The organism is Actinoplanes sp. NPDC049802, assembly GCF_040656595.1.
In the GTDB taxonomy this organism is placed as follows: domain Bacteria; phylum Actinomycetota; class Actinomycetes; order Mycobacteriales; family Micromonosporaceae; genus Actinoplanes.
Genome location: NZ_JBFAMR010000006.1, coordinates 110940 through 168610, shown reverse-complemented (window position 1 = coordinate 168610; position 57671 = coordinate 110940). Strand labels below are relative to the sequence as shown.

Genomic DNA, 57671 nt, shown 5'->3' with positions numbered 1-57671 from the left:
TCACTACGACAACGTGGGCGCCGACAGCGGCGAGGCCGTTGAGATCGAGGCCCCGGTCGGATTCGACCTGAGTGGCTGGCAGCTCTACCTCTACAACGGCAGCGGCGGCGTCACGTACTCGCCGACGACCACGCTCAGCGGCGTCGTCTCGGCCTCCGGCGTGCACAAGGTCACCATCGCCGGCCTGCAGAACGGCGCCCCGGACGGCATCGCCCTGGTCAAGCCGAGCGGTGAGGTCGCCGAGTTCCTCAGCTACGAGGGCGTCGTCACCGCCACCAACGGCCCGGCGGCCGGCCAGGTCAGCGTCGACATCGGAGTGTCCGAGCCGGACACCACGCCGGTCGGCCAGTCGCTGCAGAAGATCGACGGCGTCTGGAAGGCCCCGGCCACCGCCACCTTCGGCACCCTCAACACGGCCACCACTCCCGAGGATCCCGAGGATCCGGAGGAGCCCGGAACCGGCTGCGCCACCCCGGCCACCCACACGATCGCCCAGGTGCAGGGCACCGGCACGGCCTCCGGCCTGGCCGGCTCGACCGTCACCGTCGAGGGCGTCGTCACGGCCGACCACCGCACCGGCGGCTACAACGGCGTCTACCTCCAGACGGCCGGCACCGGCGGCGACCGGCCGGTCGCCGCGGGCACCGCGTCCGACGGCATCTTCGTCTACCTGACCTCGAACACCGCGAACCACCCGTCGGTGGCCGTCGGCGACCAGGTCCGGGTCACCGGCACGGTGAGCGAGTACAACGGGCTCACCCAGATCACCATCGCCGCGAAGGCGGACGTGCAGGTCTGCGCGAACAACGCGACCCTGCCCGCGCCGGTCCCGCTGGCCCTGCCGCTGGACGACGTGGCCCGCGAGTCCGCCGAGGGCATGCTGGTCGCCCCGGTCGGCACCTACTCGGTATCGGACGTCTACAACACCAACCGGTACGGCGAGATCATCCTCGCGGCCGGCAGCGCCCCGGCCCGGATCCCGACCGACGCGGCCCGGCCCGGCAGCGACGCCGCCGTCCAGCGGAAGGCCGCCAACAAGGCCGGTCGCGTCCTGGTCGACGACGGCAGGACGACCAACCTGGCCACGGCCAACCTGGCCCCGCCGTACTTCTCCGCCACCGAGCCGCTGCGCGTCGGCGACACCGTGGAGAAGTTCGGCCCGAGCGTCCTGAGCTACGGCTTCAGCGAGTGGCGCCTCCAGCCGGCCACCCCGGTCGACGCGAACACCCCGGCGGCCGCCCGCACCTCGTTCAAGGCCACCAACCCGCGGACCGCCGCCCCGGCGAACGTCGGCGGTGACATCAAGGTCGCCAGCTTCAACGTGCTGAACTACTTCGTCCACTTCGGTGGCGAGGCGCGCGGCGCGACCAGCGAGGCGGCGTTCGCCAAGCAGGAAGCGAAGATCGTCAAGGCGATCACCGCCCTGGACGCCGACGTCATCGCCCTCATGGAGATCGAGAACTCGGTCCGCTTCGAGGCGACCGAGACCCAGCTCGCGCTCAAGACCCTGGTCGCCGCCCTCAACGAGGTCGACGGCGCGGGCACCTGGGACTACGTCCGGTCGCCGGCCGAGCTGCCCGGCGCGGCCGAGCAGGACTACATCACCAGCGCGATCATCTTCAAGCCGGGCTCGGTGACGCCGAAGGGCGCCTCCAAGTCGGTCAACGACGAGACGGTGTGGGGCAACGCCCGCGAGCCGATCGCACAGACCTTCACCGCCGGCGCCATCGACTTCACCGTGGTCGCGAACCACTTCAAGTCGAAGAGCACCTCGGTCACCCCGACCGGTGACAACGTGGACACCGGAGACGGGCAGGGCGCCTACAATGGCGACCGGGTCCGGCAGGCGCAGGCGCTGGCCACCTTCGTCGAGGGCCTCGGCACCGACAACGTGATCCTGCTCGGCGACTTCAACTCGTACGGCCAGGAGGACCCGCTCCAGATCCTGTACGACAAGGGCTACACCGACGCGCACCCCGCGGACAAGTTCTCGTACGTCTACGGCGGCGAGTCCGGCTCGCTCGACCACGCCCTGGTCACCGACTCGATGAAGACCCGCGTCACCGGCGTCGACATCTGGAACATCAACTCGGTCGAGCAGTTCGCCTTCCAGTACGACGGCTACGCGCCGTTCTACGCGGAGAACCCGTACCGCTCCAGCGACCACGACCCGGTGGTCGTGGGTGTGGAGACCGGCCTGACCGGCCCGGTCGACCTCCAGCTGCTGAGCATCAACGACTTCCACGGCCGGCTCGAGGCACCGTCCACGGTGGGCGGCAAGCCCGTCGGTGGCGCCGCTCAGCTCGTCGGGCTGGTCGACCAGCTGCGGGCCGCGAACCCGAACACCGCGTGGATCTCCAACGGTGACAACATCGGTGCGTCGACCTTCATCTCGGCGATCGACAACGACAACCCGACCATCGACGTGCTGAACGCCGGTGGCCTGGCCGTCTCCGCGGTCGGCAACCACGAGTTCGACAAGGGCCTCGGCGACCTTCTCGGCCGGGTCCAGGACCGGGCCGACTTCCCGCTGCTGGGCGCGAACGTCTACAAGGACGGCAAGCGGGTCCTGCCCGGCTACGACGTGCAGAACCTGGGCGGCGTGCAGGTCGGCTACATCGGCGTCGTCACCGAGCAGACCGCCTCGCTGGTCAGCCCGGCCGGCATCGCCGGCGTCGAGTTCCGTGACCCGGTCGCCGAGGCGAACACCCTCGCCGCGCAGCTCTCCGACGGCGACGAGGCCAACGGTGAGGCCGACGTGCTCGTCCTGCTCGCCCACGAGGGTGCGCCGACCGAGAACATCGGCTCGGCCGAGGCGCTGGCGGCGGACCCGGTGTTCGGCCCGTTCACCCGGGTGAGCGCCGAGATCGACGCCATCTTCAGCGGGCACACCCACCAGCCGTACGCCTTCCAGATCCCGGTTCCGGGCGTGCCCGGCAAGACCCGCCCGGTCGTGCAGGCCGAGGACTACGGCGAAAAGCTGGGCAAGGTCGTCCTGACCTACGACCCGGCCACCGACCAGGTCACCGCCTCCACCTCCGAGCTGCTCACGGTGACCGGCTACCCGTCGAACACCGCGGTCGCCGGCATCGTCGCCGCGGCCAAGACGAACGCCACCGAGCTGGGCAAGCAGCAACTCGGCAAGATCACCGGCGACATCAAGCGGGCCTACACGGCCGCCGGCGCCGAGGACCGGGGCGCCGAGTCGGTGCTGGGCAACCTCATCGCGGACGTCCAGCTCGACCAGACCAAGGACGCCGGCCGTGGTGGCGCGCAGATCGCCTTCATGAACCCGGGCGGTCTGCGGGCGGACCTGCTGTACGGCACCGACGGCACGGTCACCTACTCGCAGGCGTTCGCGGTTCAGCCGTTCGCCAACGACGTGGTGACCCAGACCCTCACCGGCGCACAGATCAAGCAGGTGCTGGAGGAGCAGTGGCAGCCCACCGGGGCCTCCCGGCCGGTGCTGCACCTCGGCTCGTCGAAGGGGCTCACCTACTCCTACGACGTGAACCAGCCGCGCGGCTCGAAGATCATCGCGTCGTCGCTCAAGCTGAACGGGGTCACCCTCGACCCGAACGGCACCTACCGGGTCACGTCGAACTCGTTCCTCGCCTCCGGCGGTGACAACTTCACCACCCTCGGCAAGGGCACGAACAAGGTGACGACCGGCGACAACGACCTCACCATGCTGGTCAACTACTTCGCCGCGTACACGCCGATCACCGCGGACACCACGCCGCGCAGCACGCCCGGCGTCGTGGACGTCACCGCCCCGACGGGCGCCTACGCCCTGAACACGGCGGCGCTCTGGCCCGGTCAGACGGTCACCCTGACCGAGAGCGCGCTCGACGACGACGTCAGCGACAACGCGAAGATCACCCGGGTGGTGAACTGGGGCGACGGCAGCGCGGCCGAGACCCTGGCGGCCGGCGCGACCACCGCGACACACAAGTACGCCGCGGCGGGCAGCTACCCGGTCACCGTGACCCTCACCGACGAGGCCGGCAACAGCGGCCCGGCGACCTTCGACGGCGGGTCCACCGTGACCGTCGCGGCGCAGGCCGGAAAGTACACGCTGGACCCGAAGGCGATCTGGGCGTCGCAGTCGATCACCCTGAGCCTCAGCGGCGTCACCGGCGCCACCGAGATCTCGGTCGACTGGGGCGACGGCGTCACCACCCGCACCTCGGCGAACAACGCGACCGTGTCGCACGCGTACGCCAAGGCCGGGCTGTTCACGGTCAAGGCGACGCCGGTCAACCCGGCCGGCAACGGCTCCGCGGTGACCGTCGGCAAGGTTCTGGTCGCCCAGGACCTCTTCGCCCCGGAGATCCGCCTGGACGAGCCGCGTCACGAGGAGCGGATCTCGTCCTGGCAGACCCTCACCGGTTCGGCGTACGACCTGGGCGTCGGTGTCGCCTCCGCGAACGTCAAGCTGGTCCAGGAGCGTTCCGGCAAGTGGTACTACTACGCCGCCGGCACGTGGACCCGGGCGAACTCGGAGCGGGACGCCCAGGCCAAGGCCGCGGTGGTCAGCGCCACCCCGGACGCCAAGGGCGGCTGGAGCATCGCGCTCACCGGTGTCGCCAAGGGCAAGCTGGTGATCAGCTACTGGGCTGAGGACAAGGTCGGCAACGACTCGAAGGTCCGCGTCCACATCGCTCGCGTCACCAGGTAGCACGAACCAGGAAGGCCCCCGCCGTTCGATCGGCGGGGGCCTTTTTCGTGATTGAGCCGGTGCATTGGCTACCCACGTATCACCAGTGGTAACCGGTATTTTGATCACCGGCGAAGTGGGAGGGCCGGATGAGCGTCCGAGCGAGTCGATACTCGTGGATCGTTCTTGCCGTGGGGCTGGTGATTCTGGCACTCGGCGTCGTCCTCTTGATGAACGGCACGGCCGGGTGCGCCGCCACCGAGACACGCGTGGGCAACCAATGCTTCACGGTGGGTGACGGCAGTGGGCTGGCTCGCCCGCTGGACCAGCAGGGTGGCCGGATGACCGGGCTGCTCGTCATCGCGATCGGCGGAGTGGTCGGCGTCGCCGGCGGTTGGCTGACCTTCTTCGGCGACCGGTCGGTCACCCCGGCCACCGGCGTGGGCGACCGGATCGAGTTGGCCCGCCGGGAGGGCTGGCGGTTCCTCGACGTCGATCCCGACCTGCTGGCGGACTGGAGCGACACCCCCGACTTCGGTGAGGACCAGCCGGCGTACGCGGTGCTGCGCGGCGTTCACGACGACCTGGAGTTCGTGGTCTTCGACTATCGCAAGCCGGACACCGGCGAACTGGCCACCGCCTGGATCGTCTATCTGCCGCAGCCGTCCCGCACCTTCGTCAAGTGGGCGACCAGCCAGGACCCGCTCTACCGGCGCCCGCTCAACATGGTGGGCGTGCGCTCCGACGCGATCGTCGACATCGGCCGGCGGGTGCATCGCTCCGTCGAGCCGGAGAGCATCCTGCGGCAGGTCCGGGCGCTGGCCGAGATCATCCGCCGGTTCGAGAGCCAGGCCGCCGCCGGTTCCTGACCGACCTCAGCTTCGCCGGTAGGCCGCCTCGGCCCGCTGCTTGCGCAACCGGTGGACCGCGGCGCTCGCGGTGATCACCGCCCAGGCCGTCACGATCGATGCGGCGATCCACCAGCCCACCGCCACCAGGACGACGGCGGCGACGGCGATCAGGGTGGCCAGGAGGAACAGCGGAAACGGAGGGCGGCCGGTCGGTGACACGCTGAAGTTTCCGCCGCCCATCCGGGCACAGAAGTCGGGATCTTCGCGTCGAAGCTGGCGCTCCAACTGCGCCAGCCGTCGGCTGTCCTCTTTGCTGAGCATGTCCGCTACCTTCCGGTCCGCCGCGCCGGTGAAGCATGGATCGAGGTTGCGCGATCCCGATCAGAGCCCATTGTTACCTCTGAGTTGCCCAGGTGATACGTCTGCGTGTGCCGAATTTTCGGTCCGTTCTGTTCCGGAGAGCGGGACCTACGGGAACTCGTCGCATCCGGTACAACGTCCCGTGGTAACGGGAATGACGGCCGGTCCAGGTCAGACCGGGTACCCGGGGCCGGAGGGCCGTTCCGGATCACGGCCGAACGGCCCGGAGGCCCCGGGTCCGGAGGGCCCGGGGGAGGGCGCGCGGCGGCGAGACGGCGCGATGGTCAGCGCAAGACCGATTCTGAACATGGCGCGACGCCGGCTCGCTGTCCGAATCGTCCCACCGCTCCATCCGGCACCCCGCGGACCGGCAACCCGGCCCGCCCGGCCGGGACCGGTGGCCCGGTACCGAGGAACCTTCCGGTCCATCGACCACGGCGACGGTCGTGCCGCCCCGGTTGACAACAGACGCCGTCCCTGTGGACCGGTCAGGGCGCACAGGGACGGCGGCCGGCTCAGAGCGCGCGGCGCTCGGCCGACGCGGTGGCCAGGCGCTCCAGCACCGAGACGGTGGCGTCCCAGCCCATGCACGCGTCGGTCACCGACTGCCCGTAGGTGAGCTCGCCGCCCAGGTCCTGCCGGCCCGGCTCCAGGAAGCTCTCCAGCATCACACCGCTGATCGCGCGCTGCCCGGACTCCATCTGCCGCGCGACGTCCTCGGCCACGATCGGCTGCCGCATGTGGTCCTTGTTGCTGTTGCCGTGCGAGCAGTCGATGACCAGGCGCTCCGGCAGGCCCGCCTTGCGTAGCAGCGCGAGCGACGACTCGACGTCCTCGGCGCTGTAGTTGGGCTTGCCGCCGCCACCGCGCAGCACCAGGTGGCAGTCCGGGTTGCCGGCGGTGTGCAGGATCGCCGGGGTGCCCGAGTAGTCGATGCCGGGGAAGACGTGCTTGGCCTCGGCGGCCTGGATCGCGTCGACCGCTGTCGAGACGCTGCCGTCGGGGCGGTTCTTCATGCCGATCGGCATCGACAGGCCGGACGACAGCTGCCGGTGCACCTGCGACTCGACGGTCCGGGCGCCGATCGCGCCCCAGGCCACGGTGTCCGCGATGTACTGCGGGGTGATCGGGTCGAGGAACTCGACGGCCACCGGCAGACCCCGTCGCACCACCTCGAGCAGCAGCTTGCGGGCGGTCCGCAGACCGGCGCCGACGTCACCCGAGCCGTCCAGGGCCGGGTCCATGATCAGGCCCTTCCAGCCGACCGTGGAACGCGGCTTCTCGAAGTACACCCGCATCACGATCAGCAGGTCCTCGCTGAGCCGCTCGGCCTCGACCTTGAGCCGGTCGGCGTACTCGCCGGCGGCGACCGGATCGTGCACCGAACACGGGCCCACGACCACGATCAGGCGCTGATCTCGGCCGTTCAGCACGTCCTCGACCTGCTTGCGGCCGTTCAGCACGGTGTCGTGCAACTCGGAGGTCAGCGGCAGCTCGTGGTGAAGCAGGGCCGGGCTCATCAGCGGCACGACCTTCTCGATCCGCTGGTCACGGACGCGCTGCACCTCTGGGGCGGTCATGGTGATCTCTCTCCTTCGACCGGCCCTGCGTCAGAGCCGGTTTGCTCGGGGCAAACAAAAAGGCAGCGACGTCGTCGCTGCCTTTGCCGGCTCTGGCGGGTGTCTCAGGTCATGCGGTCATGGCCGAGGCACCGGCTTGAGCCGGCCTCGTAAACCAATAAAAGGACCACGTCCGAGACATGCCCGCCAGCATAACCACCTCAGCGCGCCGTTTGCAGCATCTCCGGCCGCTGTTCAGCTGTTGGGACGACAGGCGGGGAACCGAGCGGCAGCATCACGGTGAAGACGGTCTGGCCGGGACGGCTCTGCACACCCACCTTGCCCCGGTGCGAGGTGACCACGGCGTGCACGATCGACAGACCCAGACCGGTGCTGCCGGCCGCGCGTGACCGCGAGCTGTCACCCCGGGCGAACCGTTCGAAGATGCGCGGCACCACGTCCGGCTGGATGCCCGGGCCGTTGTCGATGACCTGGATCACCGCGGCGTTCGGCATCGCACCCACCTTGACCGTCACGGTCGAGCCCTCCGGCGTGTGGGTCCGGGCGTTGGCCAGCAGGTTCGCCACCACCTGGTGCAGGCGGGCGCCGTCGCCGATCACGGTGACCGGCTCGTCCGGCAGATCGAGTTGCCAATAGTGGGCCGGGCCGGCGGCGTGCGCGTCACTCGTCGCGTCGACGGCCAGCATGGTCAGGTCCACCGGGTCCTGAGCCAGCGGGCGGCCGGCGTCCAGACGGGCCAGCAGCAGCAGATCCTCGACCAGGGCGGTCATCCGCTTGGCCTCGGACTCCACCCGGTTCAGCACGTGCGCGATCTCGTCCGGCAGCACCTGGCGGCTGCGGCGGGACAGTTCGGCGTAACCACGGATCGCGGCGAGCGGGGTGCGCAGCTCGTGGCTGGCGTCCGCGACGAACTGCCGGACCTGCATCTCCGAGGCGTGCCGGGCCTCCAGCGCGTTGCCGACGTGGTCGAGCATGCGGTTGAGAGCGGCGCCGACCTGGCCGACCTCGGTGCGCGGATCGGTGTCGGCCTCGGGGACTCGCTGCGCGAGCCGCACCTCGCCGGCGTCCAGCTTCAGCTCGGAGACGCGGGTCGCGGTCGCCGCCACCCGATCCAGAGGCTGAAGGGTACGCCGGACGATGAGCGCCCCACCCCAGCCCGCGATGAGCAGCGAACCGGTGATGACACAGCCGGTGAACACCGCGACGGTGACGAGAGTGCTGTTGACCTTGCCCAGCGAGATGCCGAGGTAGACGACCTCCCCGTTGATCTCCGCGGCCATCACCCGGTACGCGGGCAGGGAACCGCCGAGATCGACGTCGGCCTTCTCACCGACCTGGACCTCGCTCTGGAGGGTGGCCAGCATCTCCGGGGACAGTTCGGCGAAGGTGTTGTCACCCGGCCGGTCCGACTCGGTCGACGTCTCCTCGGGCTGCACCAGGCCACCGCCCGGAACACCGTCGTCCGGGATCACGACGACGATGGAGCCGGTTCCCATCGCTCCGGTCGGGCCGTCGGCGATGGCTTCGCTGAGCTTCATCCTGAATTTGCTGGGACCGGGCATCCCCTGCTGCCCCTGTCCTGGACCGCTGATCCGTTTCCGCAGCTCGTTCAGGTCGTCGTCGAGCTGGCTGTGCAGGGACTCGTGCAGGAAGATCTCGGCGGTGCCGCCGACGACCAGGCCCAGCACCGACAGCAGCGCGATCATGATGGCGACGATGCGGGTGCGCAGCGACCAGCCCGCGGGATCGCGCCAGCGGGCGGACCGGGAGGTGTGGCCACGGGCCGGGGCGGCGGAGCCCATGCTCAGTCGGCCGGCTTGAGCACGTAACCGGCGCCGCGCATGGTGTGGATCATCGGCGCTCGGCCGGCGTCGATCTTCTTGCGCAGGTACGAGATGTACAGCTCGACGACGTTCGCCTGGCCCCCGAAGTCGTAGTTCCAGACCCGGTCCAGGATCTGCGGCTTGCTCAGCACCCGGCGCGGGTTGCGCATGAGGTAGCGCAGCAACTCGAACTCGGTGGCGGTCAGCGTGACCAGGTCGCCGCCCCGGCGCACCTCGTGCGAGTCCTCGTCGAGGGTCAGGTCGCCGACGACGAGCTGCGACTCCGTACGCATCGGGGCGTGCCCCATCCGCCGCATCAGACCACGCAGCCGGGCCACCACCTCCTCCAGGCTGAACGGCTTGGTGACGTAGTCGTCGCCGCCCGCGGTGAGGCCGGTGATCCGGTCCTCGACGGAGTCCTTGGCGGTGAGGAACAGCACCGGCACCTCGGGGGTCTCGCCGCGCAGCCGGCGCAGCACCTCGAGCCCGTCGATGTCGGGGAGCATCATGTCCAGCACGACGGCGTCCGGGCGGAACTCGCGCGCGGTGCGGACCGCGGTCATGCCGTCGCCGGCGCTGCGCACGTCCCAGCCCTCGTAGCGCAACGCCATCGAGAGCAGCTCGGCAAGGGTCGGTTCGTCGTCCACCACGAGTACGCGCACCGGGGTCCCGTCGGGCCGCCGGAGTTCGGTGCTGGGTTCTGCGTTCGCCATCGTCATGCCCCTACTGTGGTGCCCCTCGCTCTGTGCCACCTTTTCGTTTCCTGTGAAGCCGCTGTGCCTGCCGCACAGTCGGGCCACACCCGCGGCACAGCACCGGCACATCCGGTGACGTCAGGGTCTTCGGCACAGGGCAGCGGTCCATGAGGATCCCGGCGAGCGGAGTGGCGAGACGAATTGGCGGGATAAAAACCATATAATGGATTAATGGGACTAGTTCGGCGGATAGCGGCTGTGCTCTCCGCGATCCTCTTCCTGCTCCTCTGCCTCGCGCCGTCGGCCCGCGCCGAACTGCCCGAGCCGCGCCGGCCGGAGGCCACCGGCTCGACCCCCGAACTGCCCGGCGGAGGGGTCAGCCCGATGCTGCTCGCCGCGATCGGCGGCTACCTGCTCACCGGCGGCCTCGCCCTGCTGCTGCTCCGGCGCTGATCAGCCGGCCACCGGTACCTCCCCGGAGTTGGCGCCAGGTTGATCGGAAAGTCCCCCACCTGGGCATCCTCGGATTGCCGGGTAACGTTCGGCCGGGGAACACTCGATGTCGGCGCGATGTTGTGCGAGCGTTGGTCAAAGCGGCGGCGCGAGTGTGGGGAGCGTGCACGTGGATCTTCTCGAGGACTACCGCAGAGCCACCTTCTTCTTCGAGTCCGGCGACCCTCTCGGCGCCGCCCGGCTGCTCGAACCGATCGTCGAGGCCGAACCGCACAACACCGCGGTCCGGCTGCTGCTGGCCCGGGCGTACTTCAACTTGGCCCAGCTGAACGGGGCGGAGACCCAGCTACGGGTGCTCGTCGAGAACGATCCCTCGGATCATTACGCGCACCACGTGCTCGGCCGGACCCTGGAACGGGCCGGCCGCTTCCGTGAGGCGTTACCGCACCTGCGGCTGGCCGCCGCCATGAAGACACAGACCGACTACCAGGAGGCGCTGCGCCGGGTCGAGACCTGGCTCGGCAAGAACAGCGCGGCGTAGGGTTTCCGATCGTGAAGCTGAAGCTGGACCTGCACGACATCTTCAACCGAGGGCACGAGATCGATCGCGCCCTGCGGGGCATCATCGACGAGGCCATCCAGAAGAAGGCCACCCTCGTCGAGATCATCCCCGGCAAGGGCAGCGGCGCCCTGAAGAAGAAGGTTCTGCGCTTCCTCGACCAGAAAGAGATCAAGCAGCTCTACCACCGGGTCGAGAAGGACGGCGACAACTGGGGGCGTCTCTTCGTGCACTTCCGATTCGACGCCCCCACCGGCCGCCGGGGTCGCGGCCGCTAGAGAGTCCAGGTCTTCGCCACGGCGACCATCTCGCTGCTGTGCGAGCCGAGCACGCCGACGCCCGCGGGCCGCGGCTGGAAACCGGGCATCGTGGTGAGATCGTCGCTGGCGTCCATCACCCGGAATCGCACCGGGCCGGTCGCCCGCACCGTCACGCTGACCTCGACCCCCCTCTCCTCCGGCGCGTGGAAGACGAAACCCGGGGCCGGATCGACCGGGCGGCCACCCACCGTCATCGCGGTGACCTCCGCGCCGACCACGTGCAACGTGACGAACCGGGCCGCCCGTCGCGGATCGAGCAGCAGCCGCAAGGTGCGCCGGCCATCCGACGTGCCCTCCGAGAGCAGCGTCAGCGCCGGGGCGGGCAGGGCCGCGGCCGGGGCCGGGCCGCTGCGCAGCTTCTCCTCGCCGAACGCCGGCAGGGTCTCGGTCACCGTCGCGGGCTCACCCGTCACGTACCGGGAGGTCCACTCCTGCGGCTCGGCCTCCTCGCTGAGCCAGCGCGCCGTGCCGGTATCGGCGTCCAAGGCGTACATCAGATGGGTGAGCGACGGGTGCTCCTCGTCGAACCGGTCGACGGCCAGGCCGGTCGCCGTGCAGGCGACCGCGGCGACGATCGCGATCGACGACGGCACGGCGCCGAGCCGGCGTGCCTTGACAGCGTCCAGACCGCGGGCGCCGGACTCCACCGGGTGCAGCAGATCCAGCACCGGCAGCAGCGCCAGGCCCAGCAGCACGGTCAGGAACGCGCCCACCCCGGCCATCGGCATGCCCAGCGCGGGGAACAGCATCAGCACGGTCGGCAGCAGGACGACGACCGGAACGAGCGCGCCGGCGACCAGGACGGCGACGGCGAGCCACGGGCGGGCGCGCATCGCGATCAGCGCCGAGACCGCGACGGCCAGAGCCGGCAGCGCGGCCAGGTAGGAGCCGCCCGGGGTGAACGCGGCCAGCACCACCCCGAGCACGCCGAGCCAGGTCAGGCCGCCGACGGCCAGAGCCGCCGGGCCGACACGGCGGCGCAGCAGGGCGTACCAGATCAGAACGGTTGCGGCGGCCAAGGCGATCACCGCGAGCCGGTACCACATCGGACGGTACGGGTCGATCGGCAGACCGCCGTACTCCGGCCGGACCAGCTTCAACAGCGCCCACAGGCCCTGGGCCGACAGCGGCGCGACGATGATCGGCAGCACGGCCAGCGGGATCGCGACCAGCACCCGGCGCCGGACGAACCACGCCAGCACGCCCACCACGAGCAGCGCCGCCACGGCCAGCGGCCAGACGAACTCACCCGGGTAGCGGACCAGCAGGCCGGGCGCCGGGAAGTAGGTGGCGTCGCTCCCGGTGCCGAACCTCCGGAGGTCCGCCGTCCCGAAATCGCGTACCAGCGCCAGCGCGTTGTCCCCGTGATGCTGAAGGCTGTCCCGGTTCATCGCCTCCGGCGTGTCGGTCGGGGCATGGTAGACCGCCGCGCCGTCGATGTAGGCGGTGTTCAGCCCCAGAAAGCCCGACTCCCGAAACGGGGTGAAATCGGTGTCATTCGGCAGCAACCGGTAGATCTCCACCGCGAACGACGTGCCCACCGGGTACGGCGTCCGGGCGTACGTCTCCACGAGCCGCGCGTTGCCCTCCGACGTCTCGAACATGATCGCCGGACCGTCGCTGCCCCGCGCCTCCAGATTCAGCGCCACCCCGCCGTCCCGGGCCAGCGGATGCTGATCCACGAACGCCTTGGCACCACAGAGACACGCCTCCTCGGCGTCGGTCAGCACCAGCACCACGTCGTTGCGCAACCGGTCGCCGCTGGTCAGCGCCCGTGCCGTCTCCAGGATCGTGGCGGTGCCCGCGCCGTCGTCGTTCGCGCCCGGTGCGATCTGCGCCGAATCGTAGTGCGCGATCAGGAAGATCCGCCCGGTCGAGGCGGTCCCCGGGATCAGCGTCACCACGTTCCGGACCCGGGCCAGACCGGTGCCGCCCGCCGACGACGAGAGACCGGCGCCCTGCACCGACACCACGTCCTGGACCTCAGGGGACAGCCCCAGACCACGGAGCCTTCCGAGCAGGTGCTCGCGTACCCGGTCGTTGGCGGCACTGCCGGCCGGGTGCGGTGTGGACGCGATCGCGCGTACGTCCTCGAACGCCCTCGCCGCGCTGAAATCGCCCGCCGGCGCCGATGTCGCCCGCTGTGCGGGCGGTTGGACGGCACCGACCGCGGCCAGACCGGCCAGCGCGAGAACGGCCAGGACCGCGGCCGCGGCGAGACCACGGCGCGCCGGGCGGGTGAGAGCTGTGTCACGCATGAGGACATCTGACCATCCGGGTACGCCCGGCGGGTACCCCGAAGATCCATCGGCGCGTGCAATAGCGTGTTCCGGGTGACTACGCCGCTTGACCCTGCCGCCGTCATCGCGGAGTTCATCGACCGGGTGTCGCCGTACAACCCGGCCCCGGACGCTGATCCCGTCGCCGTCGTCGGCGTGCGCACGGCCCTCGGCGAAGACGTCTTCACCCTCAGTGATCACGTCATCCGGGCGATGTGCCGCGCCCTAGCGTCCTATCGGGACCCGGAGGACCGCGGCAACTGCGTCAACTGCGAAGGCCGCCACCTCGACGAGAACCTGCACTGCCGGGACTGCGGGCAACTGCACGGCATCCTGGGCCAGGTGATCGCCGAACACGCCCGCCGGGTCGCCGCCGATTCCCCGGCCCCGGGGAAGGACCCGCAGTCATGACGCCCGCACCGAGCGGCACCTGGCCGCGCCCGTTCGTGAGACCGCGGGCGAGGGCCGGTAAGGAATGACCATCAAGCTCAGGGTGACCGAAGTTGTGCGGCAGGGCCGGTTGGTACACGATTTGCGGGTCACCTATGCGTCAATTGGGGAATCGGAATGACGGAGCGGTCGCTCGCGTCCCGCAGGTACGCGGCGGACCAGCTGGAACGGCTACGGATCCTGCTCGTCGAAGACGACGAGGGCGACGCCTTCCTGGTCCGTGAGCTGCTCACCGAAGCCGAGGCCCCGTTCGAGCTGACCGTCGCCAGCAGCCTGCGCGAGGCCCGCGAACGGCTGACCGGTGTCGAATGCGTTCTCCTCGACCTGGGCCTGCCCGACGCCGAGGGCATCGACGGGCTGCGCAAACTGCTCGCCGTCGCCGGAAGCGCCGCGGTCTGCGTCCTGACCGGGCGCTCCGACGAGCACCTCGGCGTACAGGCCGTCGCCGAAGGCGCCCAGGACTACCTGGTCAAAGGCCAGGTCGACGGGGTGCTGCTGATCCGTTCGCTGCGGTACGCGGTCGAACGGAAACGCGCCGACGAGAACGCCCGCCGGTTGCGGGAAGCCGAGCTGCGTGAGGCCGAATCGGCCCGCCTCGAACGCGGCCTGCTCCCCAAACCGCTCAAACGCGACGACTTCGGGATCGGCGTCGAACCGTTCTACCGATCCGGGCGAGCCATGGGACTGCTCGGCGGCGACTTCTACGACGTGGTCCAGATCGGCGACGACCGGCTGCACGTGATCGTCGGGGACGTCTGCGGGCACGGCGTCGACGAAGCGGCCCTCGGCGTCGAACTCCGGGTCGCCTGGCGGGCCCTGGTGCTCGCCGGAGTCCCCGAGGAACAGGTGCTGCCCTCCCTCGAACAGGTGCTGATGTCCGAGCGGCGGGCCCGGGAAGTGTTCGCCACGGTCGCGTCGGCGGTCATCGACCTTCCCGAGAACAAGGCGACCGTACGGGTGGCCGGCCATCCACCACCCGTCGTGCTCACCGGAGGACAGGTCGCGCCGGTCGCTGTGCGTACCGGAATCGTGCTCGGGGTACGTCCCACGCCAACGCCCGCGACGGAGCTGGAGTTCACCGGTCATGACTGGTCCCTGCTGATGTACACCGACGGCCTCATCGAAGGGCGCGTCGGTGGCGGCGACGAGCGGCTCGACGTCGACGGGCTGTGCAAACTGCTGTCCGAACCGGAAGCACGCGGCACACCGCTGCCCGAACTGCCGGAATGGCTGGTGTCCCGGGCCGACCAGGACAACGGCGGCCCGCTCACCGACGACGTCGCCATGCTGCTGATCTCCCGGGGCGGTGGCCGATGATCCGCAAACTGGGGGCCTGGACCCTGCGGGCGCGGATCGTGGCGCTCTGCGGCTCGGCCGGACTGCTGCTCGGCGCCCTCGGCGTGATCGCCGCGATCACCGCGACCGCCAACAACCGGCAGGTCGACGACATCCTCGACCGGGCCAGCCCGATGCGTGCCGCCGGCGAGACCCTCAACACCGCCCTCGTCGACCAGGAGACCGGTGTCCGCGGCTACGCCATCACCGGCCAGGACCACAACCTCAAGCCGTACCGGGACGGGCTTGAACAGGAAAAACTGCAGGTCGCCCGGATCGAGGGGTACCTGGAGCCCGAGGACGGCGACATCCGCGCCGCCCTCGAACAGGTCAAGGCCCGCGCCGCGACCTGGCGGGTCGCCGTGGCCGAACCGCTCGTCCGGACGGTCCAGACCGAAGGCCCCGAAGCGGCGCAACAGCGCGTCGAGGCATCCGACACGCGCGAGTTCGACGAAGTCCGCCAAGCCGTCCAGCTGATGCAGGACCACATCCAGGAACTGCGGATCCGCTCGGCGAACGCCGCCCGCGACTCCAGCCAGGCGATGGTCGCCATCGAGATCGCCGCCGCGGTGATCATCCTGCTCACCGGCGTCTTCCTGCTGCTCCTGCTGGACCGCCTGGTCAGCCGCCCGATCCTGGACCTCGCCGGGCAGGTGCGGGAGATCGCCGCCGGAGACTACGACCGGCAGATCGTCAGCCGCTACAGCTCACCCGACCTGACCGCCCTCGCCGAAGACATCGACCGGATGCGGCGGCAGATAGCCAGCGAGCTGAGCGAGGTCCGGGTGGCCCGCCAGCAGGTCGAATGGATCAACCAGCAACTCCAGTCCCAGACCGAGGAACTGACCCGGTCCAATCGCGACCTCGAACAGTTCGCCTACGTGGCCTCGCACGACCTCCAGGAGCCGCTGCGCAAGGTCGCCAGCTTCTGCCAGCTGCTGCAACGCCGGTACGCCGGACAGATGGACGAACGCGCCGACCAGTACATCACCTTCGCGGTCGACGGGGCGCAGCGCATGCAACTCCTCATCAACGACCTGCTCGCCTTCTCCCGGATCGGCCGCCTCACCACCGGTTTCACCGACGTCGACCTGAACAAGGTGCTCGCCGAGGTGAAATCGCAGCTGGAGACGCGAGCCGGGGAAGGCGCCGAGATCTCCTGGACCGGACTGCCCACCGTGGAGGGTGAGGAGCCGCTGATCACCACCCTGTTCGTCAACCTGATCGGCAACTCGCTCAAATTCCGCCGGCCCGACGTGCCGCCGGTGGTGCGGGTCACCGCCGCCCTGCAAGACCGGGAATGGCACATCAACGTCCGGGACAACGGCATCGGCATCGAGGCCGAATTCGCCGACAAGGTGTTCGTGATCTTCCAGCGGCTGCACGCGCGGGACGCTTACGACGGGACCGGCATCGGACTGGCGATCGTCAAGAAGATCGTCGAATACCATGGCGGGCGAGTCTGGCTGGACGTCGACGTCCCCGAGGGTGCGTCGATCAACTTCACGTTACCGGCATTGCCAGGCGCCGAGTCGCCTGAAAGCGCGGAAGAGGTGGTCGAAGCATGAGCACGGAGAGGGAACCGGGCACACCGATCGAGGTGCTGCTCGTCGAGGACGACCCCGGCGACGTGCTGATGACACAGGAGGCGTTCGAGGAACACAAGGTCCGCAACCGGCTGACCGTGGTCTCCGACGGTGCCGAGGCGCTCGCCTACCTGCGGCAGGAGGGCCCGTTCACGGACGCGGTGCGGCCCGATCTCATCCTGCTCGACCTCAACCTGCCGAAACGAGACGGCCGGGAGGTGCTCGCCGAGATAAAGAAGGACAGCGACCTCGGCCGCATCCCGGTGGTCGTGCTCACCACGTCGTCGGCGGACGAGGACATTCTGCGCAGCTACCAGCTCCACGCGAACGCGTACGTCACCAAGCCGGTCGACTTCGAGCGGTTCATCGCGGTCATCCGGCAGATCGACGAGTTCTTCGTCAGCGTCGTGAAGTTGCCGCCGCGTGCCTGATCAGGTCCTCGACCGGGTCGCCGAGCTCGTCCGCGAGGTCGCGCACACCGTCGTCCTGCCGCGCTTCCGGCGCCTCGCCGACGACGAGGTGCGGCAGAAATCGCCCGGTGACCTGGTCACCATCGCTGACCAGGAATCCGAGCGTGCGCTGACCCGTGGGCTCACCGCGCTGCTGCCCGGCTCGGTCGTCGTCGGCGAGGAGGCGGTGGCGGCCGACCCGGCGGTCCGGGATCGTATCGACGGCAGCGGTGCGGTGTGGATCGTCGACCCGGTCGACGGCACCAACAACTTCGCCGCCGGGAAGACGCCGTTCTGCGTGATGGTCGCCCTCGTGCGGGACGGGCACACCTGCGCGGCATGGATCCTCGACGTCGTCGGCGACCACCTGACCGTGGCCGAGGCCGGTTCGGGCGCCTACCGCGACGGCGTCCGGGTGAAGACCCGCACCGACGATCCGGGCGCGGCCGAGCTGCGCGGCGTGATCTCCCAGTACCTGCCGAGGGATCTGCGCGACCGGGTCAGCTCCAACGCCGTCGGTCTCGGCGGTCACACGGCCGGCCGGCACTGCGCGGGCTACGAATACCCGGCCGTCGCCACCGACGAGCAGCAGTTCGCCATGTTCTGGCGCATCCTCCCGTGGGACCACGTTCCCGGTGCCCTGATCGTCCGCGAGGCCGGCGGCGTGGCCCGTCACCTGGACGGTGCCGAACACCGGGCCACCGGGCACCAGCGTGGCCTGCTGGTGGCCGCCAATGAGGACATCTGGCAGACCGTCCACAGCACCCTCTTTCCGGACGGCCCTCCGCCGATCGGCCCCGCCTGACCCGTGCCCGCCGCTTCCGCTCCGGGTTCGGCGCTGCTTCACGCCGCCTGTCCCGGCTGCCCGTGGGCGGGACCGTGGATCTAGGGTGCGGGCATGTCCTCGTACCTCGATGAGCTTTTCGGGTTGAGCGGGCGGACCGCGGTGGTGACCGGCGGCAGCTCCGGGATCGGGCGCTCGATGGCGATCGCGCTGGGCCGCGCCGGAGCGCGGATCGTGCTGGTGGCGCGGCGTGCGGCGCCGATGGCCGAGGTGGTCGCCGAGTTGTGTGGCCACGGCGCCGAGGCCCACGCGATCTCCGCGGACCTCGCCGACCGTGCGGCTGTCAAGGCCACTGCCGTCGAGATCTTCGACGGTCACGGCGGACCCGACATCCTGGTCAACTCGGCGGGGATCAACCTGCGGCCGCCGCTCGACGAGCTCACCGAGGACGTGTGGGACGCCACGCTCGCCGCCAACCTGACCGCCCCGTTCCTGCTCGGCCAGGCGTTCGGCCCGGCGATGGCCCGGCGTGGCTGGGGCCGGATCATCAACGTCGTCTCGCAGCAGGCCTTCCGGGCATACGGCGACAGCGGCGCCTACGGAGCGGCGAAAGCCGGGCTGGTGGGTCTCACCCGTTCGCAGGCCGAGGCGTGGTCGCGTCACGGCGTCTGCTGCAACGCGATCGCCCCCGGGGTGGTGCACACACCCCTCACCGAGGCCGTTTTCGCCGATCCTTCGAAAGTGTCGGCACACGCCCGCCGTACGATGATCGGTCGCAACGGAGTTCCGGAGGATTTCGCCGGGTGTGTCGTTTTCCTGGCGAGTGAGGCCGGTCGAGCGGTAACCGGTCAGACGCTTTTCGTTGACGGTGGATACTCGGCTACCTGATCGATAGCCCTCTCGGCTTCTCCGACACGGTAGAGTACCGGCGCTCACGACTTGGAGGTTTCTGTGGCGGCCAGTCTTCCGCGCCGGTGCGCTGCCCTGCTCGCGTCCCTCGCCGCCGCTGTCGCGGTGTTCCTCGCCGTGCCCGCGTCGCCGGCGTCGGCCGATCCTGAGGGCGGCACCAAGAAGCTGCGCGCCGCGCTCGAAGCCGCGGCCAAGGGCTACGACCAGGCGAAGACGAAACTCGCCAACTCCAAGGCCCGCCAGAAGCAGCTGACCGAGGCGCTCAAGCGCTCCGAGGCGAACGCGACCGCACTGACCAGCCAGGTCAACGCGGTCGCCGCTCGCGCCTATCAGATGGGCCGGATCAACACCGTCACGCTGCTGCTGAACAGCTCCGACTCGGGCAGTTTCATCGAGCGGGTGCAGAGCCTCGACATGCTCGCCCAGATGGACGGCGCCACGCTGGCCGGTTACCGGACCGAGATCGACAACGCGAAGCGGGCCAAGAAGGCCCTGGACGCCGAGATCCAGGAGCAGCAACGTCAGGTCAACGTGATGGCCAAGCGGAAGCGCCAGGCCGAGGTCGCGCTGGCCGAGGTCGGTGGCGGGGCGGCCGGTGGTTTCGTCGACCCGAACTCCGCGGCCGCCGAGCCGGCGCCGCGCAACTCGGACGGCTCCTGGCCGAAGGAGTCGTGCACCGTCAAAGACCCGACCTCCGACGGCTGCATCACCCCGCGCACTCTGCATGCCTACAAGCAGGCGCAGGCGGCCGGTTTCAGGCGTTACACGGTGTGCTTCAGTCAGCGTTCCTCCGGCGAGCACCCGAAGGGCCGGGCCTGCGATCATTCGGCCGCCGCGGGCGGTTTCGAGAACGTCGCGGCCACCGGCGGTGACAAGACCTACGGCGACCGGCTTGCGGCCTTCTACGTGAAGAACGCGGGCAAACTCGGCGTGATGTACGTGATCTGGTACCGCCAGATCTGGATGCCGAGCACCGGGTGGCGTGCCTACAGCGCGAGCGGTGGCCCGGCGGCGGTACACACCAACCACGTACACCTCTCCATGCTCTGAGGTCCCGGTAGCATCGCGGCGGTGGAGAAGCAGCCGCGAGCCCTGCCCTCGGCCCTGGCCACCGCCCTCGCCTTCGGCGCGAGCGGAGCCGTTCTGGTCCTGGAGATCGTCGCCCTGCGCCTGGTGGGGCCCTATGTCGGTGTGACCCTCCAGGTCAGCAGCTCGGTCATCGGGGTCTCGCTGGCCGCGATCGCCTACGGCGCCTGGGCCGGTGGTCGCCTCGCCGACCGCTTCGACCCGCGTACGCTGCTCGCTCCGGCGCTGATCCTCGGCGCGATCGGGACCGCTCTCACCCTGCCGCTGGTTCGCTGGGGTGGTGAGCTGTTGCGCGGTGGCGCCGCCCCGGCCGTGCTGATGCTCGCCGCGCTGGCCGTCTTCCCGCCGGCCATGGTCCTCTCCTCGATCGCCCCGATGGTGGTGAAACTCCAGCTCAGTGATCTGCGCCGGGCCGGCTCGGTGGTGGGCCGGCTGTCCAGCATCGGCACCCTCGGCGCGATCACCGCGACGCTGGTGACCGGTTTCGTCTTCGTCGCGGCGATGCCCAGCAGTGTGATCATCCTGAGCCTGGCGGTGCTGCTCGCGGTCAGCGGCGTGGCACTCGGCTGGTGGCTGCGCCGCGACCTGCCCGGCACCTCCAGGATCAGGGCTTCGATCGCCGCGGTGGGGCTCGTGGGCGCCGGGCTCGGCGCGGTGTCGCCGACGCCGTGTGATGTGGAGACCGCCTACCACTGCGCGAGCGTGGCGCGGGACCCCGCGCGTGAGGGCGGGCGGACGCTCGTCCTCAACTCGGCCCGTCACTCGTATGTCGACCTGGCCGACCCCACTCACCTGGAGTTCGACTACGTGCGGTGGATCGGCGCCGTCACGGACGTGCTGAAACCGGCCGGAGCCCCGGTCGACGCCCTGCACCTGGGTGGCGGCGGGTTCACTGTTCCCGGCTATCTGCGCGCCACCCGCCCGGGCAGTGAGCAGCTCGTCCTGGAACTCGACGGCGGGCTCGTCGGCCTGGACGAGCGGGAACTCGGCCTGACCACCGGCCCCGACCTGCGGGTCCGGGTCGGTGACGCACGCGTCGGTCTGGCCGAACGGCCGGCTGCCGCCTACGACCTGGTGGTCGGTGACGCCTTCGGGCACCTGGTCGTGCCGTGGCACCTGGCGACCCGGGAGATGGCCGCGGACATCGCCCGGGTCCTGCGCCCGGGCGGCGTCTACGCCCAGAACGTCATCGATTACCCGCCGAACCGTTTCATCCGCGCCGAGGTGGCCACCGTGGCGGCCGCCTTCCCGCATGTCGCCCTGATCGCCGCGCCGGACGCCATCGCCGGTGAACGCGGTGACAACTTCGTCATCCTGGCCTCCCACAGCCCGCTGCCGATCGACGCGCTCCGGGCGCCGCTCGCCGCGCTGGAGGCGGCGCCCGCCCTCCTGACCGGTGCCGAACTGACCGGCTTCGTCGGTGACGCCCGGGTCCTCACCGACGACTACGCGCCGGTCGACCAGCTTCTCGCGGGCTGACCCCGTGGTGCCTGTTCTCGCCCCCGACTGTCGGTGGGAGAGGGTTTCCGGGCGGGTTTCGGTGTGCGGCACCGGACGGCCAGTCACTCGGGCGAGAATCGGCGCATGGGGCGTACGGAGCGAAACGGTCAAGATGGATCGCTCCGCCTCGCGGGCCGGTACCGCCTGATCGAAAAACTCGGTTCCGGCGGAATGTCGGTGGTCTGGCGCGGTTACGACGAGATCCTCGGGCGCGACGTGGCCGTGAAGGTCCTCGAACCCCGGCTGGCCGAGGACCGCACCTTCCGTGACCGTTTGCGCCAGGAGGCCACGGCCGCCGCCCGTCTCTGCCATCCGCACATCACCGGCATCCATGACTTCGGCGAGGCCCTGATCTCGGAGCGGCTGACCGTCCCCTACGTCGTGATGGAACTCAACGACGGCGAGTCCTTCGGATCCCGGCTCAGCCGGCAGGGCTCGCTGGACTGGCGCGAAGCCGTCATGATCACCACCGAGGTGGCCTCCGCTCTCGCCACCGCCCACGCCCGCGGAGTCGTGCACCGCGACGTGACCCCGGCGAACGTGATGCTCACCGGCGCCGGCGCGAAGATCGTCGACTTCGGGATCTCCGCGGTGGTGGGCCAGCGCGACGCCGCACCGGACGGCAGCCTGCTCGGAACGCCCGCCTACCTCGCCCCGGAACGTCTGGGCGGCTCCTCGGTCTCGCCGGCCACCGACGTCTACGCCCTGGGACTGCTTCTCTACCGAGGCCTCACCGGCCGGATGCCCTGGCCCGCGGAGAGCACCACCGAGGCGTTGCGCGCCCACCTCTACGCCGACCCCGACCCGATTCCCGACCTGCCCGGGATGCCGGTCGTCGTCACCGACCTGTGCCTGCGGTGCCTGGCCAAGAGCCCCGCCGATCGTCCCGCCGCCACCGAGGTGGCCCGGGCCCTGGCGGCGACGGTCGGGCTGCGCCCGATCATCCCGCCGTTGCGCGCCGGCGAGCGGCTGGCGACACCGGCGGCCCGGGCGGTCGTGGCCGTTCCCCGGGTCCGCGGCCGATTCGGGGTACGCCGTGCGGTGCGTGCCTGCCTCGGCTCGTCGGCCACCGTACGGCTCCGGGCGGGCCTGTGCCTCGGGGCCGTCCTGCGGCGTGGGGCGGTGCGACCTCTCGGCGGTGGCCTGTTCGTGGGCGACCGTCGCGGCCGTGCCCTCGTGGCCGCCGATCGGTTGCGGGGCGGCCGGAACCGCCGCTCGACGATCGCCGCCCTGGCCACGGTGGTCCTGCTCGCCTCCGGGGCGCTCAACTGGTCCGCCCGCCAGGACGCCGACGACCCCGACCGGGCGCGCACCACCGCCGCCGACGCCGGTGTCCCGGCCGCCGACCGGGTCCGCTGCACGGTCCGTTACCAGGTGAGGCGGGACTCCGATGGTTATTTCGAGGCGAGACTGAGCGTGATCACCACCGAGACGTCCGGCTGGCGAGTGGAGTTCTCCTACCCCGGCACCCAGCGGCTGGCGGGCACACCCCGGACGGTGACCCAGCAGGGCAGGCGTGTGGTGATGACCGGGCGTGGCCGGGCCCGGGCGGTCACGCTGCACGGCGGTTACCGGCAGCGGAACCCGCTGCCGCTCGCCTTCGCGCTGAACGGGCAACCGTGCCGCGCCGAGGTCCTGGGCGTCACCGAACCCGATCCGGCCGGAAGCGCATCGGTCAGCACCGCCACGGTCGAGGAGCGCGCGGCCGAGCCGAAGCGGGGTCAACAGCGCAAACGGGTGCCGGCCCGGCGCGGGGGAGCGCCGCGCTCCAGCACGGGCACCGACCCGGCGCCGGCCCCCAAACACACCACCGGCTTTTCCCTGGCGCTGTGAGGGTCGGCCATCCCGTCGACGATCCGTCGATAGGGTCGAGGTCATGACAAGACTCGCAGTGGTCACCGGTGGTGGAACCGGGATCGGCAAGGCGACGGCCGGCATGCTCGCCGGTGAGGGATTCGACGTGATCATCGTGGGGCGCCGGGCCGAGGTGCTCGCCGACGCGGTGAAATGGATCGGACCACAGGCCACCGCCGTGACCGCGGACGTCTCGGACCCGGCCCAGGTGCCCGCGGTGGTCGAGGCCGTAGCCGACCGGACAGTGGATGTGCTGGTCAACAACGCGGGCGCGTACATCTCCGGCGACGAGACGACCCTCGACGGCGTGGCGGCGCGGTGGCGGGCCAACCTCGACTCGAACGTGCTCTCCGCGGTCCTCATGACCACCGCCCTCCTTCCCCGTCTCCGCCGCCCCGGCGGCAAGATCATCCTGACCAGTTCGATCGCGGCCCAACGCGGCGGCGGCGGGCCGTACTCAGCGGCCAAGGCCGCACTGCACGGGTACGGGCTGGACCTGGCCACCTCCCTCGGCGCCGAGGGCATCACGGCGAACGTCATCTCGCCCGGTTACATCACCGACAGTGAGTTCTTCGACGGCCGGATGACCCCGGAAGGGCATCAGAAGCGCGTCGACGCCTCGCTGCTCAAGCGGGCCGGTGAGCCCGACGACATCGCCGAGGCGGTCCGCTGGCTGGTCGGCCCGGGAGGTGGCTTCGTCACCGGCCAGATCATCAACGTCAACGGGGGCACCGTCCTGGGCCGTTAGCGCCGGTGGGCCGCTCACACCGCACCGCCGGTGAAACGGCCCTCGCCGGGACGGTTGGCCCGGAAGCGCAGCCCCGACCAGCGCTCGTCGATCGCCACCTGCCCGCACGGGCGCATGTCGAAGTCGGCGACGATGGGCCAGAGCGAGTCACGGTTGATGTCGGCATTGTTGCCCTTGGGATAGGCGATCCAGAACGCGCCTGGCTTGTCCAGGTCGGTGCGGTGCTGCTCCAGCTGCTCGCGGACGGCCTCGGCGGTCTCCGCGAACAGCACCGCCGTGCTCGCCGTCGCCAGCGTGCCGGTCTCCCGCACTCCCTCCGGCATCGGGGTGAGCAGCGGAAGGCGGGCCGGCTCGTTGAGCCAGACGGTCGAATTCGGCTTGATCAGCAGCTTCTCGGCGATCGTTTTGGTCATGCCATCGAGACTTTCATCCGTACGACGATGGGTCGCCGTCTTCGCCGAACCCACCCCACGTGCGTGATCAGTGCGGGCGTCTGTCGACCGCGGCCGGCCCGTCTCCATGCGAGGCCGGCCGCACCGACCCGGGCCGGCCGCGGCCGGCCCGGCCTGGTGGTGGCCGTGGCCCCGCCTCCGCCGGCCGGACCCCGCTCCGTGCCGGGACGGCCCGTTGAGCCCGCCCACAGGACTTCCGCATCGCGACCCCCGATCGATCCGCTCGAATGACCAGGAGCATGGCCGAATCGGCGGGGCGCCCGCTCGAATCCTGCCGCCGGCCTGTGGACAACTCCGGACTGTGGATAACTCGGGGTGGGCCGTCGCGGGCTGATAGACATGCCGGGTGACTGAGACGACGCGGATGGCGGCCGGTGAGGCCGAGCGGGCGGCCGTGCGAGAGCGCGCCGAGGAGGTGCTCCGCCGGCTGGCCGGGGAGCATGCGGTGCTGCGGGAGGACCAGTGGCGGGCGATCGAGGCGCTCACCGTGGACCGGCGGCGGGTTCTCTGCGTGCAGCGCACCGGGTGGGGCAAGTCGGCGGTCTACTTCGTGGCCACCGCCCTGCTGCGGTCCGGTGACAGCCCAGCCGGACCGACGGTCATCGTGTCGCCGCTGCTTGCCCTGATGCGCAACCAGGTCGACTCGGCGGCCCGTGCCGGGATCCGGGCCCGCACCATCAACTCGGCCAACCTCGACGAGTGGAGCCTGATCGAACACGAGATCCGTGCCGGTGAGGTGGACGTCCTTCTGATCAGCCCGGAGCGGCTCAACAACCCGGATTTCCGCGACAACGTCCTGCCCGGCCTGGCCCGGAGCACCGGCCTCCTGGTGGTCGACGAGGCACATTGCGTCTCCGACTGGGGCCACGACTTCCGGCCCGACTACCGGCGGCTGCGCACCTTCCTGGCCGGCCTTCCGACACGGACGCCGGTGCTGGCCACCACGGCCACGGCGAACGCCCGGGTCACCGCCGACGTCGCCGACCAGCTCGGTGACGCGCTGGTGTTGCGCGGCCCGCTGGAGCGGGATTCGCTCCGGCTCGCCGTGTTGCGACTGGACAATCCGGCACACCGGCTGGCCTGGCTCGCCGACCACCTCGAACGGCTGCCGGGGTCCGGCATCGTCTACACGCTGACCGTCGCCGCGGCCACCGAGACCGCCGACTTCCTGAGATCCCGCGGCTTCGAGGTGGCTTCGTACACCGGGCAGGTGGAGGACGCCGACCGTCGCGCCGCCGAGCAGGACCTGCTCACCAACAAGATCAAGGCGCTGATCGCGACCTCCGCTCTCGGCATGGGCTTCGACAAACCCGACCTCGGATTCGTCGTGCACCTGGGCGCTCCACCCTCGCCGATCGCCTACTACCAGCAGGTCGGCCGTGCCGGCCGCGCGGTGGAGCACGCCGAGGTGGTGCTGCTGCCCGGCCAGGAGGACTCCGCGATCTGGCGCTATTTCGCCTCGCTCGCGTTCCCGCCGGAGGACCAGGTGCGAGCCGTTCTGTACCGTCTCTCACCGGACCAGCCGATGTCCACACAGGCACTCGAGCCGCTGGTCGACCTCCGCCGGACCAGATTGGAGTTGATGCTCAAGGTCCTCGACGTGGACGGCGCGGTGCGCCGCACACGCGGCGGCTGGCTCGCCACCGGCGAGCCGTGGACCTACGACGAGGCCAGGCTCCGGCGGGTCGCCGACGCCCGCGAGGCCGAGCAGAAAACCATGATCGAGTATGCGGTGACACCCACCTGCCGCATGGAGTTCCTTCGCCGCTGCCTGGACGATCCCGAAGCCGCGCCGTGCGGACGGTGCGACAACTGTGCCGATCCGCTGTTCGGCACCGAGGTGTCCGCGCCGTCGCTCGCCGCGGCCGAGGCCTTCCTGGGCCGCCCCGGTACGGAGATCGCCCCGAAGAAGATGTGGCCCACCGGTCTGGCCGCGGTGGGCGTCAGCCTCAAGGGCCGGATCGGCCCCGCCGAGCAGATCGAGCCCGGCCGCGCGGTGGGCCGCCTGTCCGACCTCGGCTGGGGTGGCCGGTTGCGGGCGGCGGTGTCGCCGGAGTCACCGGACGCCCCGATCACCACCGATCTGGCCGGTGCCGTGGTCGAGGTTCTCAAAGCCTGGGCCAGGGGCGACGACGCCTGGCAGCAGCGTCCAGCCGCCGTCGTCTCCGTTTATTCACAGCGTCATCCACAACTTATCCACAGCCTCGCCGAGCGCATCGCCACGGTCGGCCGACTCCCGTTGCTGGGCACGCTGAGGTGCGACGTGCCCGGCGACGCGGGCAGCCACCGCGGTAACAGCGCCCAGCGGGTCAGTGCCCTGCACGACGCTTTTACCGTCCCACCGGAGATCGCCGCCGACCTGGCCGGGCTGTCCGGCCCGGTCCTGTTGGTCGACGACCTGGTCGACTCCGGCTGGACGATGGCCCTCGCCGGCCGGGCTCTCCGCAAGGCCGGCGCCCCCGGCGTCCTGCCCCTGGCCCTGGCGGTGGCGGGCTGACCGGCCGCTGACAACCGCCGGCCCTGAGCGCACCGGCGCGGGGATCAATGCTGCCGCGGGCCGCCGTTCCGGCAAACAGGCGGCCCGCGGCCCGGTCAACTGGGCGGCCCGGTCAACTGGGCGGCCCGGTCAACTGGGCGGCCTCGCGGCCTGGCCGACTGGGCGGCCTCGCGGCCTGGCCGACTGGGCGGCCTCGCGGCCCGGCCGACCGGGCGGCGCGCGGCTGTCTCGTGGCCGGGAACCGGGCGCCGTGCGGTCTCACGGCAGTGGAGGGCGGGTGGCCGGGTAGGTCAGGACCTGCCGAGAATGGCGTCCCGGTTGGGACGGCGGTCGATCTCCATGAAGCGGTGGGCGCCTTCCAACTCGGAGAAGCCGGAGCGGCGGTAGACCTCCCGAGCGTCCTTCGTGGCCAGCAGGAAACGCTGGATTCCACGGCCGGACAGGTCGGCGACGATCGAGTCGATCAGCCATCTGCCGAGGCCGCGCCCCCGGTGGGCGCCGTCGATGAAGACGTCGCAGATCCAGGCGAAGGTGGCGCCGTCCGTTACCGCGCGGGCGAAACCCACCTGCTCGCCGTCGATGAAGACGGAGTAGGGAAGGGAGCCGTCGATGGAGCGGGCGACCAGATCGTAGGAGCGCCCGGCCGCCCAGTAGGACTCCTGAGCGAGCCAACGGTGCACCCGGCCGAAGTCCACTCGTTTGGGATCGGCGGTCAGCACATAACCATCCTGTACAAGATCTTCCACTCACTCCTCCTTCGTGACGTTTCCGCAAAGGGCCGGTCGCATGGTGTCACAGCGGCCGATGGCTCTGATCGTCATGTCAGGCTTTCGAGTAGCGAGTCCAGGGTTGAGCACCGGTCGGTCGACCGCTGCCGCCCAGGATCGAAGCCGCTCGTCGTCGGCCCGGGTCACGGTCGTCGGACGGATCTCGTATCGGCTCAGCGCTCCCGGCGACCGCGGGGTCTGACATGGCCGGGACGCGGAACCGGCGGACGGTAGGCTCACGAAGGAACCGGCGGGTTCCGGCGATCGGGCGGAAGGGATCCCATCATGGCGTTCACCAGCACCTACACCGTCAAAGGCATGACCTGCTCGCACTGCGTCCAGTCGGTGACCCAGGAGCTCTCGGCTCTGCCGGGCGTCACCGATGTGCAGGTCGATCTCGCCTCCGGTGGAGTGACCGTCGCCAGCGAGTCCCCCCTCACCGAACAGGCGGTGCGGGAGGCGGTCGACGAGGCCGGCTACGAGCTTGCGGATGCCTGACGAGACGCGGGCCACCCCGGTCGAGCGGAAGCCGGCCGAGCAGCGACACTCACCGGAAGCAATGCCGATAAAAACTGAAAAATCGCACATCGGGGATGAGGCCGTCCCCGACGAGGACTCCGGCGAGCCGAGGTTCGGGCTGGTGGGTGAGGGGGCGGACACCCCGGCCACGCCCGGGTTCCGGTTCGCGGCGATCGGCGCGCTGCTGATCGTCGTCCTCTTCGCCGGCTACGGGCTGGGCCGGCTCAACGGCGGCTCGACCGGCGCCGCGGCAATCCCGGCCGGCGGCGCCCAGCCGACCCCGACGGCGTCCGTCTTCGACGAGAGCCAGCCGCACACCCACGGGGTGACCGCGCCGATCGGGGCGGCGGCCGGGCAGGGCGCCGCGGTCGGAGGACTCTCGCTCAGTGGCAACGGGCTCACCCTGACTCCGCTGATCACCGATTTTCCGGCGGGCCGGCCGCAGCGGCTGGACTTCATGATCAACGGCCCGGGTGGCGCACCGGTCACCAGCTACGCCGTCGTGCACGACAAGCCGCTGCACCTCATCGTGATCCGCCGGGACCTCACCGGTTTCCAGCACCTGCATCCGGTGATGGCGGCCGACGGCACCTGGAGTGTCGATCTCACGCTGGCCGAGCCGGGCGTCTACCGCATGATCGCGGACTTCACCGCGGTGGTCGGCGGTGAACAGCTGGTCTCCACGCTGGGCAGCGACCTGACGGTCGCGGGCGGCTACTCGCCGGTCGTCCTGCCCGATCCGGCGCGGGCCGCGACCACCGACGGCCTTCAGGTGGGGTACGAAGGGACGCCCGCCACCGAGTCCACACAACCGCTGCTGATGACCGTCACCGACTCGGCGGGCAAGCCGGTGACGGTCGAGCCGTACCTGGGCGCTTTCGGCCATCTGGTGGTGTTGCGCCAGGGTGATCTCGGCTACGTGCACGTGCACCCGGAGACGCGGCTGATCGACGGGAAGATCAAGTTCTGGCTGGCCGCGCCGAGTCCGGGCACCTACCGGATGTTCTTCGACTTCCAGGTCGCCGGGAAGGTGTCCACGGCGGCCTGGACCGTGATCGTCAGCTGAGCATCCGGGAGAGGGCGGGCGTGACCCCCCACTGAGCGGTGAGCGAGTCGTATTCGGCTCGCTGTTCGGCGGTGGGGGCGGCACCGGTCCGCCGCGCCCGCAGCATGAGGTTCCGTGGCGTGTGTGCCGAGTCGATGAACTCGACGACGTCGACCCGATAGCCGCGCAGCCGTAGCAGGGCGGCCCGCAACGAGTCGGTCAGCACGTCGGCGAACCTTTCGCGGAGGATCGCGTGGCGGGTGACCTCCCCGTACGGGGAAGGGGTGTCCGCGCCTTTGAGCTGCGCCGCGATGTCGTGATGGCAGCACGGGGCGGCCAGGACCCACCGAGCCTGCCAGCCGACCGCCCGGGCCAGTGCCTGGTCGGTGGCCGTGTCGCAGGCGTGCAGCGCGAGCACCAGATCGGGCTGGAACGGCACCTCGGCTTCGGTGATGGCGCCGGCGACGAAGGTCACCTCCTCGGAACAGCCGAGTTCGGCGGCGACGGCGCTGTTTCGTACCCTCTGATCCTCGCGGACGTCGACCCCGACGACCTGGACGTGCGCGCCCCGGCTGGTCAGATATCGATAGGCCGCGAAGGTGAGATAGGCGTTGCCGCAGCCGAGATCGACGACGCGCAGCGGTGTCGGCAGTTCGCCGGGCAGGGTGGCGGCGAGCGCGCGCAGGAAGGCGTCGATCTGACGGCGTTTCGCCGCGGTGCCGCCGATCACCGAGAACAGCGGGTCGCCCGGGTCGAGCAGCCACTGTTTGGCCCGGTCGTGGCTTTCGGGGGCGCGGGGGGCGGCGACGGCTGCGGCCCGGTGGACCTGGGCGTCGCCCTTCTTGGTGATCCGCACCTGGACGGTGGCCGACTCGGTCTCCACGTGCCAGTTGCCGAACGGCTCGGCCAGCAGCGCGTCGACGGCGGCGGCGGCTTCCGGGCCGGGCGCGACGTTCCGCGTGTACGGCCGGGCGCCGTCATCGGTGACGATCTGTAGTTTCCGCCCGTGCTTGAGAGTGACCGGCCGCACCTGGGCCCGGTTCACCGAGGGGATGTGCCCGCGGCGCCGGCCGGCCGCGACGGCCCGGGTGAGGCCCGGTGCGAGCAGAAGCTCCCGCACCTCGGCGAGGACTGTTTCGAGCGGTTCTGGCATGGAATCCATTCTGCCGGGCGCCCGGGATGTCCCCACGGGGCTGTGGATCTCGTTCAGCGACGTTAAGTTGATCGGTGCCGAAGAAGAAGCCGAGGTGCCCCCCCGCCATGTCGTTCCTCGCCGACTCCTCCGCGCCCACGCTGCTCACCGCCCGGATGCGGGCGGCCACCAGACAGGAGCAGGCCGCGGCGCGGCGAAACCCGTTCGTCGACGGGATCGCCTCCGGGCGCCTGCCGATGGCCGCGTATGCCGAGCTGCTGGCCCAGTACTGGTTCATCTACGAGTCGCTGGAGCTGGCCGCCGCCGCGATGGCCGACGATCCGGTGGCCCGGCGGTTCGTCTATCCGGAGCTGTTCCGGCTCCCGTCGCTCGAGTCGGACCTGCGGTTCCTGTTCGGGCCGCGCTGGCAGAGCCGGATCAACGCGATTCCGGCGACCACCACCTACTGCACCCGCATCCGCAGCGCCGCGTTCGATCAGGCCACCGGCTACGTGGCACATCACTGCACCCGCTACCTGGGCGATCTGGCCGGCGGGCAGTGGCTGGGGCGGGCGGTCGTCGAGGCGTACGGGTTCCGCCGTCACGGATACCGGTTCTTCGTGTTCGAGGGCGTCGACCCGCCGCTGTTCCGGGCCCGCTACCGGGAACGGCTCAACGCCGTACGCTGGAGCCGGGCTGAGCAGGACGCCTTCGTGAGCGAGGTGTCCGCCCCGTTCCGTCTCAACATCGACCTGCTGGCCGAGTTGTGGGAGAGCTGGACCTGACGGCCGCGATGGAGGTCACCCGCCGGGGCCGTCCGGATGCACCCGTGAGGCGGCGGCCGTGCACGGGACCGGCCGGACCGGTCCCGTGTGATGACTCACGCGTCGGCGGTGGTGCCCACTCCGGCTTCGGACCCGCCGGACATGTCGGCGGCGGCGCGGGTGGTCCGGCGACGGCGACGGCGCGGGGCGGCGTCGCCGGTGGGCTCGCCGTCGACCGGCTCGGTCGCCTCCGGGGTGGCCTCGGCCGTGCCCTCCGCGGAGAAGGCCAGGGTGGTGGCCGGCGCCCGGCGACGGCGGGTGCGGGCGCGGGGGGCGGCCGCCTCCTCCGTGACGGTGGCCGGCGTCTCGGACGTCTCGGGCGTCTCGGCGCTTTCGGACGGCGTACCGGGAAGGGTCTCGGAGTCCTCGACGACCCGCCGCCGGCGCCGCTGCCGCTTGGGCCGTTCCCCCTCGTCGGCGGCCGGCGAGGCGGCCGGGGAGCCGGGCGAGGAACCGTGCGGCGATCCGTCGGACGACGATCCGCCGTCCCCACCACGGGGGCGCCCACGGCCGCGACCGCGGTCCCGGTCCCGGTCACGGCCACGCCGCCCAACGCCGCCGAGGTCCTCCTCGATCTCGGCGGACAGGCCGGCCCGGCTCCGCTCGGCGGTCGGCAGGGTGCCCGAGACGTCGGCCGGGATCTCCAGGTCGGCGTAGAGCGCGGGCGACGTGTGGTACGTCTCCGGCGGCTCCGGCATGCTGAGGCCGAGCGACTTGTCGATCAGCACCCAGCGCGGCATGTCCTCCCAGTCCACGAAGGTGACCGCGACACCGGTGGCACCCGCCCGGCCGGTGCGGCCGATGCGGTGCGTGTAGGTCTCGGGGTCCTCCGGGCAGTCGTAGTTGATCACGTGGGTGACGCCCGACACGTCCAGCCCACGGGCCGCCACGTCGGTTGCCACCAGCACGTCGATCTTGCCGCTGCGGAACGCCCGCAGCGCCCGCTCGCGCGCGCCCTGGCCCAGGTCACCGTGGACGGCGGCGACCGCGAACCCGCGGAAGTCGAGGTCCTCGGCGACCCGGTCGGCGGCCCGCTTGGTCCGCGTGAAGATCATCGTGAGGGACCGCTCGCGCGCCTGCAGGATGCGCGCCACCATCTCCAGCTTGTTCAGCGGGTGGGTGCGGTAGACGACCTGCTTGGTGAGCGGCGACGGGCCGCTCTCGGTGGTGTGCCCGGCGTGGATGGTGACCGGGTTGCGCAGGAACCGCCGCGACAGGGCGACGATCGGGTCCGGCATGGTGGCCGAGAACAGCATGGTCTGCCGCTGCTCCGGGATCATCGCCAGGATCTTCTCGACGTCCTCCAGGAAGCCCAGGTCGAGCATCCGGTCGGCCTCGTCCAGCACCAGGGCCTGGATCGAGCTCAGCTTCAGCTGTTTCTGCTTGCACAGGTCGAGCAGGCGGCCGGGGGTGCCGACCAGGATCTCGACGCCCTTCTTGAGCGCCTCGACCTGAGGCTCGTACGCCACGCCGCCGTAGATCGGCAGAACCCGGACGCCCCGGCTGCTGCCCGCCGCGGCGATGTCGCGGGCCACCTGGAGACCAAGCTCACGGGTGGGGACGACGACCAGGGCCTGCGGCTGCCCGGTGGCGCCCTCGGACGGGGCGGTGACCCGCTCGAGCAGCGGCAGACCGAAACCGAGGGTCTTGCCGGTGCCGGTGGGCGCCTGCCCGATCAGGTCGGTGCCGCGCAGAGCGATCGGCAGTGCGTACTCCTGGATCGCGAACGCGTGGGTGATGCCCGCCTTGGCCAGAGCCTCCACCGTCTCGGCGCGAACGCCCAGGTCAGCGAAGGTGGGGCTGTCGGGACGGACCGGTGCGCGGGTGATGACGGGAATTAGAGCTTGCTCATTGTCGGTCATGAAGTTTTACGGGTGCCCTCTCGTGGTGCGCCCGTCGAAAAGCTCTGGGGCGCGGTCTCGTATAGGCGCGGGCCGCACGCTCGAAAGCGGGCCACACGCTGGCCGTCGACTCGACAGATCGACGGCGACTCAGGCCACTCTACCCGACCTGCTAGCAGACGCATCCAAGAGAGAGTTACGGGAGGGGGCCCTGAGACCAGGGCACCCTCCCGTGATGAAACTCAGCGAGTGGTGAAACCGAACGGGCGGTGTGACGCCTCGGCGATCTCCACGTAGGCCACCTTGGCGATCGGGATGATCACCTTGCGGCCCTTCTCGTCAGCGAGTGTCAGGACACCGTCCTTGGCCAGAGCCTCCGTCACGGCCTGCTCGACCTCCGCCGGAGTCTGAGCGCTCTCCAGCACAAGCTCACGCGGCGACTGTTGCACGCCGATCTTGACCTCCACGGAGCCCCTCCTCAAGAAATCCGTCTACCCGATCGAAAGGCTATCCGATTTCCGGGGCCATACCGGCCGTTGAACCACCCTGCAGCGGGAAGCTGGCGATCCCACGCCAGATCAGCGCAGCTACGAGCGCTTCGGCTTCAGCTTTGGGCGTACGCCGACCGTTCGCCAGCCAGAACTGCGCCGCCTGTCCGGCCGCCCCGGCGAGACCGGACGCGAGCAGCTCGGCCTGGTCCGGCCGGAGGCCGGTGTCCGAGATGATGGTGTCGGTCACGGCCGCGATGCAGCCCTGCTCGACCCGCTCCACCCGCTGGCGGACCTGGGGGTCGTTGCGCAGGTCGGACTCGAAGACGAGCCGGAAGGCCTCGCTCTCGTGGTCCATGAAGTCGAAGTACGCCCGGACGGCGCCCTTCACACGGTCCTTGTTGTCGGGAGACGCCAGCATGGCCCCGCGCACCTTGGCGATTATCGCGTCACAGTGCGTGTCGAGAAGGGCCAGGTAGAGCTCCAGCTTCCCGGGGAAGTGCTGATAGAGAACGGGCTTCGAGACGCCCGCCCGCTCGGCGATGTCATCCATCGCGGCGGCGTGGTAGCCGTGCGCGACGAAGATCTGCTGCGCGGCGGCCAGCAACTGCTTGCGTCGCGCCGATCGGGGCAGGCGAGTGGGTCGTGCGGTCTGTTGCCCGCCGGACGCAGCGGTCATTTCTGTGAACCTCCAGGGGGTCGGTCCCCGCGGTTTGGCTTCCTGGTTTGCCCGGATCGGCTCATGTCGCGGTCGTGCGGGCAATTGTCGCGACGCTGCAACTTATCGCCACTGCAACGACACGGTAGCCTCAGCAGGGGCGAGCGAGGAGCACGCGGTGGATGAATCAGGGCATTCCGGGGACGCCGGAGCCTCAGCGGGTGGCAACGGCGCCGACCCGAATGACCGCACACGGGTGAACGGCTGGGCGAGCACCGACAGTCCGTGGTCCAACAATGGAGCCGCATTGGAGCAGGGAGTGGACACGCCACCATGGCGGCGTCCGTCGGACGGCCGCACCTTCGGCCGGCAGCAGTTCCCACCGGAACGGCCCTTCGGGGCCGCGCCGTCGTCAGTCGTTCCCGCGCCGCAACCCGGCCCCGAGATTCCCCCGCCAGGGGACCCCGCTCCGTGGCCCGACCGCAACCGCCTCGCCGACATCCTCGGCCACCGGCGGCCACCCGCGCCGTCCTCCGTCCCGCCCGCGCCGAGCAGCGCGCCGCCGTACCCGTACGAGGGCGATCTCGACGACTCGTACCGGGACACCCCTCCGCCGGCGGTCACCCAGCGCGCCTCGGTGCCGATGACCCGGCCCGACTGGGCTCCCGAGCCGCCCGCGCCCGCGCCGGTCTCCGCCGAGCCGCTCCGGTCCCGGCACGCCCTGGTCACCGACACCCTTGCCCAGGGACTGCCGCAGTTCGACGGTCCGGTCACCGACGGGGAGCCGGTGACGCCCCGTTCGGCGTACGATGCGTCGAGCTTCCCGAACCACCCGCCCTACGCCCCGCCCCCCGCGTTCCCGGCGCCGGCCGCGCCCGATGCCGACGAATCCGAGGGCGAGCCGAGCGGGACACTGCCCCAGCGCGTCCCGGCCGAGCCGGACGTCCCGAGAGTTCCGGAGCCGCCGTCGGTGGAGCCATCGGCCGAAGCGCCCGCCCTGGCGCGCATCGCGACGCATCTGCGCCGCGGTGACGTCGTGCCGGCACAGGAGCGTCAGGAGGGCTTCGACGTTCAGGACATCCTCGCCGCGGTGCGCGAGGTCGACGGCGTGCGGGACGCCTCGCTGCGGGCCACCCCGGCGGGTGCGCACAGCCTCCGCCTGGACCTGTCCGACGGTGCCGACCCGGCCGAGGTGAGCCGTCAGGTGGCCCGCCTCCTCCAGGACCGGATGGGCCTCGACGCGGCCATGCCGGGCGACCCGCCGGCCGCCCTGCGGCCGCCGGCCGCCGCCTCCCGGACGCCGCTGCTGCCCACCCAGCCGACCCGTCCGGCCCGGGCCGCCGCCCCGGTCGCACCGGCCCCGGTGTCGTCGATGCCCGCGCCCGCGCCCGCGCCGGTCTCGGCCGCTCCGGTCGCACCGGTGTCCGCCATGCCGCAGGCGCCGGTCGAGGAGCCACGGCCGCAGATGGTGAACGCGGGCGCCTCGCTGGTGCCGGCCGACGCCTCCAAACCCCGCCCGCTGGACCCGGGAGACAACCCCGGACCGCGCGTGATCATCGAGAACGTGCACGTCAACACGTTCGGCGCCGACGCCACCGTGGAGGTGCGGCTGCGCGCCGGCGGCCGGACCGCGGCGGGTGTGGCGACCGGCCCGGCCGTCGACGGCTACCTGCTGCGACTCTGCGCCACGGCCACCGCCGGAGCGGTCGACGACCTGCTCTCCACCTCCCAGCACCGGGACGGCCCGGCCCGCTGTTTCGTGGAGCACGCCGCGGCCGTCTCGTTCGGTCCGATGCAGGTCGCCGTGGTCGTGCTGTTGCTGTCCTGCGGCGGCGGCTGGGTCGAGCAGCTGGCCGGCTCGGCGGTGGTCACCGGTGACGACCGGCACGCCATGGTCCGCGCCACACTGGCGGCGGTCAATCGACGGCTTGAGGCATTCTTGGCTTGATGAAGGGTGCGGTTCTGGCCGACGACAGCGCGCTGTTGCCGGCGGATGAGGTTCCGCCACCGTGGCCGGCCCGCCGGCTCACGGTCGGCGGCGCGATGATGCACGTTCGCGACACTCCCGCCCAGAGCCTCGACGCCGAGCCCGCCGTCTACGTGCACGGGCTCGGCGGCTCCTCCCAGAATTTCACGGACCTGGCCGCGCTCCTCGCCGACCGCCTCGACGGCCAGGCGGTCGACCTGCCCGGCTTCGGCTACAGCGACCCGAGCCCGCGCTATTCGATCGCCGCCTTCGCGGCCACCCTGATCGACTATCTGGAGCACGCCGGCCGCGGCCCGGTCCACCTGATCGGCAACTCGCTGGGCGGCTCCATCTCGGTGCGCGTGGCCGCCCTCCGGCCCGACCTGGTGCGCACCCTCACGCTGATCTCCCCGGCCATGCCGTTCCTGGACCCGCGGCGGACCGCACAGGGCCCGGTCCTGCCGCTGCTCGCGGTGCCCGGCGCGGACCGGCTGATGGCCTGGGCACTGACCCGGATCACCGCCGAGCAGATGGCCGAGCAGGTCCTGGCCGCCTGCTTCGGCGACACGTCGAAGGTGCATCCGCAGCGCCGCGCCGAGGCCATGGAGGAGATCCAGCTCCGCTACACGGTCGCCCACTACCCCAAGGCCTATCTGGGCACACTGCGCGGCCTGGTGGGCAGTTTCCTGCGGGCCTACCTGCCGGGCGCCGACTCGCAGTGGCGTCTCGCCGCGCGCATCCAGGCGCCCACCCTGGTCATCGGCGGTCTCAACGACCGTCTCGTCGACCCGCGGGTGCCCGCCCAGGTCGCCAGGACCATCCCGGACGGCCGCCTGCTGATCCTGCCCGGCGTCGGCCACGTCGCGCAGATGGAGGTTCCGCGCCTGGTCGCCCGGGCGATCGTCGGCCTTCTCGACGACACCCGATAAACCTTTCCATCTCTTGTACGCCTACGCGTACTCGATCGGGTTGTTCCGCGAGCCTCTGCCTGGTCCGGGCCGTGACGCGCCCGCCGGGCTGATCCGGTGGCCGGGTGCTGGGAAGTTCACCTTTCGCGCACGCGGACACGCGGGGGACGAACCGGGTTGCATGTTGTAACGAAGGGCACAAGATCTTCTATGGGTGGGAAGCGGCCGCTCGTTATGGGAATCTGAGAAGCCTTGACTGCCTCCCCGCACTGATGGACGGGGAGTTCCCGGGTTTCCCGCCGCACAGCCCGCTGCCCCGAACGGAGGTCGCCTCGTTGAGGTCTCGCGCCGGTTTCACAGGCGGACACCGCCGACCCGGCGGCCAAGACCGTTGGCGGCAGTCCTGGCTGATCGTGCTGCTCGCCACCGTGGTGCTGTTCGGGGTCGCCGCGCTCGGCAGGCAATACACGGAGGGCACGGCTCCGCCCGGCGACCCGGCAGCCGCGGCGTCACCCACCGGGCCCGTCCGGTCCGCGCCGGCCGATCCGCCCGCCGAGGTTCCGGCCGCCGCGGCCGACCCGGTCGAGTCCGATCCGGTCGTGGAGCCGGGGTTCCCGGCCGAGGGTGTGCTGAAGCTCGGCGGCCGGGTGCCGTCCACCGGGTCCGGTGAGTTCGAGTTCGCGAGGGAGCGCAGCCCCGTCTTCGGCGCCAAGGGGCCGGTGCGCCGCTTCAAGGTGGCCGTGGAGAAGGGCAGCGGCGAGGACGTCTCCGCCTTCACCGCTCAGGTGGTCGCCACCCTCTCCGACGAGCGGAGCTGGATCGGCACCGGCCGGTTGCGGATGCAGATGGTCAGCGGCGCCGAGGCGGCCGACTTCACGGTCTACCTGGCGACCCGGGAGACGGCCGGGCAGATGTGCCAGCGGGGCGGCACCAACATCCGGATCGGCGGGGTGCCGTTCACGTCGTGCCGGGCCACCGGGAAGGCGATCCTCAACCTGGACCGCTGGCGCAAGTCGGCCCGCCCCTACCTGGAGTCCGGTGTCGGCCTGGCCGAGTACCGGCAGTACGTGATCAACCACGAGGTCGGGCACGAACTCGGGCACCGCCACGAGGGCTGCCCCAAGACGGGCGGGCCGGCCCCGGTGATGGTTCAGCAGACCCTCACGCTGCGTGGCTGCAAGCCGTATTCGTGGCCGCGCCGTAACGACAAGAACCTGACGGGACCGTCGCTCTGACGCTGTTCCGGTACGGAAATCCGAAAGTCCTGTGACAGGCGAGGAGTCGTGGCAGGCTGGCGCTTGCTATGGCAAACGCGACAAATGGCCCCGTTGATCCGGACGCCGGCATCGACCGGCGTGGCCGGGTTGAGCGGACCCGCGCCCAGGCGGATCCGGCCGCGCCCGCCGCCCCGGTCCGCCGGGCACGCACCGTGGCCGCCACGTCCACCACACGCTCGCCGGTGACCGCACAGACCGAACCGGCCCGCAAACCCGCCCGCAAGCCCTCGACCGCCGACGAGCCGGCCCGCAAACCGGTCGGCAAGAAGTCCACGACCGCCACCGAGCCGGCCAAACCCGCCGCGGTCAAGTCCACGTCGAGCCGGCCGGCGGCCACCCGTACGACGGCCCGCAAGACGGCCACCAGCGCCGCGGCGACACCGGACGAGCAGCCCCGCCCGGCACGCCGGCGTGCCACCAAGCCCGCCGAGACCACCACGGAACCCGACACCGGCGGTACGGCCCCGAACACCCGCCGGACCGCCGACGGAGACGACGGGCCGACCGGCCGGGCCCGCCGTACCGCCGAGGGAGACGACGGGCCGACCGGCCGGGCACGCCGTACCGGCCGGGCCGTCGCGGCACCGCCGGAGGAAGCCGTCCCGGTGGTGGAGGAGGCCCCGGAGCCGCCCGCCATGACCCGCGGCATCGTCGAACTCGCCGCCGAACGCCTCGCCGCCTCCCAAGCTGCCCGCGAGCAGAAGCCCGAGCCGCCGGCGCCCGCCGACGACGACCCGATGGCGGCGCCCGGCGCCTACATGAACCCGCGCGCCGCCGGTGGCCGCCGAACGGGCCGGTCGGGTGGCATCCGGGCCGTTCCCGGCGGCACCCGCCCCGGCACGGGCAGCCGGCCTCCGCTCGCCTCCCGCCCACCGGCCGGGCCGCCCGAGGCGGTCCGGCCGCACAGCGCCGGACCCGAACGATGGGACGGGCTCTCACCCGGCAACGGCTGGCTGGGGACGCCCGGCGCCCCATCCGGGCGGGAGGACGAACCCGTGATCGTCGGGCGCCCCGGCGCCCATCGGGCCACGAACCTCCCGGAACCGCCCGGAGGACCGGCCGTCAGCCCGGACCTTGACGCCGGGCCCGCCGGGATCGAGGTCCCTGGCAGTTCGCCCGAGGGGCCGGCCGCCGGTCCGGATCTTCACGCCGGGCCCGCCGGGATCGAGGTCCCTGGCAGTTCGCCCGAGGGGCCGGCCGCCGGTCCGGATCTTCACGCCGGGCCCGCCGGAACCGAGGCCCCCGGCAGCCCGTTCGAGGACGGTCCGGACGTCCGCTACCGGCGGACCCGGAACCGGCCCGGTCTGCCGCCCAGCCTGCGGCTGCCCGCGGAACTGCCGGACAACCTGTGGCCGCCGCCCGCGCTGATGGACCGGAGCCTGGCCGAGAACATCTACGTGCCACCGCCGGCCGGGGAGGCGCCACAGGCGCGTTCCCAGGCGCCGGCCCGGCCCGAGGCCCGGCCGATGGAGGAAGAGCCTGAGGCGCGGCCCGAGGCGCGGCCCGAGGTGCCCGAGGTGCCCGAGGACCCGGGCCCGGCGGCCACGCGGCGCCCGCACTCCACCGACCTGTCGCGGGAGGACGAGCACGAGCCGGCGTTCCTGCCGTCGGTGCTGGAACGCGGCGACCACGACATCGAGTACGTGCCGGCGCACTCCCGGGAGCACACCCCGGCCCGGCACGCGGCCCCCGAGACGGCTGTCGCCCGCCGGGTCCGGCGCCGCAGAAGGGCCGTGCTCATCGCGTACCTCCTGGTCGTGATCGTGGTTTTGATCGTGGGCCATCAGCTGCGCGGCAGGGAGGAGCCGCTGGCTCCGGGCCGGGACGCGGCGCAGCGGGCGGCCGAACCGGCGGGGGTGGGTCCCGCGGCCGGGCCGGAGCCGCCGATGACCAGAGCCGAACCGGTCGAGCCGGACGCCACGGCCGACAAGCCGAAGGCGAAGGCGGGCGAGTTCAAGTACGAGCGCGACCGCGGCCCGATGCTGGGCAGCGGCGGCAAGCTGTACCGCTTCCGGGTGGCGGTCGAGAAGATCGTCGAGGGCACGTCCGCCGGGGAGTTCGCCGAGTCGATCGACGAGACCCTGGGTGACGAACGGAGCTGGATCAACGACGGCCGGCTGCGGCTGCGCCGGGTGGCGGACGCCGGTGACGACGTCGACTTCACGATCTACCTGGCGTCGGCGCGCACCTCGGAGCGGATGTGCGCCGCCGGTGGCCTGGACACCGAGGGTTTCACCTCGTGCCGGATCCCCGGTCAGGTGATCATCAACGCGGACCGCTGGGCCGGCGCGGTGCCCGACTACCAGGGACGGCTGGAGCAGTACCGGCAGTACACGATCAACCACGAGGTGGGCCACGAACTCGGCCACGGGCACGAGAAGTGTCCCGGCGAGGGCGAGAAGGCGCCGGTGATGATGCAGCAGACCTTCGGCCTCAAGGGCTGTACGCCGAACTCCTGGCCCTATCTGGACGGCGAGCGATACTCGGGTGAGCCGGTAGCCTGAGTTATTCCGCGATCCCGCATGTCGGGCCAGTGTCCAACGTCATGGATCAGCGTCCGCGAATCGAGCAACAATGGGCGGCGATCCTTACCACCGAACCCGGGGAGTGAACTGTGGCTCTGCCCCCGCTCGTCGAGCCGGCCGCCGAGCTGAGCGTCGATGAGATCCGCCGCTATTCGCGTCACCTGATCATCCCCGATGTCGGGATGGACGGGCAGAAACGGCTGAAGAACGCCAAGGTCCTCGCCGTCGGCGCGGGCGGCCTCGGCTCACCGACGTTGCTCTACCTGGCCGCGGCCGGCGTGGGCACGCTCGGCATCATCGACTTCGACACCGTCGACGAGTCCAACCTCCAGCGCCAGATCATCCACGGCGTCTCCGACATCGGCACACCGAAGGCCGAGTCCGCGGCCCGCAGCATCGCCGAGGTCAACCCGCTGGTGAACGTGGTCATCCACAACACCGCGCTGGACCGCGACAACGTCAAGGAGATCTTCAGCCAGTACGACCTGATCGTCGACGGCACCGACAACTTCGCGACCCGTTACATGGTCAACGACGCTGCGGTGCTGCTCGGCAAGCCGTATGTCTGGGGTTCGATCTACCGCTTCGACGGCCAGGCCTCGGTGTTCTGGGAGGAGCACGGTCCCTGCTACCGCTGCCTCTACCCGGAGCCCCCGCCGCCCGGCATGGTGCCGAGCTGCGCCGAGGGCGGCGTCCTGGGCGTGCTGTGCGCGTCGATCGGCTCGATCCAGGTCAACGAGGCGATCAAGCTGATCACCGGCATCGGTGAGCCGCTGGTCGGGCGCCTGATGGTCTACGACGCCCTGGAGATGAGCTACCGCAAGATCAAGATTCGTAAGGACCCGAACTGCGCGCTCTGCGGCGAGAACCCGACGGTCACCGACCTGCTCGAGGACTACGAGGACTTCTGCGGCGCGGTCTCCGAGGAGGCGGTGGAGGCGATCACCGGCTCCACCATCACCGTCCGCGAGCTCAAGGACTGGCAGGACAGCGGCAAGGACATCTTCCTGGTCGACGTCCGCGAGCCCGCCGAGTGGGACATCAACCGGATCCCCGGCGCGGTGCTGATCTCCAAGGGCGAGATCCTGTCCGGCGCGGCGCTCGCGAAGTTCCCGCAGGACAAGCAGATCGTCCTGCACTGCAAGTCGGGCGTGCGCTCGGCCGAGGCCCTCGCCGCGATCAAGGCGGCCGGGTTCAAGGACGCCGTGCACGTCCAGGGCGGCATCGTCTCCTGGGTCAACACCATCGACCCGTCGCTGCCGTCGTACTGATTTCCTCCCCGGGGAGTCACCTTCGGGTGACTCCCCGAGACTAACGGACCTGCGGCCCACAGAATCGCCCGGTACCGTCTTCATCGTGATCGATATAGACGCCGCGATCGGCTACGTGGTCGCCCATGGTGATCCGGTGGAGCGGGCGCGGTTGTCCCACCTCAGGACCGGCCAGCCCGCCCCCGCGGAAGCCGTCGACCGGATCGCCGCGGGCCAGATGCCCGAGGGCGGCTGGCCCGCCTCCGCCGACGGCGCGATCCCGTCGATCGACGCCACCTGCTTCCGCCTCGCCGAGCTCGACGACATCGGCGCTCTCAACGACGCGGTCGGCGCGCGGGCGCTGTACTGGCTGGCCGGAGCACAGCGCGGCGACGGCACCTGGCAGGAACACGAGTCGCTGGCCGACCAGGCGCCACCCTGGGCGCTGCCCGGCGACCCCGAGGCGACCCTCTACCTGACTTCGGTCGCGGGCTTCTGGCTCACCGCGGCGGCCGTCGAGATCGACCCCCACCAGACCCGGTCCCCGTGGCACGAGGTGCTGCGTTCCGCCGCCGGCTGGGTGGTCTCCCAACTGCGCCCCGACGGCACCTGGCCGTCGTTCCTCGCGGCCGGCTGGCATGCCGCCGGCCTGTTGCACCAGCAGCAGTTCTTCTACGAGTCGGCGCGGGTGCAGCAGGTGCTCGGCGAGCGCCTGCCGGACATGACCCCGGCCGACGTGGCGTCGATGGCCGCCGCGCTGCGCCGGGTCAACCTGGGCGACGACTGGCTGCTGCAGAACGCACGCAAACGCCTGGGCCAGACCCAGCGCGGCGACGGCGGCTGGGACAGCAACGAGGGCCCGCTCTTCGACGTCAACATCACGCTGACGGCGCTGCGCGCCTGCCGCTGACGCTGTCGGCAACGGACCGGCTCGGGCGTGCGGGTCTGCCGGCGGTTGTCGGACAGTTCGGCCCAGGCTGGGATCAGCGGGTGTGGCCGTTGCCGGTGACGATGTACTTCGTGGAGGTCAGTTCCGGCAGGCCCATCGGTCCACGGGCGTGCAGTTTCTGCGTGCTGATGCCGATCTCCGCCCCGAAGCCGAACTCGCCGCCGTCCGTGAACCGGGTGGACGCGTTCACCATCACCGCCGCGGCGTCGACACTGGCCACGAACCGCCGGGTGGCGGTGGTCGACTCGCTGACGATGGCCTCGGTGTGACCGGTGCCCCAGCGGCGGATGTGGTCGAGGGCGTCGTCCAGGGAGTCGACGACGGCTACCGCGATGTCCGGGGACAGGTACTCCGTACCCCAGTCTTCGTCGGTGGCGGTGACCACCGCGTCGCTGTAACCGGCGACGCGGGCGTCGCCGTGCACGGTGACGCCGCGGTCGATCAGCTCCGGCAGCACCAGCGGCAGGAACGTGTCGGCGATCTCGGCGTGCACCAGCAGCGATTCGGCGGTGTTGCAGGTGGAGTAGCGCTGGGTCTTCGAGTTGACCGTGACGGCGAGTGCTTTCTCCAGGTCGGCGGCGGCGTCCACGTACACATGGCAGTTGCCCACGCCGGTCTCGATCACCGGCACGGTGGACTGCTCCACCACCGTTTTGATCAGGGAGGCGCCGCCGCGCGGGATCAGCACGTCGACCAGGCCACGGGCCCGCATCAGTTCCTTGACCGAGTCGCGGGTGGTGGCGTCGAGCAGTTGGACGGTGTCGGCCGGCAGGCCGGCGTCGGCGACGGCCTTGCGCAGCACCGAGACGATCGCCGCGTTCGACGAGAAGGCCGAGCCGGAGCCGCGCAGCAGAGCCGCGTTGCCGGATTTGAGGCAGATGCCGGCCGCGTCGGCGGTCACGTTCGGCCGGCCCTCGTAGATCATGCCGACCACGCCGAACGGGACCCGCACCTGCCGTAGCTCCAGCCCGTTCGCCAGGGTGGAGCCGCGCACCACGTCACCGACCGGGTCCGGCAGGGCGGCGAGCCGGCGCAGGCCGTCGGCCATCGCGGCGACCCGCTCCGGGGTCAGCGCCAACCGGTCGATCATCGCCTCGGAGAGGCCGTTCTCCCGGGCGTTCGCGATGTCGACGCCGTTGGCGTGCACGATGTCGTCGGTCCGCTCGACCAGCCGGTCCGCCATCAACAGCAGGGCCTTGTCCTTCTCCGCGCGGGTGGCCCCGGCCAGGTCGAACGAGGCGACTCGTGCCGCCGACGCCTGCTCCAGCACGCTCATGACAAACCCTTTCCAAAGATTCAGATCAAAACCGTCGATGGGGTACGGCTAAAGCAGCACCAGATCGTCTCGGTGTACGACTTCTCGTTCATAGCCCGGACCGAGTGCCGCGGCCAACTCGGGGGTGGACCGCCCCAGAAGCGCCGGCAACTCGACCGCGTCATAGTTGACCAGCCCGCGCGCCACCGAAGTACCGGAAACGGCGTCCACCAGGTCGACCGGGTCGCCGGCCGCGAACGACCCGTCGACCGCGGTGATCCCGGCCGGCAGCAGCGACTTGCGGCGGGCCACCACGGCCGCGACGGCGCCTTCGTCGAGGTGCAGGCGACCGCGCGGCGCCGTGGCGTGGGCCAGCCAGAACAGCCGGGCGGCGGGGCGGGTCGCGGACGCCTCGAAAAGGGTGCCGACGTCCTCACCGGCGAGCGCCGGCCCGGCCAGCGGGGCGGCGGTCAGCACGACCGGGATGCCGAAGCCGGTGGCGATCCGGGCGGCCTCCACCTTGGTCACCATGCCGCCGGTGCCGACCCCGGACTTGCCGGCCGACCCGATCGCGATGCCGTCGAGGTCGTTGTCGTCACGGACCAGCGAGATCTTCACCGACGCCGGATCGGACGGGTTGCCGGTGTAGAGGGCGTCCACGTCGGAGAGCAGCACCAGCAGGTCGGCGTGGGCGAGCGCGGCGACCAGGGCGGCGAGCCGGTCGTTGTCACCGAACCGGATCTCCTCGGTGGCGACCGTGTCGTTCTCGTTGACGATCGGCAGCGCGCCGAAGTCGAGCAGCTTGCGCAACGTCCGGTACGCGTTCCGATAGTGGACCCGCCGGGTCACGTCGTCGACGGTGAGCAGCACCTGCCCGACGGTGAGCCCGTGCCGGGCGAAACCCGCCGCGTACCGCCCGATCAGCAGACCCTGGCCGACCGAGGCGGCGGCCTGCTGGGTGGCCAGGTCACGCGGTCGGCGGCGCAGTCGCAGCGGGGCCAGCCCGGCGGCGATCGCGCCGCTGGACACCAGAACCACCTCACGCCCGCCGGTCGCCAGCGTGCCCAGCACGTCGACCAGGGCGTCGACCCGTTGCTCGTCGATGCCGCCCGCCGCGGTGGTCAGCGAGGACGACCCCACCTTGACCACTATCCGGCGCGCACCGGTAACCACTTCCCGCACCCGGCCCATTGTGCTCGGCAGGCCGGTGTCGATCGTTGCCAGATCCCATATCGTGGCGGGTGATGACACCGCAGGAGTACGTGGAAGAGGTCCTGACCCTGGTGGAGAGCATCCCCGAGGGGCGCGTCATGTCGTACGGCGCGATCGCGGAGGCGCTGGCCGAACGGTCCGGCCGCAATTCGCCCCGGCAGGTCGGGCGCATCATGGCGTTGCACGGCGGTGGCGTTCCCTGGCACCGGGTGTGCGGCGGCGGCGGACGGCTTCCACCGGGGCACGAGGCGCGGGCCAAGGCGCTGCTGCTGGCCGAGGGCGTGCCGATGCGCGGCGACCGGGTGCTGATGGCCGACGCCGGCTGGATGCCCTGGTGAAGGCCGGGTCACCGAGCCGTACGGCGTGGAGCGCGGCCCGCTACCGCGCCGCCCATCAGCTGCTGGAGGACGGCTCGATCTTCGAGGACGCGCTGGCCGTACCCCTGCTGGGTGAAGCGGAAGCGGATCTCCTGGCGGACGCCCCGCGCCGTGCCATGCGGCTGTTCATCGCGGCCCGGCACCGTTTCGCCGAGGACGCTCTGGCCGTCGCGGTGCGCCGCGGCGTGCGGCAGGCGGTGGTCCTGGGCGCGGGCCTGGACACGTTCGCCTACCGCAACCCGCACCCGGGCCTGACGGTGATCGAGGTGGACCATCCGGACACGCAGGCGTGGAAGCGGGAGCGGCTGGCCGCCGCGGGCATCAGTGTGCCCGGCACGGTCCGTCACGTCGGCGTCGACTTCGAGAAGGAGTCGCCGGCCGACCGGTTGCGCCTGGACGGGCCCGCCTTCTTCCTCTGGCTGGGTGTGGTGCCCTACCTGACCGCCGAGGGCTTCGCCTCGACGCTGGACGTCACGGCCGGGCACGAGGTCGTCTTCGACTACGCGCAGTCACCCGAGCGTGCGACGGGGGAGCGGCGTGCCCAACTGGAGGCGCGGGCCGATCGGGTGGCGCGGCTGGGCGAGCCGTGGCTGAGCTACTTCGAGCCCGACGAGATCGCCGCTGAACTGCGGGAACGAGGCTTCACCCGGATCGAGGACCTGGGCCCGGCAGCGCTGGCGGCGAGGTATTTCGGCCGCCCGGACGTGCCGCCGGAGACACCGGGCGGGCACGTCCTGCACGCGTCATAGCCCGGCCGCGGCGGCCGCGGCGCGCACCTGGTATTCGAAGAAGCCGCGCCGGTCCTCCTCGACCGACTTGTTGAGCTGCCCGAACAGCTCGAAGCTGATGGCGCCGCAGATCTGGAAGAACGCGGCGATCGTGTCGGCGATGACCCGCGGCGGCAGGTCGGGGTAGAAGGAGGCCGCGATCGGCTGAAGCTCCTCGATGAAACGCCCGGTCACCGGTGGTCGCTCGGCGACCGCATTCGATCGGTACGCCTCCGCGAGCGTGTGCCCGAGCAGCAGCATGACGCGGGTGGCCGGTTCGACGGTGTCCCGCGGCGCGGCGTAACCGGGGACCGGGCTGCCGTAGATCAGCGCCCACTCGTGCGGGTTGGCGAGCGCCCACTCACGTGCCGCGTGCGCCGCCGCCAACCATTTCCCCAGCGGCTCGGTCGCCTCTGCGGCGGCCCGCTCGGCCGCCTCGCCGATCGCGTCGTACGCGTCGATGATCAGCGCCGTGAGCAGTTCGTCGCGGCTCGCGAAGTACCGGTAGACGGCCGACGAGGCCATGCCGAGGTCGCGGGCGACCGCACGCAGCGAAAGGTTGGCTCCCTCGGTGGCCAGGTGACGGCGGGCCACCGTCTTGATCTCTTCGGTCATCTCGGCCCGGACGCGGGCTCGCAGGTTGGCGGCACTCATGCGGACCAGTGTGCCACAGCGAGAGCGGTGCTCTTGCATTTTGCGGAGACCCGTGCGACCGTTGTTCTCGACAAAGAGCACTGCTCGCAAAGGAGAACGCCATGCAGCTCGTAGTCGGTTCCGGCCCGATCGGCTCCACCGTCGCCCGCCTGCTCGCCGACAGCGGCGAGCGGGTCCGCGTCGTCACGCGCAGCGGCGGCGGCCCCGAACATCCGCTGATCGAGCGGATCGCCGCCGACGCGTCCGACCAGCACCGCCTCACCGAGCTCGCCGCCGGATCGACGGTCCTCTACAACTGCGCCAACCCGAAATACACCGAGTGGGCCGCCAAGTGGTTCCCGATGAACAACGCGATGATCGCCGCGGCCAAGTCGGCTGGCGCGGTCTACGCCATCACCGGCAACCTGTATGGATACGGTCCCCAGCCCGGCGGCCTGATGACCGAGAACAGCCCGCTCGCCGCCACCGGCCGCAAGGGCCGCATCCGCATCCGCATGTGGCAGGACGCGTGCGAGAGCGGAGTCCGCACGGTCGAAGCACGCGCCTCCGACTACCTGGGCGCCGGCGCGGCCGGCATCTTCTCCGCCGTCCTGCTCCCCGCCATGAACGCCGGCCGCACCGCCTGCGCCCCCGCCGACGTCGACGTGCCGCACAGCTTCACCTACACCGGTGACATGGCCCGCACCCTGATCGCCCTGGCCGCCGACGACCGCGCGCACGGAAAAGCCTGGCACGTCCCGTCACCGGCCCCGATCACCATCCGCGAGATCGCCGACCGCTACGCCACCCTGACCGGCCGGCCGAAACTGACCATCCGCAAACTGCCGCGCTTCGTGATGCGCACCGCCGGCCTGGCCGTCCCGATCGCCCGCGAACTGGCCGAGATGGACTACCAGTTCTACGCGCCGTTCATCCTCGACTCGTCCCTGACCGAGCGCACCTTCGGCCTGACGGCCGCCCCGATCGAGGTCGCCCTCCGCGAGACCGCCTCCGACGCCGAGGCCATCGCCGCCCGCCGCATGTGACGTTCGTCGTTCGCCGGGTCGTCACGGCCGGCCGCATGTGATGTCCGTCGTTCGCCGGGTCGTCACGGCCGGCCGCATGTGATGTCCGTCGTTCGCCGCGGCGGGCGACAGCCGATGCCGGTTCAGAGCAGCAGGCCCACACCGCCGCGCCGGGGATCACCGGCCGCCCCCGCCCGGCCCACCGCCGTCACCCCGCCGAAATAGTGGTTGATCTCCGGCCATTCGACGATCTGCCAGCCGGCGTCCGCCAGCGCCGCGAGCTCCGCGGGCGGACAGCCGGCTTCGGCGTGCACGGTGTCCTCCACGACGTGGAATCGCGGCCGGGCGATCGCCTCCGGCACGCTCAACCCGTCGACCAGCACCCCCAACAGCGTGTCCACCAGGGCGGTACGGATCCGCGACGCCCCCGCCGACCCCGCCGCCACGGCCAGCCCACCGTCCGGGGCGATCACCACGAGCGGGCACATGTACGAGTACATCCGCCGCCCCGGCGCCAGGTCGTCGGTGAGCAACTCCCCTTCGCCGAGCATCGAGTTCAGGTTGATGCCGAGACCGGGCAGCCACACCCCGGCGCCCAGTCCCAGCGTCGTGGTGATCACGCAGGCGTTCCCCTCGGCGTCGACCACCGAGACGTTGGTGGTGTCGCCGAGCCGCTGTCTGCCCCGGTTGAGCAGCGCGGACGCCACCCCCGGGGCCCGTCGTGGGCGGGACAGGTCGTCCGGCAACGCTCCGATCGTGTCGACCGTACGGTTCAGGTCATGCCGGGCGTGCACCCGGTGCCCGGCCATCGTGGCGTGATCCACCGGCGTTTCGTGCACCCGGTACTCGGCCAGGTCGGCGGGCCCGATCGTGCCGCCGGCCGCGCGCACGGTGTCCACCAGCACCTCCCCGTACTCCCCGGTGTAGAACACTTCCGGCCCGTCACTGGCCAGCGCGTCCATGGCCGTCGCGAGCCCCGGATGGAAGAGCAACTCGTCACCCTGCAACAGCCGCCCACCCGGCTGGTAGAGGGCGGCCCCCTCGCCGTACGCCAGCGCCGGCGCGCAGGACTCCAGCGTGCGCGCGTGCGCTGCGGGCAGCAGCACCCCGGTCCGGGCGAGTCCGGCGGCCGGCGCCACCACCTCGCGCCACGGCAACCGGCCCCAGCGCCGGTGCACCTCGCCCAGCCCGGCCGGAACTCCGGGCACCGCGACGCTCGCCCCACCGATCGAGTAGATCTGTGGCAGCCCACCGAAGAACACGTCGACCGCCACCATCGCCTCCGGCTTGCGGTCCCCGTCCAGGCCCGGCACGGCCACGAAGAAGTCCAGACAGGTGACCTTGCCGCTGCTCGCCTCGAAATAGGTGGCGAAGCCGCCACCGCCGAGTCCCGTGTAAACGGTCTCGGCGACACAGCAGGCCAGGACGGCGGCCACCGCCGCGTCGGCGGCCGACCCTCCGGCCTGCAGAATTCGCACCCCCGTGCGCGCGGTCGCCGGGTGACTGGCGGCGACACCGGCCGCAACGCTTTTCATGCGGCGAGCGTAGAAGGAACCGCCCGATCATGGTTACGATGCGCGTCGATGACGACCGGTGGTCCCTCTCCCGTGGTACCCCCGACGAGTGTTCTTCCTCGCGGCGTTTTGGCTGGGTATGCCCTCGGCTCGATGGTCACCGGCGCGTTCGGCACGGTGCCCGGTTTGCTTCTTCTGCCTTATCTGACCGACACGCTCGGTGTAGCGGCGGGTGTTGCCGGATTGCTGGTCCTCCTTCCGAAAGCGTGGGACGTGCTGGTCAACCCGCTGGCCGGCCGGATCTCCGACCGCAGCGGCGCCCGCCGCCCGTTCCTGCTGGTCGCCGGCCTGTTCCTGGGGCTGCTCTTCGCGGCCGTCTTCGCGGCGCCGTTCCCCGGCGAGGCCGCCTCCGGCGCCTACGTCGCGTTCGCCTTCCTCGCCGCCGCCACCGCGTTCGCCTTCTTCCAGGTGCCCTACGTGGCGATGCCCGCCGAGTTGACCGACGGATACACCGAGCGCACCCGGCTGATGACCTGGCGGGTCGCAGTCCTGGCGCTGGCCATCCTGATCTCCGGCGCCCTCGCGCCGCTGGTGGTCGAGCTGACCGGAGGCGGCCGTGAAGGCCACCGGTGGTCCGGCGCGTTCGTCGGCTCACTCATCGTCGTGGGCACGCTCGCCACCTTCTTCGGTACGCGTGGAGCACTCACCCACACGGCCACCGCCGCCGAGCCCAGTCTCCGCGCCCAACTGCGCGTGGCCGCCGGCAATGCCCCCTTCCTCGCTCTGCTGATCTGCTGGATCGTGCAGGCCGCCGGCATCGGCACCATGCTGGCCGGAGTCAAGTACTTCGCCGACCACGTCATCGTCCAAGAGGCCGGGGCGACCTTCCTGTTCGCCGCGTTCGTCGGCCCGGCCCTGCTGGTCATGCCCCTGTGGACGGCCGTCGGCAGGCGGCACGGCAAACTCCGCTCGCTCGTCGCCGCGTCGCTGCTCTTCGCCACCGGCGCACTGATCCTGCTCGCCGCACCGGCTCTGCCCGGCGTCGCGATCTATCTGATTGTCGCGCTGGTCGGCGCCGGTTACGCGGGTCAGCAGGTGTTCGCCATGGCCATGCTGCCGGACTGCATCGCCTACGACACCGAGCGGACCGGCCGCCGCCAGGCCGGCGTCTTCACCGGTCTGTGGACGGCGGGGGAGACCCTCGGGTTGGCGCTCGGGCCCGGTATCTACGCATTGATCCTCCAGCTTTTCGGCTATGTCTCGTCGGCCACCGGCGAGTCGGCCGCACAGAGCGACACGGCGCGGCTCGGGGTGCTGCTCGGCTTCACGGTGGTCCCGGCCGTGCTGGTCGGCGTCGCCGTGTTGCTGCTGCGACGCTACGACGATCGGGTCGCCGGTGGCGGCGGGCCTGTGGACAACCCGCCGGTGTGGACAACCGAGGAGCGGGCGCCGGAGGAGGGGTAACGTCGCGGCATGATCGATGCGCTGCCGGACAAGGGCGTGCCGGGCGAGCAGATCCTCGCCGAGCTGCGGGAGCTGCGTGGCGGTGACCTGCCGACACACGGCGGTCGCCTTTTCGCCTATGTCTACGACCCCGCACTGGAGGGTCTGGACGACCTGGCCAGGGCCGCTCACGCCACGTCCGCACACGTCAACGGGCTCGACCCGACCGCCTTCCCCTCCCTGCTGGCGATGGAGAATGCCCTGGTCGCCGCAGCCGCCAAACTCCTCGGCGGAGCCCCGGTGACGGCCGCCAGCGGCCCAGCGGCGGGCAGCGCGACCGCCAGCGCTCCAGTGGTGGGCAGCGCGACCGACGGCGGCCCAGTGGTGGGCAGCGCGGCCGGCGGCGGCCCAGTGGTGGGCAGCGCGGCCGGCGGCGGCCCAGTGGTGGGCAGCGCGGCCGGCGGCGGCCCAGTGGTGGGCAGCGCGACCAGCGGCGGCACCGAGTCGCTGATTCTCGCCGTCAAGGCGGCCCGTGACGCTCATCCCGAGATCGCCAGGCCGCGCCTGGTGGTCCCGTCCACGGCGCACGCGGCTTTCGCGAAGGCCGCGCACTATCTGCGAGTGGAGCTCGACACCGTGCCGGTGAAGGGACTGCGGGCGGACCCTCCTGCTATGGCCGCGGCAATCACCCCCGACACCGTGCTGGTCGCGGCCTCCGCCCCCAGTTACGCCCACGGTGTCGTCGACCCGATCCCGGAGCTGGCGGCCATCGCGGCCGAGCGCGGGGTGCGGTTCCACGTCGATGCCTGCTTCGGCGGCTGGATCCTGCCCTACCTGCGGCGGCTCGGCGCCGACCTGCCGGATTTCGACTTCTCCGTGCCCGGTGTCACGAGCATCTCGGTCGACCTGCACAAATACGCGTATGCCCCGAAGGGCGTCTCGATCCTGCTGCATCGGGACGAGGCGCTGCGCCGCCCGCAGTACTTCGCCTACGCGGACTGGCCCGGCTACACCATGGTCAACCCGGTGATCTCGTCCACCCGCTCGGGTGGCCCGATCGCGGCCGCGTTCGCCACGCTCCGCTCCATCGGTGACATCGGCTACCTGGAGCTGGCGACCCGCACCCGCGAGGCGGTCGCCATCCTGGCCGCCGCGGTCGAGGAGACCGACGGCGTCCGGCTCTACGCCCCGGCCGAGACCAGTGTGGTCTGCCTGGCCGCCGACGGTGTCGACCTGTTCGTCCTGGCCGACGAGCTCGCGGCCCGCGGCTGGCACACCCAGCCCCAGATGGCCTACGCCGACCTGCCCCCGACCATTCACCTCACGGTGACCGCGGCCGTCCGCGCGACGGCCACCGACTTCGGCCCCGACCTGGCGGCGGCCGTGGCCGCGGCGAAGGCCCGGGGCCCGGTCGAGCTGCCACCGCTGCCCCCGCTGACGCCTGAGATGATCACCCCCGACCTGATCGCCTCCCTGGCCGAGGGGCTGGGCCTGGCCGGCGGCGACTTCACGCAGATGGCCACGGTCAACTCCATCCTGAGTGCCGCCCCGCCCGCCCTGCGCGAGGCTCTCCTGACCGGCTTCCTGAGCTTCCTCCAACGCCCGGTGACGTATTGACGCAGTCATTGCGTCACGTAGGTGGTCCAATGCTGTTCGCCACGCCGGCGCTGAGCGCCACGGACCAAGAGGACCTGGCCGCTGTCGAGCGGATGCGCCGCGACCTGCGGCATCAGGTGCAGGCCAAACCGGCGAAATGAACGCTCGGGCTTCGGAGGTTCTTGACGGCCGCCGCGGTCGCGGGTTCGAACTCCATCGAGGGCTTCCGTGTCAGCGCGGTTGATGTCCAGGACCTGATGGATGGAGAGAAGGACGTCGAGGTCTCCGAGGAGAACCGTGCGGAGACCCTCGCCTGTCAGCGCATGATGACCTATGTGCAGACGCTGCACGGCGTCACGGATTTCACCTACAGCAAGGGCCTGCTGAACGCGCTTCACTGGATGCTGCAGGGCCATCGCCACGCTCGGCGCAAGCCGGCCAGCCAGTGGCGCGGTGGACCGGTCTACGTCACCGATCCGACCGATCCGAGTTTCGCCGCCTACACGGCTTCGGCCGCAAGCGAAGTACCGGTGCTGATGGGCGAGCTGGTGGCCTGGCTGAACGCGGCTGCTGGAGCCGGTCGGCCGCACCCGGGCGCGGTACCACACCGAGGGGCCGGGCTTTCCGGAGGACGTGCTGGAGGCGGCTCGTACACCGATGACGCTCAGCGAGCCGTATCAGGATGCAGTAGGTTGACGCCGTGGCCCTTCCTGGTGTGCTCGGAGAACCCATCCGGTTCGTGCTGAACTGGGGACGCCGCTATTCGCTCTGGGTGTTCAATTTCGGGCTGGCCTGCTGTGCGATCGAGTTCATCGCGTCCAGCATGGCCCGGCATGACTTCATGCGGCTCGGAGTGATCCCGTTCGCGCACGGGCCACGCCAGGCGGACCTCATGGTCGTGTCCGGCACGGTCACGGACAAGATGGCGCCGGCCATCAAGCGGCTCTACGACCAGATGCCCGAGCCGAAGTATGTGATCTCGTTCGGCTCCTGCTCGAACTGCGGTGGGCCGTACTGGGATTCGTATTCGGTCACCAAGGGCGTCGACCAGATCATTCCGGTGGACGTCTATGTGCCGGGCTGCCCGCCGCGGCCGGAGGCGTTGCTGCACGGCATCCTGCGGCTCCAGGAGAAGATCGCCGCCGAGCGGTCCGGCCCGGGCGGTGTGCACCGGCCCGACCCGCTGGCGCTGACCGCCCCGGTGATCCACCCGCCGAAAGGGCGCTGAGCCGAAGCCGCATCGGGGTAAACCGGACGGCCGGCGGCTGGGAGCGGTGAAGCCGGAGAACGGCGGCCGGCGAACCGCAAACCGAGACGGCTGTAAATGGCTCAGCAAGTTGTCCGCCAATGCATTGCGATCAATCGGCTGCGGCCTGAAGGCTGAACCCCGTTCGTGTGGAAGCACCGATCGGGGGGACTCCGTGGCACGCCTTCTCCGCAGAACGCTGGGAGCGATCATCGCGACCGTCCTGGCGTCGACCGCGCCCATGCCGGCCGCCGCGCACGGCGCCGGAGCACCGAACGCCGTCGTCACCTGGCACGTTCACGCCCAGGCAGCCATCTTCGATGTCGCCCGGCAGACGCCGAACGCGGCGTCCCGCAGTTTCGCCATGGTGCAGGGCGCCGTCTTCGACGCGGTGAACGCGATCGCCGGTGCTCCCTACGAGCCGTACCTGGTGGCGCCGGAGAGCAGTCGCGGCGATTCGGTTCCCGCGGCGGTCGCCGCCTCGGCGTACCGGGTGCTGGTCTCGCTCTTCCCTGCCCAGGCCGACGCGTTGCGGGCGCGGTATGACGAGGAGCTAACCAGGATTCCGGACGGTCGCGCGAAGCGCGGCGGAATCGCGGTCGGCGAGGCCGCGGCCGCCGCGATGATCGCCGATCGCACCGGCGACGGCGCTTTCGACACCAGCGTGACCTGGCCGGTCAGCGAGGTGCCGGGCGGATACCGGCTGACTCCGCCGAACTTCGTGCAGTCCGGCGCCTGGTACGCCTACCTGAAACCGTTCGTGGTCCGTGACCCCACGCGTTACCGGGTGTCCGGCCCGCCGGCCCTGACCAGCGCCGACTACGCCCGCCAACTGAACGAGGTGAAGTCTCTCGGCGCGGCCGGCAGCACGGCCCGCACCCCGGCTCAGACGGAGGCGGCGATCTGGTGGGACGACTTCCACATGGTCGAGTGGGAGATACGGCGGGTGCTGGCCACCGGGCAGCGGCTCGGCAATCTGGCGACGGCCCGGCTGTTCGCCCAGACCGACATGGCCACCGTCGACGCGCTGATCTCCTGCTACCAGCAGAAGCGTCACTGGAGTCTGTGGCGGCCGGTGACCGCGATCCCGCTGGCCGACACCGACGGCAACCCGGCGACGGTCGCCGACCCGGCGTGGCAGCCGCTGCGGGTGACCGCGCCGTCGCCGGAGTGGCCGTCCGGCCACGCCTGCTACACCTCGGCCACGATGGTCAGTTTCCGGGCCTTCTTCGGCCGGGACCGGCTGCCGTTCCACGCTTTCAGCCCCGACTCCGGAACCACCCGCTACTTCGACAGTTTCGCGAAGGCGCAGGCCGAGGTGCAGTCGGCGAGGATCTGGGCGGGCGTGCACTACCGCGGCGCCACGGTTCTCGGCGATCAGCTGGGCACGGCCGTCACCCGCGAGGTGGTGCGGAGTTTCGCCCAGCAGAACCGACCCTAACTCTCGAGGATCTCCCGTGCGCCCTGGCGCAGCAGCGAGGCGGCCACCGACGTCCCGAGGACCACGGGGTCGGTGGCCCATTCGTGCGCGTCGAGCACGGTCTTGCCGTCGAGGCTGATCACCCGGGCGCGCAGGCTGATCCGCCCGTCCGGCTCGGTGCGGGCGTAGCCCCCGATCGGCGAGTGGCAGCTCCCTTGCAGGATGTGCAGCATGGTCCGTTCGGCCTCGGTCTCCCGTTCGGTACGCCGGTCGCCGAGCGCGGCTGCGATCTCCAGGGCCGCCTCGTCCTCCTGACGGCATTGGAGCACGAGGGTTCCGGAGCCGACCGCGGGGACGAAGGTGTCGACGCCGATCGGATGGGTGATCCGCCCCGGCTGGTCGATGCGGTGCAGCCCGGAGACCGCGAGGAGCAGCGCGTCGTATTCTCCCGCGTCGAGCCGGGCCAGACGGGAGTTGGCGTTGCCCCGGATCGGCACCGGTGTCAGGTGTGGCCAGTGCAGGGCGAGCTGGGCGATACGGCGGACGGCCGACGTCCCGATCCGGGCTCCCCCGGGCAGCTCGTCGATGCGGAGCCCGCCGGGGTGGACGAGGCAGTCCCGCACGTCGTCACGGCTCAGGTAGGCGGCGAACACCGTCCCGGCGGGGGCGGGCCGGTCGCCGGGCACGTCCTTGACGCAGTGCACGGCAAGGTCGGCCCGCCCGTCGAGGAGCGCCTGGTCGACCTCTTTGGTGAAGGCGCCTTTGCCGCCGAGCTCGGACAGCGCGCCCTGCCAGCGGTCACCGCTGGTGGTCAGGGGCACGACCTCGACGTTCACCTCTGGGCGCCGTTCGGCGAGCATCCGGCGGACCCGTTCGACCTGGGCCAGCGCCATGGGGGAGGAGCGGGTTCCGATACGCAGCAGGCGTGAAGCGGACATAGCGGAAAGGGTAACCGTATGCTCGTCCAACGTGAGTACCGTGACGGACATGAGGGCCGACTTCATCATCGACGTTCTGACCCGTGAGTTCGGTGAGCTGATGGCTCTCGACCCGGCAGCGTTCCGCCGTAAGTTCCGGAAGATGGCGGCTTCCCCGTTCGCGTTCTACCGGGGCAGCGCCTCGCTCTTCTACGCCGACCTGGCCGGCGACTACCGGGACGACGCTTTCCTCGACGACCGGACGAGCCGGGTCTGGATCCACGGTGACCTGCACGCCGAGAACTTCGGCACGTACATGAACTCGTCCGGTCACCTGGTCTTCAACGTCAACGACTTCGACGAGGCGTATGTCGGGCCGTACACCTGGGATCTGAAGCGGTTCGCGGCCAGTGTCGCGCTGATCGGCTATTCGAAGGCACTGTCCGACGACGTCATCACGGCGCTGGTCACCACGTTCGCGCGGTCCTATCTGACCGAGTTGCGGGCCATCGCGCACGGCGGTGACGACGCGATCGGCTCGATCACCCTGGAGAACGCGACCGGTGTGCTGCGGCGGGTGCTTCAGCAGGCCCGGCTCAACACCCGGGTCGCCCTGCTCGGCGAGCAGACCACGATCGACGACTTCGACCGCCGGTTCTCGCTGGGCGACGGCGTCTACGAGGTGGACGCCGCCACCGGCACGATGGTGCGGGAGGCGTTCGACCGCTACCTGGACACGCTGCCGCAGGTGACCCGGCCGGTGTCGATGCACATCAAGGACATCAAGCTGCGCAAGGGCGTGGGGATCGGGTCGGCCGGTCTGCCGTCGTACAACCTGCTGCTCGAGGGGCACACCGAGGCCCTCGAGAACGACGTGATCATCTACA

50 protein-coding genes (2 of these 50 cut by a window edge) are annotated in these 57671 nt (G+C 71.1%); 34 read left to right on the top strand and 16 right to left on the bottom strand.

Annotation, left to right across the window (positions count from 1 at the left end):
- Both AB0I88_RS06770 and AB0I88_RS06765 read left to right on the top strand, forming a co-directional pair.
- Nucleotides 1–4681, top strand: partial view of an ExeM/NucH family extracellular endonuclease gene (locus AB0I88_RS06770; protein ID WP_361019334.1) — the 3' portion only. Its footprint begins 119 nt before the window's first position; 4681 of the gene's 4800 nt are visible here — the last part of the coding sequence; its start codon lies beyond the left edge, outside the window; the stop codon is at nucleotides 4679–4681.
- 170 nt (nucleotides 4682–4851) lie between these two features.
- Nucleotides 4852–5529: a hypothetical protein gene (locus tag AB0I88_RS06765; protein WP_361019331.1), complete on the top strand. Its 678-nt coding sequence runs from the start codon at nucleotides 4852–4854 to the stop codon at nucleotides 5527–5529.
- 6 nt (nucleotides 5530–5535) lie between these two features.
- On the opposite strand, the gene AB0I88_RS06760 is transcribed toward AB0I88_RS06765, so the two are convergent.
- From AB0I88_RS06760 to AB0I88_RS06745, 4 genes are all read right to left on the bottom strand, one after another.
- Entirely contained in the window at nucleotides 5536–5832 is a 297-nt protein-coding gene (locus AB0I88_RS06760; protein ID WP_361019328.1) for a DUF3040 domain-containing protein, read from the bottom strand.
- A gap of 554 nt (nucleotides 5833–6386) precedes the next feature.
- Entirely contained in the window at nucleotides 6387–7451 is a 1065-nt protein-coding gene (locus AB0I88_RS06755; protein WP_361019325.1) for a 3-deoxy-7-phosphoheptulonate synthase, read from the bottom strand.
- Between the two features lie 200 nt (nucleotides 7452–7651).
- On the bottom strand, nucleotides 7652–9253 hold the full coding sequence (locus AB0I88_RS06750) for a HAMP domain-containing sensor histidine kinase (RefSeq protein ID WP_361019323.1): 1602 nt from the start codon (nucleotides 9251–9253) through the stop codon (nucleotides 7652–7654).
- Nucleotides 9254–9255: 2 nt separating this feature from the next.
- A complete protein-coding gene (locus AB0I88_RS06745) occupies nucleotides 9256–9993 on the bottom strand; it encodes a response regulator transcription factor (RefSeq protein ID WP_361019320.1) in 738 nt (245 codons plus the stop codon).
- Between the two features lie 207 nt (nucleotides 9994–10200).
- Between AB0I88_RS06745 and AB0I88_RS06740 the strand changes: the two genes are divergently transcribed.
- From AB0I88_RS06740 to AB0I88_RS06730, 3 genes are all read left to right on the top strand, one after another.
- On the top strand, nucleotides 10201–10422 hold the full coding sequence (locus AB0I88_RS06740; RefSeq protein ID WP_361019317.1) for a hypothetical protein: 222 nt from the start codon (nucleotides 10201–10203) through the stop codon (nucleotides 10420–10422).
- 169 nt (nucleotides 10423–10591) lie between these two features.
- The gene (locus tag AB0I88_RS06735) at nucleotides 10592–10963 is read left to right on the top strand and encodes a tetratricopeptide repeat protein (protein WP_361019315.1); all 372 of its coding nucleotides are present in this window, start codon (nucleotides 10592–10594) and stop codon (nucleotides 10961–10963) included.
- A gap of 11 nt (nucleotides 10964–10974) precedes the next feature.
- Complete coding sequence (locus AB0I88_RS06730) at nucleotides 10975–11259, top strand: Smr/MutS family protein (protein ID WP_361019312.1); 285 nt, start codon at nucleotides 10975–10977, stop codon at nucleotides 11257–11259.
- Here AB0I88_RS06730 and AB0I88_RS06725 read toward each other — a convergent pair.
- Nucleotides 11256–13559, bottom strand: coding sequence for a M28 family peptidase (locus tag AB0I88_RS06725; protein ID WP_361019309.1), 2304 nt, complete (start codon nucleotides 13557–13559; stop codon nucleotides 11256–11258). The genes AB0I88_RS06730 and AB0I88_RS06725 overlap by 4 nt on opposite strands.
- Nucleotides 13560–13634: 75 nt before the next feature.
- On the opposite strand from AB0I88_RS06725, the gene AB0I88_RS06720 reads away from it, so the two are divergent.
- The 10 genes from AB0I88_RS06720 to AB0I88_RS06675 all read left to right on the top strand — a co-directional run bounded on the left by AB0I88_RS06720 (nucleotide 13635) and on the right by AB0I88_RS06675 (nucleotide 24281).
- Nucleotides 13635–13991, top strand: a complete 357-nt coding sequence (locus AB0I88_RS06720) for a hypothetical protein (RefSeq protein ID WP_361019308.1) — start codon at nucleotides 13635–13637, stop codon at nucleotides 13989–13991.
- Nucleotides 13992–14147: 156 nt separating this feature from the next.
- A complete protein-coding gene (locus AB0I88_RS06715) occupies nucleotides 14148–15347 on the top strand; it encodes a SpoIIE family protein phosphatase (protein ID WP_361019305.1) in 1200 nt (399 codons plus the stop codon).
- Complete coding sequence (locus tag AB0I88_RS06710; protein WP_361019302.1) at nucleotides 15344–16933, top strand: CHASE3 domain-containing protein; 1590 nt, start codon at nucleotides 15344–15346, stop codon at nucleotides 16931–16933. The genes AB0I88_RS06715 and AB0I88_RS06710 overlap by 4 nt, the downstream gene beginning before the upstream one ends.
- Entirely contained in the window at nucleotides 16930–17382 is a 453-nt protein-coding gene (locus AB0I88_RS06705) for a response regulator (protein WP_361019299.1), read from the top strand. Before AB0I88_RS06710 ends, AB0I88_RS06705 begins: the two co-directional genes overlap by 4 nt.
- Nucleotides 17375–18205: an inositol monophosphatase family protein gene (locus AB0I88_RS06700; RefSeq protein ID WP_361019296.1), complete on the top strand. Its 831-nt coding sequence runs from the start codon at nucleotides 17375–17377 to the stop codon at nucleotides 18203–18205. Before AB0I88_RS06705 ends, AB0I88_RS06700 begins: the two co-directional genes overlap by 8 nt.
- Nucleotides 18206–18298: 93 nt before the next feature.
- The gene (locus tag AB0I88_RS06695) at nucleotides 18299–19072 is read left to right on the top strand and encodes an SDR family oxidoreductase (protein WP_361019293.1); all 774 of its coding nucleotides are present in this window, start codon (nucleotides 18299–18301) and stop codon (nucleotides 19070–19072) included.
- Between the two features lie 63 nt (nucleotides 19073–19135).
- Nucleotides 19136–20143 (top strand): hypothetical protein, encoded by a 1008-nt coding sequence (locus tag AB0I88_RS06690; protein ID WP_361019290.1) that lies wholly within the window; start codon nucleotides 19136–19138, stop codon nucleotides 20141–20143.
- A gap of 21 nt (nucleotides 20144–20164) precedes the next feature.
- On the top strand, nucleotides 20165–21658 hold the full coding sequence (locus tag AB0I88_RS06685; protein WP_361019288.1) for a fused MFS/spermidine synthase: 1494 nt from the start codon (nucleotides 20165–20167) through the stop codon (nucleotides 21656–21658).
- 105 nt (nucleotides 21659–21763) lie between these two features.
- Complete coding sequence (locus AB0I88_RS06680) at nucleotides 21764–23512, top strand: serine/threonine-protein kinase (RefSeq protein ID WP_361019285.1); 1749 nt, start codon at nucleotides 21764–21766, stop codon at nucleotides 23510–23512.
- Between the two features lie 43 nt (nucleotides 23513–23555).
- Nucleotides 23556–24281, top strand: coding sequence for an SDR family oxidoreductase (locus AB0I88_RS06675; RefSeq protein ID WP_361019282.1), 726 nt, complete (start codon nucleotides 23556–23558; stop codon nucleotides 24279–24281).
- A 14-nt stretch (nucleotides 24282–24295) separates the two neighbouring features.
- On the opposite strand, the gene AB0I88_RS06670 is transcribed toward AB0I88_RS06675, so the two are convergent.
- Nucleotides 24296–24694 carry a hypothetical protein gene (locus AB0I88_RS06670; protein ID WP_361019279.1) on the bottom strand — a complete coding sequence of 133 codons (399 nt, stop codon included), beginning with the start codon at nucleotides 24692–24694 and terminating at the stop codon, nucleotides 24296–24298.
- 403 nt (nucleotides 24695–25097) lie between these two features.
- On the opposite strand from AB0I88_RS06670, the gene AB0I88_RS06665 reads away from it, so the two are divergent.
- Nucleotides 25098–27230 (top strand): DEAD/DEAH box helicase, encoded by a 2133-nt coding sequence (locus AB0I88_RS06665; RefSeq protein ID WP_361019456.1) that lies wholly within the window; start codon nucleotides 25098–25100, stop codon nucleotides 27228–27230.
- Between the two features lie 290 nt (nucleotides 27231–27520).
- On the opposite strand, the gene AB0I88_RS06660 is transcribed toward AB0I88_RS06665, so the two are convergent.
- Nucleotides 27521–27976, bottom strand: a complete 456-nt coding sequence (locus AB0I88_RS06660; RefSeq protein WP_361019276.1) for a GNAT family N-acetyltransferase — start codon at nucleotides 27974–27976, stop codon at nucleotides 27521–27523.
- Between the two features lie 306 nt (nucleotides 27977–28282).
- Here AB0I88_RS06660 and AB0I88_RS06655 point away from each other — a divergent pair, with 306 nt between their 5' ends.
- Nucleotides 28283–28495: a cation transporter gene (locus AB0I88_RS06655; protein WP_361019273.1), complete on the top strand. Its 213-nt coding sequence runs from the start codon at nucleotides 28283–28285 to the stop codon at nucleotides 28493–28495.
- Nucleotides 28488–29582, top strand: coding sequence for a hypothetical protein (locus AB0I88_RS06650; RefSeq protein WP_361019269.1), 1095 nt, complete (start codon nucleotides 28488–28490; stop codon nucleotides 29580–29582). The genes AB0I88_RS06655 and AB0I88_RS06650 overlap by 8 nt, the downstream gene beginning before the upstream one ends.
- Here AB0I88_RS06650 and AB0I88_RS06645 read toward each other — a convergent pair.
- Complete coding sequence (locus tag AB0I88_RS06645; RefSeq protein WP_361019266.1) at nucleotides 29575–30714, bottom strand: SAM-dependent methyltransferase; 1140 nt, start codon at nucleotides 30712–30714, stop codon at nucleotides 29575–29577. The genes AB0I88_RS06650 and AB0I88_RS06645 overlap by 8 nt on opposite strands.
- A 107-nt stretch (nucleotides 30715–30821) precedes the next feature.
- On the opposite strand from AB0I88_RS06645, the gene AB0I88_RS06640 reads away from it, so the two are divergent.
- Nucleotides 30822–31478 carry a biliverdin-producing heme oxygenase gene (locus AB0I88_RS06640; protein ID WP_361019263.1) on the top strand — a complete coding sequence of 219 codons (657 nt, stop codon included), beginning with the start codon at nucleotides 30822–30824 and terminating at the stop codon, nucleotides 31476–31478.
- A 95-nt stretch (nucleotides 31479–31573) separates the two neighbouring features.
- On the opposite strand, the gene AB0I88_RS06635 is transcribed toward AB0I88_RS06640, so the two are convergent.
- The 3 genes from AB0I88_RS06635 to AB0I88_RS06625 all read right to left on the bottom strand — a co-directional run bounded on the left by AB0I88_RS06635 (nucleotide 31574) and on the right by AB0I88_RS06625 (nucleotide 34525).
- On the bottom strand, nucleotides 31574–33379 hold the full coding sequence (locus AB0I88_RS06635) for a DEAD/DEAH box helicase (protein ID WP_361019260.1): 1806 nt from the start codon (nucleotides 33377–33379) through the stop codon (nucleotides 31574–31576).
- Between the two features lie 221 nt (nucleotides 33380–33600).
- Nucleotides 33601–33825: a DUF3107 domain-containing protein gene (locus AB0I88_RS06630; RefSeq protein WP_360929215.1), complete on the bottom strand. Its 225-nt coding sequence runs from the start codon at nucleotides 33823–33825 to the stop codon at nucleotides 33601–33603.
- Nucleotides 33826–33865: 40 nt separating this feature from the next.
- Nucleotides 33866–34525, bottom strand: a complete 660-nt coding sequence (locus tag AB0I88_RS06625; RefSeq protein ID WP_361019257.1) for a TetR/AcrR family transcriptional regulator — start codon at nucleotides 34523–34525, stop codon at nucleotides 33866–33868.
- A 286-nt stretch (nucleotides 34526–34811) separates the two neighbouring features.
- Between AB0I88_RS06625 and AB0I88_RS06620 the strand changes: the two genes are divergently transcribed.
- The 6 genes from AB0I88_RS06620 to AB0I88_RS06595 all read left to right on the top strand — a co-directional run bounded on the left by AB0I88_RS06620 (nucleotide 34812) and on the right by AB0I88_RS06595 (nucleotide 43340).
- Nucleotides 34812–36452: a Daple gene (locus tag AB0I88_RS06620; protein WP_361019254.1), complete on the top strand. Its 1641-nt coding sequence runs from the start codon at nucleotides 34812–34814 to the stop codon at nucleotides 36450–36452.
- Nucleotides 36452–37399 carry an alpha/beta hydrolase gene (locus tag AB0I88_RS06615; protein WP_361019250.1) on the top strand — a complete coding sequence of 316 codons (948 nt, stop codon included), beginning with the start codon at nucleotides 36452–36454 and terminating at the stop codon, nucleotides 37397–37399. Before AB0I88_RS06620 ends, AB0I88_RS06615 begins: the two co-directional genes overlap by 1 nt.
- Nucleotides 37400–37791: 392 nt before the next feature.
- A complete protein-coding gene (locus tag AB0I88_RS06610) occupies nucleotides 37792–38613 on the top strand; it encodes a DUF3152 domain-containing protein (protein WP_361019247.1) in 822 nt (273 codons plus the stop codon).
- 68 nt (nucleotides 38614–38681) lie between these two features.
- On the top strand, nucleotides 38682–41159 hold the full coding sequence (locus tag AB0I88_RS06605; protein WP_361019244.1) for a DUF3152 domain-containing protein: 2478 nt from the start codon (nucleotides 38682–38684) through the stop codon (nucleotides 41157–41159).
- 110 nt (nucleotides 41160–41269) lie between these two features.
- Complete coding sequence (moeZ, locus tag AB0I88_RS06600; RefSeq protein WP_361019241.1) at nucleotides 41270–42451, top strand: adenylyltransferase/sulfurtransferase MoeZ; 1182 nt, start codon at nucleotides 41270–41272, stop codon at nucleotides 42449–42451.
- A gap of 85 nt (nucleotides 42452–42536) precedes the next feature.
- Complete coding sequence (locus AB0I88_RS06595; protein WP_361019238.1) at nucleotides 42537–43340, top strand: prenyltransferase/squalene oxidase repeat-containing protein; 804 nt, start codon at nucleotides 42537–42539, stop codon at nucleotides 43338–43340.
- A 73-nt stretch (nucleotides 43341–43413) separates the two neighbouring features.
- On the opposite strand, the gene AB0I88_RS06590 is transcribed toward AB0I88_RS06595, so the two are convergent.
- Both AB0I88_RS06590 and proB read right to left on the bottom strand, forming a co-directional pair.
- Nucleotides 43414–44655, bottom strand: coding sequence for a glutamate-5-semialdehyde dehydrogenase (locus AB0I88_RS06590; protein WP_361019235.1), 1242 nt, complete (start codon nucleotides 44653–44655; stop codon nucleotides 43414–43416).
- A 48-nt stretch (nucleotides 44656–44703) separates the two neighbouring features.
- Nucleotides 44704–45816: a glutamate 5-kinase gene (gene proB / locus AB0I88_RS06585; protein WP_361019232.1), complete on the bottom strand. Its 1113-nt coding sequence runs from the start codon at nucleotides 45814–45816 to the stop codon at nucleotides 44704–44706.
- Nucleotides 45817–45878: 62 nt separating this feature from the next.
- Between proB and AB0I88_RS06580 the strand changes: the two genes are divergently transcribed.
- A complete protein-coding gene (locus AB0I88_RS06580; RefSeq protein WP_361019229.1) occupies nucleotides 45879–46184 on the top strand; it encodes an MGMT family protein in 306 nt (101 codons plus the stop codon).
- Nucleotides 46181–46972: an SAM-dependent methyltransferase gene (locus AB0I88_RS06575; RefSeq protein WP_361019226.1), complete on the top strand. Its 792-nt coding sequence runs from the start codon at nucleotides 46181–46183 to the stop codon at nucleotides 46970–46972. The genes AB0I88_RS06580 and AB0I88_RS06575 overlap by 4 nt, the downstream gene beginning before the upstream one ends.
- Here the strand turns inward: AB0I88_RS06575 and AB0I88_RS06570 are convergent.
- Entirely contained in the window at nucleotides 46967–47644 is a 678-nt protein-coding gene (locus tag AB0I88_RS06570) for a TetR/AcrR family transcriptional regulator (RefSeq protein ID WP_361019223.1), read from the bottom strand. The genes AB0I88_RS06575 and AB0I88_RS06570 overlap by 6 nt on opposite strands.
- Nucleotides 47645–47745: 101 nt before the next feature.
- On the opposite strand from AB0I88_RS06570, the gene AB0I88_RS06565 reads away from it, so the two are divergent.
- Complete coding sequence (locus tag AB0I88_RS06565; RefSeq protein ID WP_361019220.1) at nucleotides 47746–48669, top strand: NAD-dependent epimerase/dehydratase family protein; 924 nt, start codon at nucleotides 47746–47748, stop codon at nucleotides 48667–48669.
- 122 nt (nucleotides 48670–48791) lie between these two features.
- On the opposite strand, the gene AB0I88_RS06560 is transcribed toward AB0I88_RS06565, so the two are convergent.
- On the bottom strand, nucleotides 48792–50183 hold the full coding sequence (locus AB0I88_RS06560; RefSeq protein ID WP_361019217.1) for a gamma-glutamyltransferase: 1392 nt from the start codon (nucleotides 50181–50183) through the stop codon (nucleotides 48792–48794).
- A 48-nt stretch (nucleotides 50184–50231) separates the two neighbouring features.
- Here AB0I88_RS06560 and AB0I88_RS06555 point away from each other — a divergent pair, with 48 nt between their 5' ends.
- From AB0I88_RS06555 to AB0I88_RS06535, 5 genes are all read left to right on the top strand, one after another.
- Nucleotides 50232–51626 carry an MFS transporter gene (locus AB0I88_RS06555; RefSeq protein ID WP_361019214.1) on the top strand — a complete coding sequence of 465 codons (1395 nt, stop codon included), beginning with the start codon at nucleotides 50232–50234 and terminating at the stop codon, nucleotides 51624–51626.
- Between the two features lie 9 nt (nucleotides 51627–51635).
- On the top strand, nucleotides 51636–53222 hold the full coding sequence (locus AB0I88_RS06550; protein WP_361019211.1) for an aminotransferase class V-fold PLP-dependent enzyme: 1587 nt from the start codon (nucleotides 51636–51638) through the stop codon (nucleotides 53220–53222).
- 161 nt (nucleotides 53223–53383) lie between these two features.
- Complete coding sequence (locus AB0I88_RS06545; protein WP_361019208.1) at nucleotides 53384–53947, top strand: hypothetical protein; 564 nt, start codon at nucleotides 53384–53386, stop codon at nucleotides 53945–53947.
- Nucleotides 53902–54429 carry an NADH-quinone oxidoreductase subunit B family protein gene (locus tag AB0I88_RS06540; protein ID WP_361019205.1) on the top strand — a complete coding sequence of 176 codons (528 nt, stop codon included), beginning with the start codon at nucleotides 53902–53904 and terminating at the stop codon, nucleotides 54427–54429. The genes AB0I88_RS06545 and AB0I88_RS06540 overlap by 46 nt, the downstream gene beginning before the upstream one ends.
- 193 nt (nucleotides 54430–54622) lie before the next feature.
- Nucleotides 54623–55888: a vanadium-dependent haloperoxidase gene (locus tag AB0I88_RS06535; protein ID WP_361019202.1), complete on the top strand. Its 1266-nt coding sequence runs from the start codon at nucleotides 54623–54625 to the stop codon at nucleotides 55886–55888.
- On the opposite strand, the gene hemC is transcribed toward AB0I88_RS06535, so the two are convergent.
- Nucleotides 55885–56805, bottom strand: coding sequence for a hydroxymethylbilane synthase (gene hemC / locus AB0I88_RS06530; RefSeq protein ID WP_361019199.1), 921 nt, complete (start codon nucleotides 56803–56805; stop codon nucleotides 55885–55887). The two genes, AB0I88_RS06535 and hemC, sit on opposite strands and share 4 nt — an antisense overlap.
- 49 nt (nucleotides 56806–56854) lie before the next feature.
- Here hemC and AB0I88_RS06525 point away from each other — a divergent pair, with 49 nt between their 5' ends.
- Nucleotides 56855–57671, top strand: partial view of a DUF2252 domain-containing protein gene (locus AB0I88_RS06525; RefSeq protein WP_361019196.1) — the 5' portion only. Its footprint extends 473 nt past the window's final position; 817 of the gene's 1290 nt are visible here — the first part of the coding sequence; the start codon lies at nucleotides 56855–56857; its stop codon lies off the right edge, out of view.

Excerpts from the sequence above, each read along its gene's own strand:
- AB0I88_RS06580 (WP_361019229.1), top strand. The coding sequence starts at position 45,879 with ATGACACCGCAGGAGTACGTGGAAGAGGTCCTGACCCTGGTGGAGAGC.
- AB0I88_RS06655 (WP_361019273.1), top strand. The coding sequence starts at position 28,283 with ATGGCGTTCACCAGCACCTACACCGTCAAAGGCATGACCTGCTCGCAC.
- AB0I88_RS06715 (WP_361019305.1), top strand. The coding sequence starts at position 14,148 with ATGACGGAGCGGTCGCTCGCGTCCCGCAGGTACGCGGCGGACCAGCTG.
- AB0I88_RS06560 (WP_361019217.1), bottom strand. The coding sequence starts at position 50,183 with ATGAAAAGCGTTGCGGCCGGTGTCGCCGCCAGTCACCCGGCGACCGCG.
- AB0I88_RS06635 (WP_361019260.1), bottom strand. The coding sequence starts at position 33,379 with ATGACCGACAATGAGCAAGCTCTAATTCCCGTCATCACCCGCGCACCG.
- hemC (WP_361019199.1), bottom strand. The coding sequence starts at position 56,805 with ATGTCCGCTTCACGCCTGCTGCGTATCGGAACCCGCTCCTCCCCCATG.
- AB0I88_RS06755 (WP_361019325.1), bottom strand. The coding sequence starts at position 7,451 with ATGACCGCCCCAGAGGTGCAGCGCGTCCGTGACCAGCGGATCGAGAAG.
- AB0I88_RS06550 (WP_361019211.1), top strand. The coding sequence starts at position 51,636 with ATGATCGATGCGCTGCCGGACAAGGGCGTGCCGGGCGAGCAGATCCTC.
- AB0I88_RS06750 (WP_361019323.1), bottom strand. The coding sequence starts at position 9,253 with ATGGGCTCCGCCGCCCCGGCCCGTGGCCACACCTCCCGGTCCGCCCGC.
- AB0I88_RS06725 (WP_361019309.1), bottom strand. The coding sequence starts at position 13,559 with ATGCGTGACACAGCTCTCACCCGCCCGGCGCGCCGTGGTCTCGCCGCG.
- AB0I88_RS06760 (WP_361019328.1), bottom strand. The coding sequence starts at position 5,832 with ATGCTCAGCAAAGAGGACAGCCGACGGCTGGCGCAGTTGGAGCGCCAG.
- AB0I88_RS06680 (WP_361019285.1), top strand. The coding sequence starts at position 21,764 with ATGGGGCGTACGGAGCGAAACGGTCAAGATGGATCGCTCCGCCTCGCG.
- AB0I88_RS06745 (WP_361019320.1), bottom strand. The coding sequence starts at position 9,993 with ATGACGATGGCGAACGCAGAACCCAGCACCGAACTCCGGCGGCCCGAC.
- AB0I88_RS06675 (WP_361019282.1), top strand. The coding sequence starts at position 23,556 with ATGACAAGACTCGCAGTGGTCACCGGTGGTGGAACCGGGATCGGCAAG.
- AB0I88_RS06705 (WP_361019299.1), top strand. The coding sequence starts at position 16,930 with ATGAGCACGGAGAGGGAACCGGGCACACCGATCGAGGTGCTGCTCGTC.
- AB0I88_RS06740 (WP_361019317.1), top strand. The coding sequence starts at position 10,201 with ATGGGACTAGTTCGGCGGATAGCGGCTGTGCTCTCCGCGATCCTCTTC.
- AB0I88_RS06670 (WP_361019279.1), bottom strand. The coding sequence starts at position 24,694 with ATGACCAAAACGATCGCCGAGAAGCTGCTGATCAAGCCGAATTCGACC.
- AB0I88_RS06625 (WP_361019257.1), bottom strand. The coding sequence starts at position 34,525 with ATGACCGCTGCGTCCGGCGGGCAACAGACCGCACGACCCACTCGCCTG.
- AB0I88_RS06650 (WP_361019269.1), top strand. The coding sequence starts at position 28,488 with ATGCCTGACGAGACGCGGGCCACCCCGGTCGAGCGGAAGCCGGCCGAG.
- AB0I88_RS06570 (WP_361019223.1), bottom strand. The coding sequence starts at position 47,644 with ATGAGTGCCGCCAACCTGCGAGCCCGCGTCCGGGCCGAGATGACCGAA.
- AB0I88_RS06695 (WP_361019293.1), top strand. The coding sequence starts at position 18,299 with ATGTCCTCGTACCTCGATGAGCTTTTCGGGTTGAGCGGGCGGACCGCG.
- AB0I88_RS06555 (WP_361019214.1), top strand. The coding sequence starts at position 50,232 with ATGACGACCGGTGGTCCCTCTCCCGTGGTACCCCCGACGAGTGTTCTT.
- AB0I88_RS06565 (WP_361019220.1), top strand. The coding sequence starts at position 47,746 with ATGCAGCTCGTAGTCGGTTCCGGCCCGATCGGCTCCACCGTCGCCCGC.
- AB0I88_RS06605 (WP_361019244.1), top strand. The coding sequence starts at position 38,682 with ATGGCAAACGCGACAAATGGCCCCGTTGATCCGGACGCCGGCATCGAC.
- AB0I88_RS06640 (WP_361019263.1), top strand. The coding sequence starts at position 30,822 with ATGTCGTTCCTCGCCGACTCCTCCGCGCCCACGCTGCTCACCGCCCGG.
- AB0I88_RS06590 (WP_361019235.1), bottom strand. The coding sequence starts at position 44,655 with ATGAGCGTGCTGGAGCAGGCGTCGGCGGCACGAGTCGCCTCGTTCGAC.
- AB0I88_RS06665 (WP_361019456.1), top strand. The coding sequence starts at position 25,098 with ATGGCGGCCGGTGAGGCCGAGCGGGCGGCCGTGCGAGAGCGCGCCGAG.
- AB0I88_RS06710 (WP_361019302.1), top strand. The coding sequence starts at position 15,344 with ATGATCCGCAAACTGGGGGCCTGGACCCTGCGGGCGCGGATCGTGGCG.
- AB0I88_RS06645 (WP_361019266.1), bottom strand. The coding sequence starts at position 30,714 with ATGCCAGAACCGCTCGAAACAGTCCTCGCCGAGGTGCGGGAGCTTCTG.
- AB0I88_RS06615 (WP_361019250.1), top strand. The coding sequence starts at position 36,452 with ATGAAGGGTGCGGTTCTGGCCGACGACAGCGCGCTGTTGCCGGCGGAT.